At 60.0% G+C, this 56,679-nt stretch carries 51 protein-coding genes and 1 riboswitch (2 of these 52 cut by a window edge); of the genes, 34 read left to right on the forward strand and 17 right to left on the reverse strand.

Annotated elements, in window-relative coordinates:
• The 4 genes in view from QMK51_RS02110 to QMK51_RS02125 are tightly spaced (at most 46 nt apart) and all read left to right on the forward strand, a layout consistent with a single transcriptional unit that may run on beyond the window.
• A protein-coding gene (locus QMK51_RS02110; RefSeq protein WP_320393028.1) for a chemotaxis protein CheW crosses the window boundary here: on the forward strand, window positions 1-221 show its end. The gene continues 334 nt to the left of window position 1, outside the view; 221 of the gene's 555 nt are visible here — the last part of the coding sequence; the start codon falls outside the window, past its left edge; its stop codon occupies window positions 219-221.
• A 46-nt stretch (window positions 222-267) separates the two neighbouring features.
• Complete coding sequence (locus QMK51_RS02115; protein WP_320393029.1) at window positions 268-2,325, forward strand: methyl-accepting chemotaxis protein; 2,058 nt, start codon at window positions 268-270, stop codon at window positions 2,323-2,325.
• Between the two features lie 36 nt (window positions 2,326-2,361).
• Window positions 2,362-8,259, forward strand: a complete 5,898-nt coding sequence (locus tag QMK51_RS02120; protein ID WP_320393030.1) for an Hpt domain-containing protein — start codon at window positions 2,362-2,364, stop codon at window positions 8,257-8,259.
• Entirely contained in the window at window positions 8,252-8,710 is a 459-nt protein-coding gene (locus tag QMK51_RS02125) for a chemotaxis protein CheW (RefSeq protein WP_320393031.1), read from the forward strand. Before QMK51_RS02120 ends, QMK51_RS02125 begins: the two co-directional genes overlap by 8 nt.
• Before the next feature lie 127 nt (window positions 8,711-8,837).
• On the opposite strand, the gene QMK51_RS02130 is transcribed toward QMK51_RS02125, so the two are convergent.
• A complete protein-coding gene (locus QMK51_RS02130; protein ID WP_320393032.1) occupies window positions 8,838-9,215 on the reverse strand; it encodes a DUF6124 family protein in 378 nt (125 codons plus the stop codon).
• Window positions 9,216-9,748: 533 nt separating this feature from the next.
• On the opposite strand from QMK51_RS02130, the gene QMK51_RS02135 reads away from it, so the two are divergent.
• The 11 genes from QMK51_RS02135 to madM all read left to right on the forward strand — a co-directional run bounded on the left by QMK51_RS02135 (window position 9,749) and on the right by madM (window position 18,266).
• A complete protein-coding gene (locus tag QMK51_RS02135) occupies window positions 9,749-10,378 on the forward strand; it encodes a nucleotidyltransferase domain-containing protein (protein ID WP_320393033.1) in 630 nt (209 codons plus the stop codon).
• Window positions 10,341-10,781, forward strand: a complete 441-nt coding sequence (locus tag QMK51_RS02140; protein ID WP_320393034.1) for a hypothetical protein — start codon at window positions 10,341-10,343, stop codon at window positions 10,779-10,781. The genes QMK51_RS02135 and QMK51_RS02140 overlap by 38 nt, the downstream gene beginning before the upstream one ends.
• A gap of 225 nt (window positions 10,782-11,006) precedes the next feature.
• A complete protein-coding gene (gene mdcA / locus QMK51_RS02145; protein WP_320393035.1) occupies window positions 11,007-12,677 on the forward strand; it encodes a malonate decarboxylase subunit alpha in 1,671 nt (556 codons plus the stop codon).
• Window positions 12,677-13,552 (forward strand): triphosphoribosyl-dephospho-CoA synthase, encoded by an 876-nt coding sequence (locus QMK51_RS02150; protein ID WP_320393036.1) that lies wholly within the window; start codon window positions 12,677-12,679, stop codon window positions 13,550-13,552. Before mdcA ends, QMK51_RS02150 begins: the two co-directional genes overlap by 1 nt.
• A complete protein-coding gene (locus tag QMK51_RS02155; protein ID WP_320393037.1) occupies window positions 13,552-13,851 on the forward strand; it encodes a malonate decarboxylase subunit delta in 300 nt (99 codons plus the stop codon). The genes QMK51_RS02150 and QMK51_RS02155 overlap by 1 nt, the downstream gene beginning before the upstream one ends.
• Window positions 13,844-14,695 (forward strand): biotin-independent malonate decarboxylase subunit beta, encoded by an 852-nt coding sequence (locus QMK51_RS02160; protein ID WP_320393038.1) that lies wholly within the window; start codon window positions 13,844-13,846, stop codon window positions 14,693-14,695. The genes QMK51_RS02155 and QMK51_RS02160 overlap by 8 nt, the downstream gene beginning before the upstream one ends.
• A complete protein-coding gene (mdcE, locus tag QMK51_RS02165) occupies window positions 14,692-15,495 on the forward strand; it encodes a biotin-independent malonate decarboxylase subunit gamma (RefSeq protein ID WP_320393039.1) in 804 nt (267 codons plus the stop codon). The genes QMK51_RS02160 and mdcE overlap by 4 nt, the downstream gene beginning before the upstream one ends.
• Complete coding sequence (locus tag QMK51_RS02170; RefSeq protein ID WP_320393040.1) at window positions 15,489-16,109, forward strand: malonate decarboxylase holo-ACP synthase; 621 nt, start codon at window positions 15,489-15,491, stop codon at window positions 16,107-16,109. The genes mdcE and QMK51_RS02170 overlap by 7 nt, the downstream gene beginning before the upstream one ends.
• Window positions 16,106-17,017: a malonate decarboxylase subunit epsilon gene (gene mdcH, locus QMK51_RS02175; protein WP_320393041.1), complete on the forward strand. Its 912-nt coding sequence runs from the start codon at window positions 16,106-16,108 to the stop codon at window positions 17,015-17,017. Before QMK51_RS02170 ends, mdcH begins: the two co-directional genes overlap by 4 nt.
• Window positions 17,018-17,083: 66 nt before the next feature.
• On the forward strand, window positions 17,084-17,500 hold the full coding sequence (gene madL / locus QMK51_RS02180) for a malonate transporter subunit MadL (RefSeq protein WP_123357305.1): 417 nt from the start codon (window positions 17,084-17,086) through the stop codon (window positions 17,498-17,500).
• A 1-nt stretch (window position 17,501) separates the two neighbouring features.
• Window positions 17,502-18,266: a malonate transporter subunit MadM gene (gene madM, locus QMK51_RS02185; RefSeq protein ID WP_320393042.1), complete on the forward strand. Its 765-nt coding sequence runs from the start codon at window positions 17,502-17,504 to the stop codon at window positions 18,264-18,266.
• 149 nt (window positions 18,267-18,415) lie between these two features.
• Here the strand turns inward: madM and QMK51_RS02190 are convergent, their stop codons facing one another.
• Window positions 18,416-19,330 carry a LysR substrate-binding domain-containing protein gene (locus QMK51_RS02190; protein ID WP_320393043.1) on the reverse strand — a complete coding sequence of 305 codons (915 nt, stop codon included), beginning with the start codon at window positions 19,328-19,330 and terminating at the stop codon, window positions 18,416-18,418.
• 157 nt (window positions 19,331-19,487) lie between these two features.
• Here QMK51_RS02190 and trhA point away from each other — a divergent pair, with 157 nt between their 5' ends.
• Window positions 19,488-20,105 (forward strand): PAQR family membrane homeostasis protein TrhA, encoded by a 618-nt coding sequence (gene trhA / locus QMK51_RS02195; protein WP_320393044.1) that lies wholly within the window; start codon window positions 19,488-19,490, stop codon window positions 20,103-20,105.
• 84 nt (window positions 20,106-20,189) lie between these two features.
• On the opposite strand, the gene QMK51_RS02200 is transcribed toward trhA, so the two are convergent.
• Window positions 20,190-20,909, reverse strand: coding sequence for a 16S rRNA (uracil(1498)-N(3))-methyltransferase (locus QMK51_RS02200; RefSeq protein WP_320393045.1), 720 nt, complete (start codon window positions 20,907-20,909; stop codon window positions 20,190-20,192).
• A gap of 103 nt (window positions 20,910-21,012) precedes the next feature.
• A complete protein-coding gene (locus tag QMK51_RS02205) occupies window positions 21,013-22,419 on the reverse strand; it encodes an adenosylmethionine--8-amino-7-oxononanoate transaminase (protein ID WP_320393046.1) in 1,407 nt (468 codons plus the stop codon).
• A gap of 222 nt (window positions 22,420-22,641) precedes the next feature.
• Between QMK51_RS02205 and QMK51_RS02210 the strand changes: the two genes are divergently transcribed.
• Window positions 22,642-24,510 carry a flavin monoamine oxidase family protein gene (locus QMK51_RS02210; protein WP_320393047.1) on the forward strand — a complete coding sequence of 623 codons (1,869 nt, stop codon included), beginning with the start codon at window positions 22,642-22,644 and terminating at the stop codon, window positions 24,508-24,510.
• A 218-nt stretch (window positions 24,511-24,728) separates the two neighbouring features.
• Here QMK51_RS02210 and QMK51_RS02215 read toward each other — a convergent pair whose 3' ends face one another.
• Complete coding sequence (locus QMK51_RS02215) at window positions 24,729-25,658, reverse strand: YncE family protein (RefSeq protein ID WP_320393048.1); 930 nt, start codon at window positions 25,656-25,658, stop codon at window positions 24,729-24,731.
• Between the two features lie 276 nt (window positions 25,659-25,934).
• On the opposite strand from QMK51_RS02215, the gene QMK51_RS02220 reads away from it, so the two are divergent.
• Window positions 25,935-26,486, forward strand: coding sequence for a cytochrome b (locus QMK51_RS02220; RefSeq protein ID WP_258698679.1), 552 nt, complete (start codon window positions 25,935-25,937; stop codon window positions 26,484-26,486).
• Window positions 26,487-26,518: 32 nt separating this feature from the next.
• The gene (locus QMK51_RS02225; protein WP_223485361.1) at window positions 26,519-27,112 is read left to right on the forward strand and encodes a YceI family protein; all 594 of its coding nucleotides are present in this window, start codon (window positions 26,519-26,521) and stop codon (window positions 27,110-27,112) included.
• Between the two features lie 253 nt (window positions 27,113-27,365).
• On the opposite strand, the gene QMK51_RS02230 is transcribed toward QMK51_RS02225, so the two are convergent.
• From QMK51_RS02230 to ahcY, 4 genes are all read right to left on the reverse strand, one after another.
• Window positions 27,366-29,231 (reverse strand): DEAD/DEAH box helicase, encoded by a 1,866-nt coding sequence (locus tag QMK51_RS02230; protein WP_320393049.1) that lies wholly within the window; start codon window positions 29,229-29,231, stop codon window positions 27,366-27,368.
• A 223-nt stretch (window positions 29,232-29,454) separates the two neighbouring features.
• Window positions 29,455-30,270, reverse strand: coding sequence for a substrate-binding periplasmic protein (locus QMK51_RS02235; protein ID WP_320393050.1), 816 nt, complete (start codon window positions 30,268-30,270; stop codon window positions 29,455-29,457).
• Window positions 30,271-30,439: 169 nt separating this feature from the next.
• The gene (gene metF, locus QMK51_RS02240) at window positions 30,440-31,285 is read right to left on the reverse strand and encodes a methylenetetrahydrofolate reductase [NAD(P)H] (protein WP_258698682.1); all 846 of its coding nucleotides are present in this window, start codon (window positions 31,283-31,285) and stop codon (window positions 30,440-30,442) included.
• Between the two features lie 161 nt (window positions 31,286-31,446).
• Window positions 31,447-32,856 carry an adenosylhomocysteinase gene (gene ahcY / locus QMK51_RS02245; RefSeq protein WP_008007509.1) on the reverse strand — a complete coding sequence of 470 codons (1,410 nt, stop codon included), beginning with the start codon at window positions 32,854-32,856 and terminating at the stop codon, window positions 31,447-31,449.
• A 23-nt stretch (window positions 32,857-32,879) separates the two neighbouring features.
• Window positions 32,880-32,978: riboswitch (S-adenosyl-L-homocysteine riboswitch) on the reverse strand.
• A 198-nt stretch (window positions 32,979-33,176) separates the two neighbouring features.
• Between ahcY and QMK51_RS02250 the strand changes: the two genes are divergently transcribed.
• Together QMK51_RS02250 and QMK51_RS02255 are read left to right on the forward strand one after the other, a co-directional pair.
• A complete protein-coding gene (locus tag QMK51_RS02250) occupies window positions 33,177-33,581 on the forward strand; it encodes an acyl-CoA thioesterase (protein WP_320393051.1) in 405 nt (134 codons plus the stop codon).
• Window positions 33,582-33,786: 205 nt separating this feature from the next.
• Window positions 33,787-34,674, forward strand: a complete 888-nt coding sequence (locus QMK51_RS02255; protein ID WP_320393052.1) for a formate/nitrite transporter family protein — start codon at window positions 33,787-33,789, stop codon at window positions 34,672-34,674.
• Window positions 34,675-34,811: 137 nt separating this feature from the next.
• Here QMK51_RS02255 and QMK51_RS02260 read toward each other — a convergent pair whose 3' ends face one another.
• Window positions 34,812-35,981 carry an MFS transporter gene (locus tag QMK51_RS02260; protein WP_258698685.1) on the reverse strand — a complete coding sequence of 390 codons (1,170 nt, stop codon included), beginning with the start codon at window positions 35,979-35,981 and terminating at the stop codon, window positions 34,812-34,814.
• Between the two features lie 291 nt (window positions 35,982-36,272).
• Here QMK51_RS02260 and QMK51_RS02265 point away from each other — a divergent pair, with 291 nt between their 5' ends.
• Together QMK51_RS02265 and QMK51_RS02270 are read left to right on the forward strand one after the other, a co-directional pair.
• A complete protein-coding gene (locus QMK51_RS02265) occupies window positions 36,273-37,106 on the forward strand; it encodes an EamA family transporter (RefSeq protein ID WP_320393053.1) in 834 nt (277 codons plus the stop codon).
• A 49-nt stretch (window positions 37,107-37,155) separates the two neighbouring features.
• On the forward strand, window positions 37,156-37,542 hold the full coding sequence (locus QMK51_RS02270) for an MAPEG family protein (RefSeq protein WP_320393054.1): 387 nt from the start codon (window positions 37,156-37,158) through the stop codon (window positions 37,540-37,542).
• Window positions 37,543-37,658: 116 nt separating this feature from the next.
• Here QMK51_RS02270 and QMK51_RS02275 read toward each other — a convergent pair whose 3' ends face one another.
• Window positions 37,659-38,843, reverse strand: a complete 1,185-nt coding sequence (locus QMK51_RS02275; RefSeq protein WP_320393055.1) for a murein transglycosylase A — start codon at window positions 38,841-38,843, stop codon at window positions 37,659-37,661.
• 128 nt (window positions 38,844-38,971) lie between these two features.
• Between QMK51_RS02275 and QMK51_RS02280 the strand changes: the two genes are divergently transcribed.
• Window positions 38,972-39,421, forward strand: a complete 450-nt coding sequence (locus QMK51_RS02280; protein ID WP_258698689.1) for a c-type cytochrome — start codon at window positions 38,972-38,974, stop codon at window positions 39,419-39,421.
• A gap of 130 nt (window positions 39,422-39,551) precedes the next feature.
• Here the strand turns inward: QMK51_RS02280 and QMK51_RS02285 are convergent, their stop codons facing one another.
• The 4 genes from QMK51_RS02285 to QMK51_RS02300 all read right to left on the reverse strand — a co-directional run bounded on the left by QMK51_RS02285 (window position 39,552) and on the right by QMK51_RS02300 (window position 44,129).
• On the reverse strand, window positions 39,552-39,947 hold the full coding sequence (locus QMK51_RS02285; RefSeq protein WP_320393056.1) for a DUF1090 domain-containing protein: 396 nt from the start codon (window positions 39,945-39,947) through the stop codon (window positions 39,552-39,554).
• Window positions 39,948-40,038: 91 nt separating this feature from the next.
• Window positions 40,039-41,718: an NAD-dependent DNA ligase LigB gene (gene ligB / locus QMK51_RS02290; RefSeq protein ID WP_320393057.1), complete on the reverse strand. Its 1,680-nt coding sequence runs from the start codon at window positions 41,716-41,718 to the stop codon at window positions 40,039-40,041.
• A 206-nt stretch (window positions 41,719-41,924) separates the two neighbouring features.
• On the reverse strand, window positions 41,925-43,115 hold the full coding sequence (gene metK, locus QMK51_RS02295; protein WP_258698692.1) for a methionine adenosyltransferase: 1,191 nt from the start codon (window positions 43,113-43,115) through the stop codon (window positions 41,925-41,927).
• An 18-nt stretch (window positions 43,116-43,133) separates the two neighbouring features.
• Complete coding sequence (locus QMK51_RS02300) at window positions 43,134-44,129, reverse strand: ArsR/SmtB family transcription factor (protein ID WP_258698693.1); 996 nt, start codon at window positions 44,127-44,129, stop codon at window positions 43,134-43,136.
• A 273-nt stretch (window positions 44,130-44,402) separates the two neighbouring features.
• Here QMK51_RS02300 and tkt point away from each other — a divergent pair, with 273 nt between their 5' ends.
• From tkt to QMK51_RS02335, 7 genes are all read left to right on the forward strand, one after another.
• Window positions 44,403-46,400 carry a transketolase gene (tkt, locus tag QMK51_RS02305; protein WP_258698694.1) on the forward strand — a complete coding sequence of 666 codons (1,998 nt, stop codon included), beginning with the start codon at window positions 44,403-44,405 and terminating at the stop codon, window positions 46,398-46,400.
• A 150-nt stretch (window positions 46,401-46,550) separates the two neighbouring features.
• Window positions 46,551-47,612: an erythrose-4-phosphate dehydrogenase gene (epd, locus tag QMK51_RS02310; protein ID WP_258698695.1), complete on the forward strand. Its 1,062-nt coding sequence runs from the start codon at window positions 46,551-46,553 to the stop codon at window positions 47,610-47,612.
• Between the two features lie 17 nt (window positions 47,613-47,629).
• Window positions 47,630-48,793, forward strand: coding sequence for a phosphoglycerate kinase (locus QMK51_RS02315; protein ID WP_320393058.1), 1,164 nt, complete (start codon window positions 47,630-47,632; stop codon window positions 48,791-48,793).
• Window positions 48,794-48,827: 34 nt separating this feature from the next.
• Window positions 48,828-49,049, forward strand: a complete 222-nt coding sequence (locus tag QMK51_RS02320) for a hypothetical protein (RefSeq protein ID WP_123719649.1) — start codon at window positions 48,828-48,830, stop codon at window positions 49,047-49,049.
• Between the two features lie 56 nt (window positions 49,050-49,105).
• Window positions 49,106-49,438: an MliC family protein gene (locus tag QMK51_RS02325; RefSeq protein WP_258698697.1), complete on the forward strand. Its 333-nt coding sequence runs from the start codon at window positions 49,106-49,108 to the stop codon at window positions 49,436-49,438.
• Window positions 49,439-49,689: 251 nt separating this feature from the next.
• A complete protein-coding gene (fba, locus tag QMK51_RS02330; protein WP_007975467.1) occupies window positions 49,690-50,754 on the forward strand; it encodes a class II fructose-bisphosphate aldolase in 1,065 nt (354 codons plus the stop codon).
• 284 nt (window positions 50,755-51,038) lie between these two features.
• Entirely contained in the window at window positions 51,039-51,512 is a 474-nt protein-coding gene (locus tag QMK51_RS02335) for an RICIN domain-containing protein (RefSeq protein WP_320393059.1), read from the forward strand.
• Window positions 51,513-51,599: 87 nt separating this feature from the next.
• On the opposite strand, the gene QMK51_RS02340 is transcribed toward QMK51_RS02335, so the two are convergent.
• Together QMK51_RS02340 and QMK51_RS02345 are read right to left on the reverse strand one after the other, a co-directional pair.
• Window positions 51,600-51,890, reverse strand: coding sequence for a fructose-bisphosphate aldolase (locus QMK51_RS02340; protein ID WP_320393060.1), 291 nt, complete (start codon window positions 51,888-51,890; stop codon window positions 51,600-51,602).
• A gap of 539 nt (window positions 51,891-52,429) precedes the next feature.
• The gene (locus QMK51_RS02345; RefSeq protein ID WP_258698701.1) at window positions 52,430-53,098 is read right to left on the reverse strand and encodes a polysaccharide lyase family 7 protein; all 669 of its coding nucleotides are present in this window, start codon (window positions 53,096-53,098) and stop codon (window positions 52,430-52,432) included.
• Between the two features lie 317 nt (window positions 53,099-53,415).
• Between QMK51_RS02345 and QMK51_RS02350 the strand changes: the two genes are divergently transcribed.
• The 3 genes from QMK51_RS02350 to QMK51_RS02360 all read left to right on the forward strand — a co-directional run.
• On the forward strand, window positions 53,416-55,539 hold the full coding sequence (locus tag QMK51_RS02350; protein WP_320393061.1) for a putative bifunctional diguanylate cyclase/phosphodiesterase: 2,124 nt from the start codon (window positions 53,416-53,418) through the stop codon (window positions 55,537-55,539).
• A gap of 45 nt (window positions 55,540-55,584) precedes the next feature.
• The gene (locus QMK51_RS02355) at window positions 55,585-56,076 is read left to right on the forward strand and encodes a M48 family metallopeptidase (protein ID WP_320393062.1); all 492 of its coding nucleotides are present in this window, start codon (window positions 55,585-55,587) and stop codon (window positions 56,074-56,076) included.
• Between the two features lie 260 nt (window positions 56,077-56,336).
• Window positions 56,337-56,679, forward strand: partial view of a DMT family transporter gene (locus QMK51_RS02360; protein WP_320393063.1) — the beginning only. The gene runs 584 nt beyond the window's last position; 343 of the gene's 927 nt are visible here — the first part of the coding sequence; its start codon is at window positions 56,337-56,339; its stop codon lies beyond the right edge, outside the window.

Consider the following 56,679-nt stretch of genomic DNA (forward strand, 5'->3'; position numbering starts at 1 on the left):
TGGTGGTGGAGCACAAAGACGTGTTTGCCGGGTTGATGGTCGATGAGATTTTCGGCTTGCAACATTTTGCCCAGAACAGTCTGGAATCGGTGCCCATGGACGAGCTGCAGGGCCCGATCGCGCCGTTCGTCAAAGGCCGGTTTCAGCGTGAACAGAGTTGGCAGGTATTCAGCCCGTTTGCGTTGGTGCAATCGCAAGGTTTCATGAACGTAGCCGCATAACCCTGTGGGAGGTCTCACAAGGGTGTTGGTTAACAGGCGAGGACCGATGATAAAAGCAAAAGCAGGCAAGCCAGAAGGGTCGCGCAGCCGGTCGCAGATCATCGTGCTGTTCATCGCGCTGATTGTCTTCATCATGTTGCTGTTCGCCAACTTCGCTTACCTCAACACCCAGGCGACGTACGACAAGCAGTACATCGGCCATGCCGGTGAGCTGCGCGTGCTATCCCAGCGCATTGCCAAGAACGCCACCGAAGCCGCCGCCGGCAAGGCCGCGGCGTTCAAGTTGCTCAGCGATGCACGCAACGACTTCGCCCAGCGTTGGGGCTATCTGAAGAAAGGCGATCCTTCCACGGGCCTGCCGCCGGCACCGTCGGTAGTGCGCCCGGAAATGCGCGCCGTGCAGCTGGATTGGGAGCGCCTGCTGAAGAACACCGACGCCATCCTCTCCAGCGAACAAACCGTGCTGTCCTTGCATCAAGTCGCCGCGACGCTGGCCGAAACCGTGCCGCAGTTGCAGGTCGAGTATGAAAAGGTCGTCGAAACCCTCCTGCAACGTGGCGCCCCAGCCGCTCAGGTGGTGATGGCTCAGCGTCAGTCGTTGCTGGCCGAGCGGATTCTCGGCGCGGTAAACACCGTGTTGTCCGGCGACGAAAGCTCGCAGCAGGCGGCCGACGCTTTCGGTCGCGACGCGGCGCGTTTCGGCCAGGTGCTCAACGGCATGCTTCAGGGCAACCCGGCGTTGAAAATCAGCCAGGTCGAAGACCGCGATGCGCGCGCCCGGTTGACCGAAATTTCCGAATTGTTTGAATTCGTGTCGGGTTCGGTGGATGAAATCCTCGAAACGTCGCCGCAGCTGCTCAAGGTCCGTGAATCGGCCACCAACATATTTACCCTGTCGCAAACCCTGCTTGATGAAGCCTCGCACCTGGCCAGCCGTTTCGAAAACCTCGCCGGCGGGCGTAACACCGACACCATCGGCGGCTACGTGCTGGGCTTGCTCGCATTGATGTCGATCATCCTCATCGGCCTGGTGATGGTGCGCGAAACCAACCGTCAGCTGCGTGAAACCGCTGAGAAGAACGAGCGCAACCAGAACGCGATCATGCGCTTGCTGGATGAAATCGAAGATCTGGCCGATGGCGACCTGACCGTGACCGCCTCGGTGACTGAAGACTTCACCGGGACCATCGCCGACTCGATCAACTATTCCGTGGACCAATTGCGCGATCTGGTGGCGACCATCAACCTCACCGCCGGCCAGGTCGCCGCCGCCGTGCAGGAAACCCAGGCCACCGCCATGCACCTGGCCCAGGCCTCGGAGCATCAGGCCCAGCAGATTTCCGAAGCTTCTACGGCCATCAACGACATGGCTCAGTCCATCGATCAGGTCTCGGCCAACGCCGCCGAATCCTCGGCGGTGGCCGAACGCTCGGTGGAAATCGCCAACAAGGGCAACGAGGTGGTGCATAACACCATCAACGGCATGGACAATATTCGCGAGCAGATCCAGGACACCGCCAAGCGTATCAAACGCCTTGGTGAGTCTTCCCAGGAAATCGGCGACATTGTCAGCCTGATCGATGACATTGCCGATCAGACCAACATCCTCGCCCTCAACGCGGCGATTCAGGCGTCCATGGCCGGTGACGCCGGGCGCGGTTTTGCGGTGGTGGCCGACGAAGTACAGCGCCTGGCCGAACGTTCGTCCGCGGCGACCCGGCAGATCGAAACCCTGGTGCGGGCGATTCAGACCGACACCAACGAAGCGGTGATTTCCATGGAGCAGACCACCACCGAAGTGGTGCGCGGCGCGCGTCTGGCGCAGGATGCCGGGGTGGCCCTGGAAGAAATCGAAGGCGTATCGAAGACCCTCGCGGCACTGATCCAGAGTATTTCCAACGCCGCGCAGCAGCAGACTTCGTCGGCCGGCCAGATCTCCCTGACGATGAACGTGATCCAGCAGATCACCACGCAGACCTCGTCCGGTTCCACTGCTACCGCCGAGAGCATTGGCAACCTGGCGAAAATGGCCAGCCAGCTGCGGCGTTCGGTGTCCGGTTTCACCTTGCCGACCAAGCCTGTGCAGGCTGCGGACAACGCTTGAACCGCCTCAGGGCGTATGCATTTGATTGGAGTAGTTATGGGTGATCGGCACGACTATGTGGCCCTCGAGTGGGTCAAAGGCGAGATTGCCGAAACGCTGAAGCAGGCTCATCAGGCGATCGAAACCCTGATCGACGACCCGCAGGCGACGCACGCCCTGAGTGAGTGCCTGGCCTGTGTCCATCAGGTTCACGGCAGCTTGCAGATGGTCGAATTCTACGGCGCGGCGCTGCTCGCCGAAGAGATCGAGCAGTTGGCCAGTGCCTTGCAGCACAACCGTGTCAGCCATCGTGACGAGGCGCTCCATCTCTTGCTCCAGGCCCTGGGGCAATTGCCGACTTACCTGGACCGGGTGCAAGGCGCCCGTCGTGACTTGCCGCTGGTGGTGTTGCCGTTGATCAACGACCTGCGCAGCGCCCGCGGCGAAAGCCTGTTGTCGGAAACCAGCCTGTTCAGCCCGCAACTGCCGGACCTGCCGCCCCTGAGCCAAGAAGCCCTGGCGCTGCTGGAACCGTCCGACTTGCCGAATGTGCTGCGCAAGTTGCGGCAAATGTTGCAGATGGCGCTGGTCGGCTTGCTGCGCGAGCAGGATGACGAAACCCACTTCGGTTATCTGGCCAGGGTTTTTACCCGTCTCGAAGGGCTGTGCGCCAATGCACCCCTGAGCCCGTTGTGGCAGGCCGCTTCGGCGCTGGTCGAAGGCATGCGCCATGGCGCGATCGCCAATAGCCCAGCGTTGCGCAGCCTGTTCAAGGACGCCGACAAAGAGCTCAAGCGTTGGCTCGAGCAAGGCATGTCCGCCATCAATCAACCGGCACCGCCAGAGCTGCTCAGGAGTTTGTTGTTCTATATTGCCAAGGCCGAACACCCCACCGGGCAGATGCTGACCATGAAAGATCGCTACTCACTGGACGACGCGCTACCCGACAGCGCGATGGTCGACGAAGAACGGGCACGGCTGGCCGGCCCTGACCGCGACGCCATGCGTTCGGTATTGGCGGCGCTGTGCGAAGAGCTGGTGCGGGTCAAGGAACGCCTGGACCTGTTCGTGCGCAGCGACCGTCAGCACACCTCGGACCTCGAAAGCCTGCTGGCACCTCTGCGGCAAATCGCCGACACCCTGGCGGTGCTCGGTTTCGGCCAGCCGCGCAAGGTCATCATCGATCAACTGGCGGTGGTGCTGAGCCTCGCCCAGGGCCAGCGCGAACCCAACGACGCGACCCTCATGGACGTCGCCGGGGCCTTGCTCTACGTCGAAGCGACCCTGGCCGGCATGGTCGGTACCGTAGAGCCGGAAAGCCAGGAAGACAGCCGTCTGCCGACCACCGACCTGACGCAGATCCACCAGATCGTGATCAAGGAATCGCGCATCTGCCTGCAACAGGCCAAAGACATGATCGTCGACTACATCGACGCCGACTGGGACCGTCAGTATTTGCAACCCTTGCCAGCGTTGCTGACCCAAGTGCGCGGTGCGCTGGCGATGATACCGTTGGCCCGCGCGGCGAGCCTGGTCGAGGCCTGCAACGGTTTCATCCGCGAGCATCTATTGGTGGACCCGGGCCAGCCCGGCTGGCAGCAACTGGACAGCCTGGCCGATGTCGTCACCAGCATCGAGTATTACCTGGAGCGCCTCAGCGACGACCCCGAAGCGCCCGGAGAACAACTGCTCGACGTCGCGGAAAAGGGCCTGGCCTCACTCGGTTTTTTCCCCAGCGAACAGCACGTGCCAATGCTTGAAGATGTGCTCAGCCCCAATGAAGCCCTGGTCATGCAGGACATGCAGGAACTCGACGACCCCGAAACCGTTCAGTCTCTGGCCGATGTGTTGGCCAGCCCGGTGTCGTCCGTCAACCCGCCAGCTCTGACCACGCCGGGCAGCCTGTTGCCGCCGCCCGCCGGTGAAGAACCGGTGGACGATGAGCTACGGGAAGTCTTCCTCGAAGAAACTGACGAAGTGCTGGAAATCCTCCAGGAGTACTTGCCGCGCTGGTCGGCCAATCCCGACAGCACCTCGGCGCTGAGTGAACTACGTCGCGCCTTCCACACCCTCAAAGGCAGTGGCCGGATGGTCCGTGCGCTGGTGCTGGGCGAGCTGGCCTGGGCGTTGGAAAACCTGCTCAATCGCGTGCTTGAACACAGCGTTGCACCTGGGCCTGCGGTGCAGCAACTGGTGGGTGATGCGCTGAAACTGCTGCCGGAACTGGTGGCCGAGTTTGCCGCCAATGCCCAGCGCCAGCGCAACGATGTCGATCAATTGGCCGCCCGTGCCCATGCCCTCGCCAAGGGCGATGAACCGCTGCCCGATGAGGATGCGCAGGATGTCGCGGCGCTCGATCCTCTGTTGCTGGAGATCTTCCGCAACGAAGCCGAAACCCACTTGAACAGCCTCAATCGCTTCCTCGATCAAGCCGCCGAGCATGTGCCGCTTCAGGCCAGTGACGAGTTGCAGCGGGCGTTGCATACGCTCAAGGGCAGCGCCTCGATGGCTGGGGTGCTGCCGATTGCCGAGTTGGCGGCGTCGCTGGATGAACTGACCCGGGAATACAAGGCGCACCGGATTACCCTCGATCTGGACGAAGTCGAATTGCTGCTGGAAGCCGAAGGTTTGTTCCGCCTGGGGCTGCGACAGCTCAAGAGCGACCCGCTGGCCGACATCCCCGGCGCCCGTTCGTTGATCGAACGCACCCAGGCCTTGCTGGCCGAGCGTCTGCAAAGCCTGTCGAGCGCGCCCAATACGGGGCTGCGGATCAAGCGCGATCCGCAACTGATCAACAACTTCCTCGCCCAGGGCATGGACATCCTGCTGGATGCCGAAAGCCTGTTGCAGCGCTGGCAGCAGCATCCCGGCGAGCGGCAGGAACTCAGCGCATTGCTGGACGAACTGACCACCCTGGGCGAAGGCGCGCATCTGGCCGATCTGCATCCGGTGGATGAACTCTGCGAAGCCTTGCTCGACCTTTATGGCGCGGTGGAAGAAAGCAGCCTGGCGGTCAGCGACAGGTTTTTCCACGAGGCGCAAAGTGCCCACGAAGCGCTGATCAACATGCTCGACGAACTGGCCGCCGGCCAGGAAGTCACTGCGCAACCACAGCGAGTACAGGCCTTGCGCGGTTTGCTCGATGAGAGTCTCGACCCCTCCTCAATGGGCCTGATCCGCAGTGACGGCAGCCGCACCCTGAGCATTCGGGAGCTGGGCAGCGCCACGGCCGAGCTGGAACAGGCCGCCACTCAGGTGGAACTGGACGACGAAATCGTTTCGATCTTCCTTGAAGAAGCGGTGGATATCCTGGAAAGCGCCGGCCAGGCCTTGCAGCGCTGGCTGGGTGACCCGGATAACGCCGCACCGCTGTGGTCCTTGCAGCGGGATTTACACACCCTCAAGGGCGGTGCGCGGATGGCCGAGGTCGAGCCAGTCGGCGATTTGGCCCATGAACTGGAAAACCTTTACGCAGGCCTGGTAGACCGCCGTTACAGTCACAGCAAAGCGCTGGCGCAGTTGCTGCAACAGAGCCATGACCGGCTGGCCATGTTCCTTGAGCAGTTGCAGCACAACCGCCCGTTGGGCGATCCGGGTGAGTTGATCGAAGCCATTCGTGAGTTTCGCCAGGGCAATGCCGCCGGCAGCGCCGAGGTGATCGAACCGGCAGCCAGCAACGACTCGGCGGGCCATGATCCCGAGCTTCTGGAGATCTTCCTCGAGGAAGGTTTCGACATCATTGAAAACTCCGGTGCGGCACTGTTGCGCTGGCAGGCCGAGCCGTCGAATCGCCAGGAAGTGGAAACCCTGCTGCGCGATCTGCACACCCTCAAGGGTGGTGCACGGATGGTGGAGATTGCGCCGATTGGCGACTTGGCCCATGAACTGGAATTCCTCTACGAAGGCTTGTCGGCTGGCGTGCTGCAACCCACCGCGGCGCTGTTCACGCTGTTGCAGAGCAGCCATGACCGACTGGCACAGATGCTCGACGCCACTCGCGCCGGTCAGCCATTGCCACCGGCCGATCGGCTGATCGACGCGATCAAGAATTTCAGCCATCCGGCGGTGCTCGAAACACCGGCGCCGGTGGTGATGCCCAAAGCCGAACCAGCCGCACCGCAATCCGAAGGCACCGACACGGTCAAGGTCTCGGCGGAGCTGCTCGACGACCTGGTCAACCTGGCGGGGGAGACTTCAATCTTTCGCGGCCGCATCGAACAACAGGTCAACGATGCACGGGTGGCCCTGAGCGAGATGGAAACCACCATCGAGCGCATGCGCGACCAATTGCGCCGCCTCGATACCGAAACCCAGGGGCGGATTCTCAGCCGTCAGCAAGTCGAAGCCGAGCGCCTGGGCTACGAAGAATTCGACCCGCTGGAGATGGACCGTCACTCGCAGTTGCAACAGTTGTCGCGGGCGCTGTTCGAGTCTGCCTCCGACCTGCTCGACCTCAAGGAAACCCTCGAGCGGCGTAATCAGGATGCGGAAAACCTGCTGCAACAGCAGGGCCGCATCAACACCGAATTGCAGGAAGGCCTGATGCGCACGCGCATGGTGCCGTTCGAGCGAATGCTGCCGCGTTTGAAGCGCATCGTCCGTCAGGTTTCCAGCGAGCTGGGCAAGGACGTGGAATTCGTCGTTGGCAACGCCGAAGGCGAGATGGACCGCAACGTCCTCGAACGCATGGCCGCGCCGCTGGAGCACATGCTGCGCAACGCCGTCGATCATGGGCTGGAATCGGCCGAGGTGCGTATCGCGGCGGGTAAACCGGCCCAGGGCAAGATCACCCTCGACCTGTCGCGAGAGGGCGGCGACATCATTTTCGACATCCGCGACGACGGTGCCGGCGTGCCGCTGGACGCCGTGCGGCGCAAGGCGATCAAGCGCGGGCTGCTCGACCAGGACAGCGACATCAGCGATCGCGATGTGCTGCAATTCATCCTGCAGCCGGGGTTTTCCACCGCCGAGAAAATCACCCAGATCTCCGGGCGTGGCGTGGGCATGGACGTGGTTCACGAAGAGGTCCGGCAGCTTGGCGGCAGCATGAGCATCGACTCGACATCGGGGCAGGGCGTGCATTTCCGGATTCGCCTGCCGTTCACCGTGTCGGTCAACCGTGCGCTGATGGTGCAATGCGGGGAGGATCAATACGCGATCCCGCTGAACACCATCGACGGCATCGTTCGGGTGTTGCCCAACGAACTCGAAGGGCATTACCGGCTCGATCCGCCGACCTACGAATACGCCGGGCAACGTTATGAGCTGTGCTATCTCGGTGAGCTGCTGAAAACCAGCACCCGCCCGAAACTACTGGGCCAGAGCCTGCCGTTGCCGGTATTGCTGGTGCAGTGCAACGAGCGACACGTCGCGGTGCAGGTGGATGCCATGGCCGGCACCCGGGAAATCGTGGTCAAAAGCCTCGGCCCGCAGTTCGCCGCGGTGCAGGGTTTGTCCGGCGCGACAATTCTGGGCGATGGCCGGGTGGTGCTGATTCTCGACTTGCTGGCGCCGATCCGCGCGATGCAAACGCGGGTGCCGCAACGACCGGTGACGCAGGACGTCGAGCCCGAGTCGCAACGACCCTTGCTGGTGCTGGTGGTCGACGATTCGGTCACCGTGCGCAAGGTCACCAGCCGCTTGCTGGAACGCCACGGCATGAACGTGCTGACCGCCAAGGACGGTGTCGACGCCATGTTGCAGCTCGAAGAACACATGCCCGACCTGATGCTGCTGGACATCGAAATGCCGCGCATGGACGGCTTCGAAGTGGCGACCCAGGTGCGCGCCGACGAGCGCTTGCGGCATCTGCCGATCATCATGATCACCTCCCGTACCGGCCAGAAACACCGCGACCGCGCCATGGCCATTGGCGTCAACGACTACCTCGGCAAGCCGTATCAGGAATCGGTGCTGCTCGACAGCATCGCCCGCTGGAGCAAAACCCATGCATGAGCACCGCTCCAGCAACCTCACTGGGCTTTTATTGCCCTTGGCGGATCGCAACCTGATCCTGCCCAATGTTGCCGTCGCCGAACTCATCGACTATCAGCCGGGGGCTTTCGATCTCGATACACCGCCGTGGTATCTGGGACGGGTGACGTGGCGAAACCGGCAGATTCCGTTGCTCAGTTTCGAGTCTGCGTGTGGCAGCAAAGTGGTGATCGGAGAGCGGGCGCGGATCGTCATCCTCAATGCCCTTGGTGGGCGGCCTGAGCTGAAGTTCATTGCACTGCTGGTGCAGGGGATTCCGCGGTCTTACAAGCTGGATAGCCAGTTGAGCTATGTCGATGTGCCGTTGTGTTCGCTGGAGCAGGCGGCGGTGCAGGTGGGGGAGCAAGTGGCGAAGGTGCCTGACTTGCTCGCGCTGGAGGAGTTGCTTGTTACAGCAGGGTTAGCCCACTGATCGTTCCCAACGCTCCGCGTGGGAATGCCTCAACGGACGCTCCGCGTTCGGCTTTTTGGGACGCAGAGCGTCCCGGGCTGCATTCCCACGCAGAGCGTGGGAACGATCATGAACAAAGGTTTCTGCGCTAAACCCCGGTCTGAGCCTTCATCTGCAACGACTCATGATGATCCAGCACCCGCTCCACCAACAACTGCACGCCATCTGACAAACGACTGAGCGCCAAGGCGACAGAGCGGCGTGAGCCTTCCACATCGTCCGCCAGATCGGCAGCAATGGCGCTGATGGACAGCAGGTCTTCGGAGGCGTTGGCCAGAAGGGCTTCGGTGTCGATATCGGGGGAGACGGTGAAGAGCTGGGATTTACGGCGTTTGGCGGGTTTTTCGTGGGGTGACGGGAAGTAATGGGAGAAGGCGCGGTCAGCGGCTTCCTTCATTTTTTCTGCATCGAGGGATGCTTGGGAATCGGTCCCGGATTCTGGCGGGTTGGGAGTTGGTTTGACCATAGTGAAGCTCCATTTAATGAGTTTCAGCTGCTCCATCGGGTTCCAATCGAAGGGGTGGCAGCTGTACGCGGGCTGGAACCCGGGCAAACGGACAAAACCCGACAGACACTAAGTCTCCCGCGCACAGCCGCCATAACGGAGTACACACATTAAAGGTGCGCAAGCATACGTTATGAAAGGCGCTTTTGCCTCGTTAACACCACGGGGTTCCAATCCCGGTCGCTTAGGTTGCCAGCGACACACAAACGATAAAGATCAACGCAAAAGCACACCAGTCAGCGGGTTCCGGCATTGCTGTAGGCAGCGACGCACGACTGTGTAGCCTCACACCGTTCCTGCTGACAAACTTTTAAACACAAAACCTCAGGCTGTCGGACCTTCCTGTGGCGAGGGAGCTTGCTCCCGCTGGGTTGCGAAGCAGCCCCAAAACCCGTGTATCAGGTACACCGAGAACAAGGGTTTACGCTGCATCAGGTTGAAGATTCCCAAAAAGGGACCTATCGTTCCTTTTTTGGGACTTATCGGTCGTTGCCGTGAAAAACCTGTCATTGAGCGAAGCCTTGTTCACCACCACCCAGCAAAAAGTGCTGGGCCTGCTGTTTGGTAAACCCGACCGTAGTTTTTATGCCAACGAAATCGCCCGCTGGGCTCAAGTGGGTAAAGGCAGCCTCATGCGCGAGCTGGATCGGTTGCAGCGGGCAGGCGTGCTGACCATGACCCGTCAGGGCAACCAGACCCACTATCAAGCCAATCCCGACTGCCCGATCTATGCGGAACTGCTGGGCATCGCCCGCAAAACCTTTGGTATTGCCGAACCTCTGCGTCAGGCGCTCCAACCCTTTGCCGAACAGATTACTTGGGCATTTGTGTACGGCTCTATCGCCAAGGATCAGGCAAACGCATCCAGTGACATTGATCTCATGCTGATCGGCGAGGGCCTGCACTACAGTGAAGTGATGGAGCGGCTTATACCGATGGAAGAGCAGTTGGGCCGCGTCCTCAACCCGACGCTCTACACCCCCGACGACTGGACCGCAAAACTGGTGGCTGAAAATAGTTTTGTCGTGCGGGTAGCACAGCAGGACAAGATCAATCTGATGGGGGGAAACCCTTTGGAGTCCAAGGATGGGCAGCAACGAGAACCTGGAAAACCTGTTACGTAGCGGTGGGCTGAAAGCTGAGCCGCCGGATCGCAAGGAGTGCGAAGGGCTGATGCGTTCGGCTGTGGATCGATTGAAAGACGCGCAAACGTCTTCGCTTTCCTTCGCGAGTCGTTTCGACCTGGCTTACAACGCTGCCCATGCCCTTGCACTGACGGCTCTTCGCTTGTGCGGCTACCGTTCAGACAAGCGATATCTGGTGTTTCAGTGCCTGGTTCAAACCGCTGATATTGGCAAAGTACAGGTTCGGCTATTCGCCCTGTGTCATGAGCGACGAAACCTGGCGGAGTACGAAGGCTATATGGATGAAGATCCGGCGTTGTTGGCGCAGTTGTTGGAAAGTGCTGAACAGCTTCTGATTCGAGTGCAGGAACAGATGGCGTCCTTCAGTTCATCGCAGACCTGATCGTTCCTACGCGCAGCAAAGGAATGCAGCCCGGGACGCTCCGCGTCCCATTCGAGAGCTGGAACGCGGAGCGTCCCTTGAGGCATTCCCACGCAGAGCGTGGGAACGATCGGGACGGTGTTCGATCATTACGGTCAGCGTAACGATCCAACACTCTGCTTGATTGATGCCCCCCACCCAACGCTCCTAAGGTGACTCCCACGACAGCGAACCCGTGGAGTGGTCATGACAACAACAATATCCCCCGACTCGCGATGGACGCGGCGGCGCAGCGAAAAGCAGCGGCGTCTCGAGTTGGTCAAGGATCTAGCCGACGGTGTGGTATTGCCCGCCGACAAGATCGTCGCGGCGCTGGAGGCGTTGATTCTGCCTGGCGACCGTGTGGTGCTGGAGGGCAATAACCAGAAGCAGGCGGATTTCCTTTCCCGCTCCCTGGCCAAGGCCGATCCGGGCAAGCTGCATGATCTGCACATGATCATGCCCAGCGTCGGGCGCTCCGAGCACCTGGACCTGTTCGAGCGCGGCATTGCCCGCAAGCTCGACTTCTCGTTCGCCGGCACCCAGAGCCTGCGCATCAGCCAGTTGCTGGAAGACGGCCTGCTGGAAATCGGCGCAATCCACACCTACATCGAACTCTATGCGCGGCTGGTGGTGGACTTGATCCCGAACGTCGTGCTCTCGGCCGGTTTCATGGCTGACCGCGCGGGCAATATCTACACCGGGCCGAGCACCGAAGACACCCCCGCGTTGATCGAACCGGCCGCTTTCAGCGACGGCATCGTCATCGTCCAGGTCAATCAATTGGTGGACGACGTCAGCGAGTTGCCTCGGGTCGACATCCCTGCGTCCTGGGTCGATTTCGTGGTGGTGGCCGACAAGCCGTTCTACATCGAACCGCTGTTCACCCGCGACCCACGCCACATCAAGCCTGTGCATGTGTTGATGGCGATGATGGCGATCCGCGGGATCTACGAAAAACACAACGTTCAGTCGCTCAACCACGGCATCGGTTTCAACACCGCGGCCATCGAACTGATCCTGCCGACCTACGGCGAATCCCTCGGTTTGAAAGGCAAGATCTGCCGCAACTGGACGCTCAATCCTCACCCGACCCTGATCCCGGCCATCGAAAGCGGCTGGGTCGAAAGCGTGCATTGTTTCGGCACTGAACTGGGCATGGAAAACTACATCGCCGCTCGACCGGATGTGTTCTTCACCGGCCGCGACGGCTCCCTGCGCTCCAACCGGATGTTCTGCCAACTGGCTGGGCAATACGCGGTGGACCTGTTCATCGGCGCGACACTGCAAGTCGACGGCGACGGCCATTCCTCCACCGTGACTCGCGGTCGCCTGGCCGGTTTCGGGGGGGCGCCGAACATGGGCCACGACCCGCGCGGTCGCCGTCACGGCACACCGGCCTGGCTCGACATGCGTCACGACGATGCACCCGAAGCCTTGCTCGAACGCGGCAAGAAACTCGTGGTGCAAATGGTCGAAACCTTCCAGGAGGGCGGCAAACCGACCTTCGTTGAAACTCTCGACGCGGTGGACGTGGCGAAGAAAAGCGGCATGCCGCTGGCGCCGATCATGATCTACGGCGACGACGTCACCCACCTGCTCACCGAAGAAGGCATCGCCTATTTGTACAAGGCCCGCTCCCTCGAAGAGCGTCAGGCGATGATCGCCGCCGTCGCCGGGGTGACCGCCATCGGCCTGCGCCACAACCCGAAAGACACCGCGCGCATGCGCCGCGAAGGCCTGATTGCCTTGCCCGAAGACCTCGGCATCCGCCGCACCGACGCCACCCGCGAATTGCTCGCAGCGAAAAGCGTGGCCGATCTGGTGGAGTGGTCCGGTGGCCTCTACAACCCACCCGCCAAGTTCAGGAGCTGGTAATGCACGCATTCAACCTGCAACCCAAAAACCTCACCCTGGCCGAACGGCTGGCGGACCTGGCAGTGGATGCGCTGATCGACGAAGCGGACCTGTCGCCGAAACCGGCGCTGGTCGATCGTCGCGGCAATGGCGCTCATACCGATTTGCACCTCGGGCTGATGCACGCTTCGGCGTTGTCCTTATGGCCGGCGTTCAAGGCCATGGCGGACGCGGCCATCGAGTTCGGCGAAGTCGGTTTACCGCTGCGCGAAACCGTTGGGCGGCTTGGTCGTGAAGGGGAGCAAGAGATGCTTGCCACCACGGGCGGCGTGAACACCCATCGTGGTGCGATCTGGGCGTTGGGTCTTTTGGTCACTGCCGCCGCGCTGGAACCTGAATCCTGTTCTGCAAGCTCAATCGCTTTGCGCGCTGCACGCCTGGCCTTGCTCGATGACCGTTACTCGCCACGTCCTTTAAGCCACGGTGCCCAGGTCGCCCAACGTTACGGCGTTCGCGGTGCCCGTGAAGAGGCGCAGCTTGGTTTCCCGGCCGTGCTGCAACGTGGCTTGCCGCAACTCAAACGCAGCCGCGCCGCCGGCCATGGCGAACAGAACGCCCGGCTCGACGCTTTGCTGGCGATCATGACGACACTGGCCGACACCTGCGTGCTCTACCGCGCCGGTGAGCAAGGCCTGCACACCATGCAACTTGGTGCTCAAGCCGTGCTCGACGCCGGCGGCAGTGCGAGCCTGGCCGGTCGCCGCCGTTTGCATGAGCTGGACCAACAATTAATCGCGTTGAATGCCTCGCCCGGCGGCGCTGCGGACTTGCTTGCAGCCTGCCTGTTTATCGACCGTATCGACTCGGGCGATGGCATCTTCCAGGGAGCGTTTTGATGGAAACCTTATCCTTTGAATTCCCCGCCGGGCCGCCGCCACGGGGCAGGGCGCTGGTGGGCTGCGTGGGCTCGGGCGATCTGGAAGTGCTGATCGAACCGGGGTTGGCGGGCAAGCTGACGATCCACGTGCAGACTTCGGTCAACGGCAGTGAGCAACGTTGGCAGCATCTGTTCGCGCGAATGTTCGACGGCCAGACACCGCCCGCGATGGCGATCGATATCCACGATTTCGGCGCCACTCCCGGCGTGGTGCGTTTGCGCCTGGAACAAGGCTTCGAGGAGATCAGCCATGACTGACAGCGCAGCGCTTCTCCACAAGCACAGTTTCGTCGAACTCGGCGCCCGGCAACGGGCAAAAGCGCTGCTCGACATCGGGACTTTTCGTGAACTGCTCGACCCGTTTCAGCGCGTCATGTCGCCATGGCTGTCGCGCCAGGGCGTGGTGCCGCAAGCCGATGACGGCGTGGTGATCGCCAAGGGCAGCATCGGTGGTTTGCCGGTGGTGATCGCAGCCATTGAGGGTGCGTTTCAGGGCGGCAGCCTGGGTGAAGTCGGCGGGGCGAAGATTGCCGGTGCGCTGGAACTGGCCGCCGAGGACAACCGCAAAGGCATTCCCACGCGTGCCGTGTTGCTGCTGGAAACCGGTGGCGTGCGTTTGCAGGAGGCCAACCTGGGGCTGGCGGCGATTGCCGATATTCATGCGGCGATTGTCGATCTGCGCCAGTACCAACCGGTAATCGGCGTGGTCGCCGGCAGCGTCGGTTGCTTTGGCGGCATGTCGATTGCCGCCGGGTTGTGCAGCTATTTGCTGGTGACTCAGGAAGCGCGCCTTGGCCTCAATGGCCCACAGGTGATCGAGCAGGAAGCCGGGCTTGAGGAATACGACTCCCGTGACCGGCCGTTTATCTGGAGCCTGACCGGTGGCGAGCAACGGTTCGCCAGTGGGTTGGTGGATCGCTATGCCGCTGACGACGTGGCGCAGATTCAGCAACAGGTCGGCGAATTGCTCAAGCAGGGTTTGCCGGCGCAGCAACGTAGCCGCCAGGCCGAATGGTTCCTGCAACGGCTGGCGCGTCTGGACGCCGAACCACAAATCGAGCCGGCGACGGTTCGCGATCTGTACCAAGGAGAGCGCTCATGAGTTCGTATTCCCTGAGAGGCTTGAACTGGTTCAACGCCTTGAGTGCCGGCGCGAAACCGGTCGCGGGTTTGCCGGCGTCGTTGAAAGTCGCCGATGGTTTATTGGGCAATCAGCCCGTGCGTTTTATCGCAGTGGTGGCCGACCCCGACAACCGCTTCGTCCGCGCCCGCAATGGCGAGGTCGGTTTGCTGGAAGGCTGGGGCCTGGCCAAAGCGGTGGATGACGTCATTGCCGCAGATAACGACAAACCTCAAAAACGCGCCTTGATCGCCATTGTCGATGTGCCCAGCCAGGCTTACGGCCGGCGCGAAGAGGCCCTCGGCATTCATCAGGCCCTGGCCGGTGCGGCGGACAGTTATGCCCGCGCCCGACTGGCCGGGCACGCGGTGATCGGTTTGCTGGTGGGCAAGGCGATGTCCGGCGCCTTTCTCGCTCATGGCTATCAGGCCAACCGGTTGATCGCTCTGCGCGATCCGGGCGTGATGGTGCATGCGATGGGCAAGGCTTCGGCGGCGCAGGTCACCTTGCGCAGTGTCGAAGAACTTGAAGCCTTGGCCGCCAGCGTGCCGCCGATGGCCTATGACATCGACAGCTTTGCCAGCCTGGGTTTGCTTTGGGAAACCTTGTCGGTGGATCAGATCGAACAACCGACGACGGCGGATCTGGCGCGGGTGAACGAGTGTCTGGCTCAGGCGATTGAAAATGTCGAGGCTGATCATCGTGATTTGAGCGGCCGCTTGGGTGCGAACAATCGCGCCGCGTCGAGCAAGGTTCGCCAACTGCTGAGAGAGCAGTGGTGAACACGCTTCTGGCCCACGACCTGCTGTGGGGGATAACCCCGCAGCAGTTGCCTGCGGATGCGCCTGCGTGGGCGGTCGAGTCGATCAGCGCGGATCAGCCGGTGGTGGTTCGGCGTGCGATGACTGCGCCGGCTCAAATCGCCGTCGGGGTGCGTGGACGCTTGCGCGAGCAGCGTTATGCAACGTCGATGGCGATCAAGGCGATTTCGCGTCGGGTAAGGCCGGAAGAGCTGTGTCATGTCGAGACGGTTCGGGATCTGCCGGCCTTGCGAGCGCTGGTGCAACTGCGGCCGATGCTCGACGCCTGCGGTTGGGTGTGGGGTGTCAGCGGCAGCGCCGGGTTTGAATTGGCCAGCGGTTTTGCGGCGCTCCATGAGCGCAGCGATCTCGATTTGATTCTGCGTACACCGCAACCGTTGAGCCGACTTCAAGCGCAAGCGTTGGTGACGCTTCTCGGTGCCGCTGAATGTCTGGTCGACATGCAATTGCAGACACCTTATGGCGCCGTGGCTCTGCGCGAATGGGCTGGCCCGTCGCAACGGGTGCTGCTCAAAAACGCTCAGGTCGCCTGCCTGGTCAGCGATCCCTGGAACCCGCAGGAGCAAGCAGCGTGAGCAGTTTACTGGTGTTCCCCGGCCAGGGTGCCCAGCAACCGGGCATGCTCCATCGCTTGCCTCGGGAAACGCTGATCGAGGCGAGCGAGGTGCTGGGTGAAGATGTTTTGTTGCTCGATTCTGCCAAGTCGTTGCAGTCGACGAGGGCGGTTCAGCTATGCCTGCTGATTGCTGGCGTGGCGGCTTCACGTCAGTTGTTATTGAGCGCGGATTACGTGGCCGGATTGTCCATCGGCGCCTATCCGGCGGCGGTGGTCGCCGGCGCCTTGAGCTTCAGCGATGCACTGCATCTGGTCAGCCTGCGCGGCGAACTGATGCAGCAGGCTTATCCTCAGGGCTATGGCATGACCGCGATCATCGGTCTGGATCTGGCGAAGGTGGAAAGGTTGCTGGCGCAGGTTCACAGCGTCGACACGCCGGTTTACCTGGCCAACATCAACGCCGATAACCAAGTCGTCATCGCTGGCAGCGATGGTGCGATGAAAGCGGTTGCCGAGTTGGCGAAGGGTGGTGGCGCCGGGCTGGCCAAACGCCTGTCGGTCAGCGTGCCGTCCCATTGCCCGCTGCTGGAAACACCGGCAAAAACCCTGGCCGAAGCCTTCGCCAAGGTGCAATTGAAAACGCCGACCCAGGGTTACCTGAGCGGCAGCCGCGCACGGCCCGTCATCAATACCGACGCCTTGCGTGACGACCTGGCGTTCAACATGTGCCGCATCGTCGATTGGCGCGGCACGGTGCAAAGCGCTTACGAGCGTGGCGTGCGTTTACAGATCGAACTGCCACCCGGCGCGGTGTTGACCGGGCTGGCGCGCCGGGTGTTCGAGCAGGGCACCGTCATTGCCTTCGACGGTGCTCGGCTCGATACCTTGCAGGCGCTGTTGCGTGAGGAGGGAGGCCGCCAACTCTAGACCACCGACTCAGGTTGCGAACGACAAAAACAACAATTTCGACGATGCACTTTGAGGACTACAACAATGATTATTTACGGTGTGGCGCTGTTGGCGATCTGTACGCTGGCAGGGGTGATCATGGGCGACATGCTCGGCGCGTTGCTGGGGGTGAAATCCAACGTCGGCGGGGTTGGGATCGCGATGATCCTGCTGATTTGCGCGCGGTTGTGGATGCAAAAACGCGGCGGCATGACCAAGGATTGCGAGATGGGCGTCGGCTTCTGGGGCGCCATGTACATTCCGGTGGTGGTCGCGATGGCCGCGCAACAGAACGTCGTTACCGCTCTGCATGGCGGCCCGGTGGCGGTGTTGGCGGCGATCGGTTCGGTGGTGCTCTGCGGCTGCACCATTGCGCTGATCAGCCGGACCCACAAAGGTGAACCCTTGCCCGATGAACCGGCGGACATAACGCCGGTTGGCGCACCGGCAGGAGGTCGCTGATATGTGGGATCTCATCGAGAAAGGTCTGGAACATAACGGGTTGGTGACAGCGTTCGCGTTCGTTGGCGTGATCATGTGGGTGTCGGTGGTGTTGTCCAAACGCCTGACCTTCGGACGGATTCACGGCTCGGCGATTGCCATCGTCATCGGCCTGGTGCTGGCCTGGGTCGGAGGCACCATGACCGGCGGGCAAAAAGGCCTGGCGGATTTGTCGCTGTTTTCCGGCATTGGTTTGATGGGCGGTGCGATGTTGCGTGACTTCGCCATTGTCGCCACCGCGTTCGAGGTGCAGGCCACCGAAGCGAAAAAGGCCGGGATGATTGGTGTTATCGCGCTGCTGCTGGGCACGATCCTGCCGTTCATTGTCGGGGCGAGCGTTGCCTGGGTGTTCGGTTATCGCGATGCGATCAGCATGACCACCATTGGCGCGGGCGCGGTAACGTACATCGTCGGGCCAGTGACCGGGGCGGCGATTGGTGCCACTTCCGATGTGATGGCGTTGTCGATTGCCACCGGGCTGATCAAGGCGATTCTGGTGATGGTCGGTACGCCGATGGCGGCGCGCTGGATGGGCCTGGATAACCCGCGCTCGGCGATGGTGTTTGGCGGGTTGGCCGGGACTGTCAGCGGTGTAACCGCCGGGTTGGCGGCGACGGATCGGCGGCTGGTGCCATATGGCGCGTTGACCGCGACGTTCCACACCGGGCTTGGCTGCTTGCTGGGGCCTTCGTTGCTGTACTTCATTGTTCGCGGGATTGTCGGTTAGATCGGTGATTGCTTTTTGTGGCGAGGGAGCTTGCTCCCGCTGGGCTGCGCAGCAGCCCCAACCTCTACCACCGAGGAGTATCAGGCAATCCGGTGGTCTGATTTTGCGGGCGCTCTGCACCCGAGCGGGAGCAAGCTCCCTCGCCACATTCAAGCCTGCCGATTGGCATACATCCGACACTCCGCCAGCAACGCCAGCAAATTCGGGTCACGCTCCTTGGCCTTCAGAAACACCACGCCGATGTGCTGCTGCAATCGATACTTTTCCTGCAACGGAATCAGCTTCACCCGGTTCTCATACACCGCCGCAATCCGCCCTGGAAGCAACGCATAACCCACCCCGGAGCTGACCATGCTCAGCAGGGTGAAAATGTCGTTGACCTGCATCGCCACCTTCGGCTCGAACCCCGCCTGCTTGAACACCCGAATACCGTCCTGGTGCGTGGCGAAGCCTTGGGTCAAGGTGATGAACGTCTCGTCGCGCACCTCGGCCAGATCGACTTCGGCCCGCCGGGCAAAGGGCGAGTCAGCCGGGGTGGCGAGGAAGATGTCATCGGAAAACAGCGGGATCTGCTCGCAATCCGGGTCGTTGACGCTGTCGTCCAGCGACACCAGGATCGCGTCGACTTCCATGTTTTTAAGCTTGTACAACAGGTCGATGTTCGAGCCCAGGATCAGGTCGATATTGAGTTCGCTACGGCGGATTTTCAGGCCCATGATCAGCTGCGGCACGGTCTTCACCGTCAGCGAATACAGCGAGCCGAGTTTGAAGCGCTCAGCGGAGAACCCGGCGGCTTCGCGGGTCAGGCGCACGGTTTCGAGCACGTCCTGAATCAGCTTCTGCGCCCGTTCTTCCAGCACATAAGCGCTTTCGAGTGGGGTCAGGTTGCGGCCTTCGTGTTTGAATAGCGGGCAACGCAGGGCGCTTTCCAGGGAGTGGATGGCGCGGTGCACGCTGACGTTGCTGGTTTGCAACTCGGCGGCAGCGCGGGCCAGGTTGCCGGTGCGCATGAAGGCCAGGAACACCTCGAGTTTTTTCAGGGTCAACTCTTCATCGATCAACATGGGCGTGACTCTTATTTGAATCGCTCGATTGTGCCCAATTGGCTGACGTTTGGCTCGATGGCTTTTGTAGGCGCTGCGCTATACGGAAACATTGCGCTTTTAACCTTGAGGCCTGAGCCTTGCGCAAGGCTGTAACGAATTTTGAGGTGAGCAACACATGTATCACGGAGAAAGATTGAACGCCTGGACGCATTTGGTCGGGGCGGTGGCGGCGGTTGTCGGCGGCGTGTGGCTGCTGGTGATCGCCAGTATGGACGGCAGTCCGTGGAAGATTGTCAGCGTGGCGATTTACGCGTTCACCTTGCTGGTGCTCTACAGCGCCTCGACCGTGTACCACAGCGTGCGCGGGCGCAAAAAAGCGATCATGCAGAAGGTCGATCACTTTTCGATCTACCTGCTGATTGCCGGCAGTTACACGCCGTTTTGCCTGGTGACCCTGCGTGGGCCGTGGGGCTGGACGCTGTTCGGGATTGTCTGGGGGCTGGCGCTGATCGGCATTCTGCAAGAGATCAAACCGCGCTCGGAAGCGCGGATTCTGTCGATTGTGATTTATGCGGTGATGGGCTGGATCGTGCTGGTGGCGGTCAAGCCGTTACTGGCGGCGTTGGGCCCTGTCGGCTTCGCCTGGCTGGCGTCGGGCGGGGTGTTGTACACCGTGGGGATTATCTTTTTTGCCCTCGACCATCGTCTGCGCCATGCCCACGGCATCTGGCATCTGTTCGTGATCGGCGGGAGTCTGCTGCACTTTGTGGCGATTCTGTTTTATGTCCTTTAGATCGAGGTGCTGCCATCGCGAGCAGGCTCGCTCCCACAGGTGCAGCGGCGTGCTTGTGGGAGCGAGCCTGCTCGCGATGGGACCCTAGAAGTCCCCCCAAAGTTGCTGGGCCACCGCCAGCGCCACCACCGGCGCGGTTTCGGTGCGCAGCACGCGCGGGCCGAGGCGGGCGGCATGAAAGCCGCCAGCCTTGGCCTGCTCGACTTCAGCGTCGGACAACCCGCCTTCCGGGCCGATCAGAAACGCCAGCGTCGCCGGTTTCGCATGGCTCACCAATGGCTCGGCCACCGGGTGCAGCACCAGTTTCAATTCGGCCTGCGTCTGCTTCAACCAGTCGGCCAACAGCAGCGGTGGGTGAATCACCGGCACCCGTGAGCGCCCGCACTGCTCGCAGGCGCTGATCGCCACCTGACGCCAGTGCATCAGGCGTTTGTCGGCACGCTCGTCCTTGAGGCGGACTTCGCAGCGGTCGGTGAAGATCGGGGTGATTTCAGTGACGCCCAGTTCGGTGGCTTTCTGTATCGCCCAGTCCATCCGCTCGCCACGGGACAAACCCTGGCCGAGATGGACCGCAAGCGACGACTCGACCTGCCCAGCGAAGCTTTCATCGATTTGCACCACCACGCGCTTCTTGCCGACTTCCGCCAGCGTGCCGCGAAACTCGTGGCCCGAGCCGTCGAACAATTGCACCGCATCACCCTCGGCCATGCGCAGCACACGGCTGATGTAATGGGCCTGGGCCTCGGGCAGCTCGTGTTCGCCGGTGCTTAAAGGGGCGTCGATAAAGAAGCGGGACAGTCTCATCAATGGTCTCTACTGAATCTGATGTTCGGTATCGTAAGTTGGAACAAACTGGCTTTTGTGGCGAGGGAGCTTGCTCCCTCGCCACAGGGTTTCTCGGTGACTTCTAGCCCGGATCACGGTAACCCGGATGAAAGTCCTTCGGCACCGCCACGCTGACGCTGTCACGGGTGGCGATGTCGATGCCTTCGCTGGCCACCTCGGCCAGAAAATCGATCTGCTCCGGGGTGATCACGTACGGCGGCAGGAAATACACCACGCTGCCCAACGGCCTCAGTAAAGCACCTCGTTGCAGTGCATGCTGGAACACGGTCAAACCGCGACGTTCCTGCCACGGGTAAGCGGTCTTGCTGGCCTTGTCCTTGACCATCTCGATCGCCAGGACCATGCCGGTCTGGCGCACTTCGGCAACGTTCGGGTGATCGGCAAGGTGCGCCGTGGAGGAGGCCATGCGCTGGGCCAGGGCCTTGTTTTTCTCGATGACGTTGTCTTCTTCGAAGATATCCAGCGTCGCCAATGCTGCCGCGCAGGCCAGGGGATTACCCGTGTAGCTGTGGGAGTGCAGGAAGGCGCGCAGGGTCGGGTAGTCGTCGTAGAAAGCGCTGTAGACCTCATCGGTGGTCAGGCAGGCGGCCAACGGCAGGTAACCGCCGGTCAGGGCCTTGGACAGGCAGAGGAAATCCGGGCGGATGCCGGCCTGTTCGCAGGCGAACATCGTGCCGGTGCGACCGAAGCCGACGGCGATTTCATCGTGGATCAGGTGCACGCCATAACGGTCGCAGGCGTCGCGCAGCAGCTTGAGGTACACCGGGTGATACATGCGCATGCCGCCGGCGCCCTGAATCAGCGGCTCCAGAATCACGGCGGCCACGGTATCGTGATGGTCGGCCAGCGTTTGCTCCATGGCGGCGAACATATTGCGCGAGTGTTCTTCCCAGCTCATGCCCTCGGGGCGCAGGTAGCAATCGGGGCTCGGCACCTTGATGGTGTCCATCAGCAGGGCTTTGTAGGTTTCGGTGAACAGCGGCACGTCGCCCACCGCCATCGCCGCCATGGTTTCGCCGTGGTAGCCGTTGGTGAGGGTGACGAAGCGTTTCTTGTTCGGCTGGCCGCGGTTGAGCCAGTAGTGAAAGCTCATTTTCAGCGCGATTTCGATACACGACGAACCGTTATCGCCATAGAAGCAACGGGTCAGGCCTTCGGGCGTCATTTTTACAAGGCGCTCGGACAGCTCGATCACCGGCTGATGGCTGAAACCGGCGAGGATCACATGTTCCAGCTGATCGACCTGATCCTTGATGCGCTGGTTGATCCGCGGGTTGGCGTGGCCGAATACGTTGACCCACCAGGAGCTGACGGCGTCGAGGTAGCGTTTGCCTTCGAAGTCCTCAAGCCACACGCCCTCACCGCGCTTGATGGGGATCAGCGGCAGCTGTTCGTGGTCTTTCATCTGGGTGCAGGGATGCCATAACACGGCGAGATCGCGTTCCATCCACTGTTTATTCAGGCCCATATTCTGTCTCCTCGAGGCTACCCGTGACGTAGGCGGGTAAACAATCGCGCAAGCCTATGCAATGCGCGTCACCGGGACAACCCATTGTGTCGATTGAGCTACTTTGTATAGGACGATAGACGTTGCTGGCGGCGTTTTGATGGCTGACGTATTCTTCGCGGCTCTTTGAGTCGTCTGACTCGTAAAACCGCTATTTCCTCGTGTATTTCCGGAGTTCGCTGAATGTCTGCTGGTTGGCTGCGCGCCTGTGCGCTGGTGATGTTGGGGCTGTTCAGCGTTTCGGCGCTGGCCAAGGATAAAACGGCGATCGTGGTCGGCGGCGGGCTTTCGGGCCTCACCGCGGCTTACGAACTGCAGAACAAAGGCTGGCAGGTCACCTTGCTGGAAGCCAAACCGACCCTGGGCGGTCGCTCCGGCATGGCCACCAGTGAGTGGATCGGCAACGACAAGACCCAGCCGGTGCTGAACAAGTACGTCTCGACGTTCAAGCTGAGCACCACGCCAGCCCCTGAATTCGTGCGCACCCCAGGCTATCTGATCGACGGTGAATACTTCACCGCCGCCGATCTGACCGCTAAACAGCCGGCCACCGCCGAAGCGCTGAAACGCTACGAAAAGACCCTGGATGACCTGGCGCGTTCGATCGAAGACCCGCTGAACCCGGCCGCCAACAGCACGCTGTTCGCCCTGGATCAGATCAACGTGGCCAACTGGCTCGATCGCCTGAACCTGCCAGCCACTGCGCGTCAGTTGGTGAATCAGGAGATTCGTACCCGTTACGACGAACCTTCACGCCTGTCGCTGCTGTACTTCGCACAGCAGAGCCGCGTCTACCGGGGTGTTGCCGACCGTGACCTGCGCGCTTCGCGTCTGCCCGGCGGCAGCCCGGTATTGGCCCAGGCCTTCGTCAAACAACTGAAAACCATCAAGACCGGCTCTCCGGTTTCGTCCATTACCCAGGACAAGGACGGTGTGACCGTCAAGGTCGGCAGCGCTGGCTATCAGGCGGACTACGTCGTACTGGCCGTGCCGTTGCGCGCACTGAGCAAGATCCAGATGACTCCGGCGCTGGATGCCCAGCACATGGGCGCCATCAAGGGCACCAACTACGGCTGGCGTGACCAGATCATGCTGAAGTTCAAGACGCCAGTGTGGGAAAGCAAGGCGCGCATGTCTGGCGAGATCTACAGCAACGCCGGTCTGGGCATGTTGTGGATCGAGCCGGCCTTGAAGGGCGGCGCCAACGTGGTGATCAACATTTCCGGAGACAACGCGCGGGTGATGCAAGCCTTCGGCGACAAGCAGATGGCCGATCAGGTGCTGATTCGTCTGCACACCTTTTATCCACAGGCACGCGGTTCGTTCACCGGTTATGAAATCCGCCGCTACAGCACCGACCCGTCGATGGGCGGCGCTTACCTGGCCTTTGGTCCGGGCCAGATCAGCAAGTACTGGCGCCTGTGGGAGCGTCCGCTGCAACGCGTAGCCTTTGCCGGTGAACACACCGACACCTTGTACCCAGGCACCCTGGAAGGTGCATTGCGCACCGGTCAGCGTGCAGCCAGTCAGCTGGAAGACCTGGCAGCGGGCAAGTCGTTTGAACCGGTGAAGGTTGTGCCGGCGGCGACCGCAGCAGCGGCAGGCGCGGTGGTGGCGAAGAAAGGCAATTTCTTCAGCAACATGTTCGGTGGTTCGTCCGATAAAGCGGCTGACAAGCCAGAACCGGCCAAGGTTGAAGCGAAAGCTGAAGAGTCCAAGCCTGGCTTCTTCTCGCGGATGTTCGGCGGTGGTTCCGACAAGGCTCCGGCCAAGGCCGCTGAGCCAGTGGCACCGGTTGCGCCGGCACCCGCCCCAGTACCCGCGCCGGCCCCAGCGCCAGTGCCGGTTGAGGCTGCGAAACCGGCAGAACCTGTGAAAGCCGAGCCGGTGAAGAAGGCACCGGCCAAAGCGTCAGTGAAAAAGCCTGCTGCCAAAACCGAGGCCAAAAAGGCTCCGGCCAAGGCAACGGCGAAAAAGGCTGAGCCGGTGAAGAAACCAGCGGCGAGTACCGCTGCGAAGACCCCGGCGACGACTGAAACCAAGACGCAGTAAGTCTTGGGATCAAAAAAAGCGCGGCAGTGATGCCTGACGCCAGTCGGTGTAAGGTGCGGAACCTGTGGGAGCGGGCTTGCTCGCGAAGAAGGCGTGTCAGTCGACAGTAATGTTGCCTGATATACCGCCTTCGCGGGCAAGCCCGCTCCCACATGGGTTGCGCTAACTAACTGGCATCAGGCAGAGATGCCGTGTTTTTTGCTGATTGTGCTTTGACGCTAAGCGAGATCGACAATATGTACTTCGTCGCTTTGGTAGTCGCTGATATAGGCACGGTTGTGTTGATCAAGCACCATGTCATACGGTTCGAAGGCACCTGGGATGGGAATCCTGCGAGCAATCTCATGCGTGGTGGTACTCACTTCCACGACCTCTTTGTTGGTTTGATCAACGGCATAAGCGTGTTTTTCGCCGAACACTATTTTCCCTTCGCACGTCACAAAATCGAAATGCCGGGTGGTCAATGACCGAGCGTCCAGCACGGTCAGTTTTCGAGCGTCCAGACCCACGATATACACTTCCTTGCCATCGGGGCTGACGTTAACCGCTGACGGATATTGTTCGGTGTTGATGATGCCGATGACTTCGAAAGTCTTGCTGCTGATGACCGTGAGTGCGTCCTGATAAGGGCCGGCTGGGGCGTTGGTACTGGAAATATAAAGACGCGAATCATCCTGGCTGATATCCACACTTATGGATGGCGAGGGTAATCCTCGCACTCTGCTCACCGCATAAGTGCGGGTGTCAATAATGGCTAGCCATTCTTTATCCTGTCGAACAGTGACGTAAACATGCTTCCCGTCTCGGCTCACGACGACTGCGCAAGGGTGCCTCCCCACCGTGAGGTTTCCTACCGCGTATGTTTCGGTATCAATAACCGAAACCGAACTTGAACCATAGTTGGTCACGTAAGCTCTTTTCCCCCCATGGCCAAGGGCAATGCTTCGGGGGTAACGCTCGACGGCGATAGTGCGGATTACCTTTTTGTTCCGGGTGTCGATGACTGACACATTGCCTGAAATGTAATTGCAAGCAAAAACCCGTGATCCATCATCGCTGATGGCGATCCCTCGCGGTCCTTCCCCTACAGGTATCGAATTGGGTTGACTGTGTGTTATCACGGGAGATGAACTCGAATTGTGATGCATGATAGAACTCCTGTTCAGACGCTCGTACTCGAATTCAAGTTCATCAATGACCAGTAATGGAAGCTACTGTCGGATATGACAGTTCTGACGAGTGATATCGGCTTTTAAATGAAGATAAGGAGGGTGCCTGAAGGTTTTTTTATCCGGTTAACACTCTCTTAACCTCTCGGCCCCAAGGTCTTGATCGTATTTTTCGATATTTCAAAGCAAAATTTTCCGCTTTAAATCGATAGATAACCCGATAGTCTTGGGCGCAGTTCTTACAGGATTTGGGCAATGCAGCTACGTAACTCTTCTTCCCGCTACGGTTGGGTCAGCATCTTTATGCACTGGGGTGTGGCGCTGGCAGTCTTCGGCCTGTTCGCGTTGGGGTTGTGGATGGTCGGTCTCGACTACTACAGCACGTGGCGCAAAGACGCGCCGGATCTGCACAAGAGCATTGGTCTGGTGTTATTGGCCGTCATGTTGCTGCGAGCGTTGTGGCGCTTCATCAGCCCACCGCCGCCACTCCTGCCAAACTATAGCCGCCTGACGCGCCTTGGCGCCAAGCTTGGCCATTCCTTCCTCTATCTCAGTCTGTTCGCTGTGATGATTGCCGGTTACCTGATTTCCACCGCAGACGGTGTCGGGATTCCGGTGTTCGGACTGTTTGAAGTACCTGCGCTGGTTTCCGGACTACCGGACCAGGCAGACACCGCTGGTGTGATCCATTTGTACCTGGCTTGGGTGTTGGTAATTTTTTCCGGCCTCCATGCGTTGGCAGCATTGAAACACCACTTTATCGATCGTGATGCGACCCTGACGCGAATGCTGGGACGCAAAGCCTGATATTCAATCTCGACTCCTAAGGAATAGAAAGTATGTTGAAAAAGACGCTCGCTGCTCTGGCAATCGGTTCTGCTCTGCTGTCGGCTAACGTGATGGCGGCCGATTACGTGGTCGACAAAGAAGGCCAGCACGCCTTCGTTGATTTCAAGATCAGCCACCTGGGCTACAGCTACATTACCGGTACCTTCAAAGATATCGACGGTAAGTTCAGTTTCGACGCCGCCAAGCCTGAAGACAGCAAAATCGAGTTCAATGTACGCACCGCCAGCGTGTTCACCAACCACGCCGAACGTGACAAGCATATCGCCAGTGCTGACTTCCTGAACGTGGGCAAATTCGCCGACGCCAAGTTCGTCTCCACCAGCGTCAAATCCACCGGTAAAAACGCCGCTGGTAAAGACACTGCGGACGTGACCGGCAACCTGACTATCCTCGGCGTGACCAAGCCCGTTGTAGTCAAGGCTACCTTCCTGGGTGAAGGCAAGGATCCATGGGGCGGCTACCGTGCCGGTTTCGAAGGCACCACCAGCATCAAGCGTTCCGATTTCGGCAAGCAGAAAGACCTGGGCCCAGCGTCCGACGCGGTTGAGCTGTACGTGACGTTTGAAGGTGTGAAAGCGAAATAAATTTCGCTGCTTGAACAAAAAAACGCCCCTGATCGCGAGATCCGGGGCGTTTTTTATGGTCTGCCAGAATCCATACGGACAGTACCGAGCCACTGTGGGAGCGGGCTTGCCCGCGATGGCGGTGGGTCAGTCAATATCAATGTTTGCTGGACGGACGTCATCGCGGGCAAGCCCGCTCCCACAGGGTTCTTCGCCAGCATAAAAAATGCCCCTGATCTTGCGATCCGGGGCATTTTTCATGACTTTGAAAAACTCAGCGGTTGCGGGTCAGCAACGCTGGTTTTTCGCCGCGCGGACGGCCTGGCAGTTGATCCAGTTGCTCAGGTGTCGGGAAGCGATCGCTTTTCGACTCCTTGTGAATGATCTTCGGTGCCGGGCCCCGCGGGTTCTGCACGGCCGGTTCCGAACGAGGCTGGTCGTCACGGGCCGGGCGGCGGTTGCGGGACTCTTCGCGACGGGCCTGGCCATCACGTGGAGCACCGTTGCGTGGGCCGCTGCGCTTGGCCGGCGGGGTGCCGGTGGTTGCGCCGCTGCTGTTGCGCGGACCGTTCTGACGGCCTTGTGGCTGGCCGGTGCGTGGAGCACCCGCGCCTGCGCCTTGTGCCGGTGCGCCCGGACGGCGGCCACGGCCCTGAGCCGGTTTGGCTTGAGGTACGTAGTCGACGCGATTACCGAAGTTATCGATGTCGTCGTCCAGGAACTCGTCCGGAGCACGGTCAGCGGCGACGCGAGGGGCTGGACGCTGTTGTTCGCGGGCCGGAGTGCCTTCGCGTGGTTTGTGTTCACGGGCCGGGCGATCGCCACGGCCAGTGGCAGCAGGTTTTTCCTTGCCGCCCTTGTCCTTGCCTTTGTCTTTACGACCGCCACCACCACCGCTGCCATTCGGACCATCGCCGCGCGGGCCACGTGGGTTGCGCGGGTTACGCACATCCGGACGCTCGCGAACTTCCGGTTTCTCTGCTTCCACGGCGTTGGAATCGAAGCCCATCAGGTCGCCATCGGCGATTTTCTGCTTGGTCATGCGCTCGATGCTTTTGAGCAGCTTCTCTTCGTCCGGAGCCACCAGCGAGATCGCCTCGCCCGAACGACCGGCACGGCCGGTACGACCGATACGGTGCACGTAATCTTCGTCGACGTTCGGCAATTCGAAGTTGACCACGTGGGGCAGTTGGTCGATGTCCAGGCCGCGAGCGGCGATGTCGGTGGCGACCAGGATGCGTACTTCACCGGCCTTGAAGTCGGCCAGGGCTTTGGTGCGGGCGTTCTGGCTCTTGTTACCGTGAATCGCGACGGCGGTGAGGCCGTGTTTGTCCAGGTACTCGGCCAGGCGGTTGGCGCCGTGCTTGGTGCGGGTGAATACCAGCACCTGTTCCCAGGCGCCGGCAGTGATCAGGTGCGCCAGCAACGAACGCTTGTGGCTGGCGGCCAGACGGAATACGCGTTGTTCGATCCGCTCGACCGTGGTGTTCGGTGGCGTGACTTCGATGCGTTCCGGGTTGTGCAGCAGCTTGCCGGCAAGATCGGTGATGTCTTTGGAGAACGTCGCCGAGAACAGCAGGTTCTGCCGTTTGGCCGGGAGGCGGGCGAGAACCTTTTTCACGTCATGGACAAAGCCCATGTCGAGCATGCGGTCGGCTTCATCCAGCACGAGGATTTCCACGTGGGACAGGTCGACGCTGCCTTGGCCGGCGAGGTCGAGCAGGCGACCGGGGCAGGCTACCAGCACGTCGACACCGCGGGACATGGCCTGAACTTGTGGGTTCATGCCGACGCCGCCGAAGATGCAGGCGCTGACGAACTTCAGGTCACGGGCATAGACCTTGAAGCTTTCGTGTACCTGGGCCGCGAGTTCGCGGGTTGGGGTCAGGACCAGTACGCGGGGTTGGCGCGGACCGTGACGCTGGGATTTGTCCGGGTGACCGTTGGGAAACAACCGCTCCAGAATCGGAAGGGCGAAGCCGCCGGTTTTACCAGTACCTGTCTGAGCCGCAACCATCAGGTCGCGACCTTGCAACACGGCGGGAATGGCCCGCTGTTGCACCGGAGTAGGCTCGGTATAGCCCGCTGCCTCGATGGCGCGGACTAAAGCCTCGGAGAGACCGAGGGAAGCAAAGGACATGAGTAATCCTGTTTTAGTTAGGGCTTGGCCCAATGGGAGTCTTGCCTGGCGCGAATGGCGTTTAAGAGGACGCAATCCCGTCCGGTCCTGCTGGGCCTCGAAGGCTCGTCTGGAGCGCTCGCGCGGGCTGGTAAAGCTGCGCTGTAGCGGGATCGAGATGCCTTGAACAAGTCCGAGCGTCCGGGCGTGAGCCTGGCGGGAAGGCCGGAGTATAACAGAGCAATCACTGTGCGCCGCTTTCCTGCTGCTCAACGGTTTTTCCGCCGGTTGCGGTGGCGTGGGCGGCCCGTGCTTCAATGGCCGGGCCGGCGCCATAGCGGGCGCTCAGTTCGGCATAGGCCGGCTCGCGCTTGAAGCGTTTGAGCTCGGCACCGAAACGCTGCACCAACAAATCCATCCCGGCACTATGGCGTACCGCCAGATACTGGCTTTGCTGGCTGATGACGGTCGGGTTTTCGGTGATCTTGTCGCGGATGTTCAGTTGATCGAGCAAATACTGGCCGACCCGGCGATCGGTGATCAACAGGTCGATTCGTCCGCGCACCAGTTTGCCGAAATTGGCTTCATGGGTGGGCGCCGGTTCCCGGGTGAGCAGCGTCGACTCGCTGAAATCCTTGCTGTACAGGTAGCCTGGCGAGGTGCCGATGGTCAGGCCTTTCAGGTCGTCCAGCGTGCGGAACGGAAACGGTCGTTCGTTGGCGTAGAACATCACGAACTCGACTTGCGAGAGCGGTTCGCTGGGGTAGAGCAGGGTCGCGTCGCGTTCATCGCTGTGGAAAATATCCAGCACACCGTCCGCCTGGCCTTGTTCAAGCATCGACAGGCAGCGTTTCCACGGCAGGAACTGCCATTCCACGTCGATCCCGAGGCGTTTGAAGACGATAGCGGTGGTGTCGTAGTCGAGCCCCAGAGCCGTACCGTTTTCCTCATACACGTAAGGCGCCCAGGGTTCGGTGACAATACGCAACTTCTCGCCCCGAGCGGTGAAGCTCAGGCAAGTGAACAGAAACACGGTCAGTAACTGAGCGATCAGGGGCATGGCTTGAGATTACGACGAGAAATCATAAAGAGCCAGAAACCGGATCCAGAAGCTCTGGTTCGGACCTTAAAAGCAAAAGATCGCAGCCTTCGGCAGCTCCTACAGAGGTGCGTATTCCCATGTAGGAGCTGCCGAAGGCTGCGATCTCTTGATCTTGCTTTAACAACTATTAACGCGGCAACTTCAGGTTATTCCACACCGCCAGGCTCGGCTCAGCCTGGTTCAACGTGTAGAAATGCAGCCCGGGTGCGCCACCTTGCAACAGACGTTCGCACATCTCGGTGACGACTTGCTCACCAAAGCCTTGAATGCTCTGGGTGTCGTCGCCGTAGGCTTCCAGTTGCTTGCGGATCCAGCGCGGGATTTCCGCACCGCAGGCGTCGGAGAAACGCGCCAGTTTGCTGTAGTTGGTGATCGGCATGATCCCCGGCACGATCGGGATGTTCACGCCCTTCGCCCGTACACGCTCGACGAAGTAGAAATAGCTGTCGGCGTTGAAGAAGTACTGGGTGATCGCACTGTCAGCGCCGGCGTTGGCCTTGCGCACGAAGTTGTTGAGGTCGTCTTCGAAGTTGCGCGCTTGCGGATGCATTTCCGGGTAAGCGGCGATTTCGATGTGGAAATGATCGCCGGTCTCTTCACGAATGAATTCAACCAGGTCGTTGGCGTGACGCATCTCGCCGCTGGCCATGCCCATGCCCGAGGGCAGGTCACCGCGAAGCGCAACGATACGGTTGATGCCGGCTGCCTTGTACTGGCTCAGCAGGCCGCGCAGGTCGTCCTTGCTGTCGCCCACGCAAGACAGATGCGGCGCGGCAGGGACTTTGATTTCGCTTTCCAGCTGCAACACGGTGTTGAGGGTGCGATCACGAGTCGAACCGCCGGCGCCGTAGGTGCAGGAGAAGAAGTCGGGATTGTAGGTCGCCAGATGACGGGCAGTGGCGATCAGTTTTTCATGCCCGGCATCGGTCTTCGTAGGGAAGAACTCGAAGCTGTAGCGACGTTCTTGGGACATGGTCATATCCTTGGAAACACGTAAGCCTGGAAGACGTGCACATCCCAATGTGGGAGGGGGCTTGCTCGCGAAAGCGGTGGGTCAGACGACATTAATGTTGAATGATAAACCGCCTTCGCGAGCAAGCCCGCTCCCACAGGGAGAGCAGGCGGCAGGACCGATCAGTAGCGGTAAGCGTGCGGCTTGAACGGGCCTTCGACGGTCACGCCGATGTAGTCGGCCTGGGTCTTGGTCAGTTGAGTCACAACGCCGCCGAAACCGCGGACCATTTCCAGGGCCACTTCTTCGTCGAGTTTCTTCGGCAGTACTTCAACGGTCAGGCGCTCGGCCTTCTGGGCCGGCGACAGGTCGGCGTACTTCTGGCCGAACAGGAAAATCTGTGCCAGAACCTGGTTGGCGAACGAACCGTCCATGATGCGGCTTGGGTGGCCGGTGGCGTTGCCCAGGTTAACCAGACGGCCTTCGGCCAGCAGGATCAGGTAGTCGTCGTTCTGAGCGTCGAAAGCGCCCGGGCCGGTACGGTGAACCTTGTGAACCTGTGGCTTCACTTCTTCCCATGCCCAGTTCTTGCGCATGAAAGCGGTGTCGATTTCGTTGTCGAAGTGGCCGATGTTGCAGACAACAGCGCGCTTCTTCAGGGCTTTGAGCATGTTTGCGTCGCAAACATTGACGTTACCGGTGGTGGTCACGATCAGGTCGATCTTGCCCAGCAGCGCTTTGTCGATGCTCGCTTCGGTACCGTTGTTGATACCGTCGATGAACGGCGAAACCAGTTCGAAACCGTCCATGCAGGCTTGCATGGCGCAGATCGGGTCGACTTCGGACACTTTAACGATCATGCCTTCCTGACGCAGGGACTGGGCCGAGCCCTTGCCCACGTCACCGTAACCGATGACCAGCGCTTGCTTGCCGGACAGCAGGTGGTCGGTGCCGCGCTTGATCGCGTCGTTCAGGCTGTGACGGCAGCCGTACTTGTTGTCGTTCTTGCTCTTGGTCACCGAGTCGTTGACGTTGATGGCCGGGATTTTCAGCTCGCCCTTGGCCAGCATGTCCAGCAGGCGGTGAACGCCAGTGGTGGTTTCTTCGGTGACGCCGTGGACGCGGTCCAGGATCGCCGGGTATTTCTTGTGCAGCAGCTCGGTCAGGTCGCCGCCGTCGTCGAGGATCATGTTGGCATCCCAAGGCGCGCCATCTTTGAGGATGGTTTGCTCCAGGCACCACTCGTACTCTTCTTCAGTCTCACCTTTCCAGGCGAAAACCGGGATGCCGGCAGCAGCGATAGCAGCAGCGGCCTGGTCTTGAGTCGAGAAAATGTTGCAGGACGACCAACGCACTTCGGCACCCAGGGCAACCAGGGTTTCGATCAGCACGGCAGTCTGAATGGTCATGTGGATGCAGCCGAGAATCTTCGCGCCTTTGAGCGGTTGCTCGGCGGAGTACTTGCGGCGCAGACCCATCAGGGCTGGCATTTCGGATTCGGCGATGATGGTTTCGCGACGGCCCCAGGCAGCCAGGGACATGTCGGCGACTTTGTAATCGTTAAAATCTACAGGCGTGATAACAGCGCTCATGAAGAGCCTCCATTCGTAATGTATGCGAATGGGCGCCGTTGTGCGTTTAGTGTCTGGCCGTGGCCAGGCAACGCCCCATCCGAGCCTGACAGGTTGAACCTGCTGCAGCGCCCCTCGGACAGGTGGCGGGAAAACGGTAGCAAGTGAACATTACCGTTTTGAAACGGGGGCGATTATAGCGGGCTATGCTGATCTTCCAAAGCCTTTCTGTTGGTCAATGTCTGAACGGTAATCGAGACCATAGTCGATGCTTAATAGAGCCCTGGTCCGGGCTCTGCCATGATGGCCGGCATCAATCGGCAAGACGGTCAGGAGTGAATATGAATTTCCACACCCGAAAATGGGTTAAACCCGAAGACCTCAACCCCAACGGCACGTTGTTCGGTGGCAGTCTGTTGCGCTGGATCGACGAAGAAGCGGCGATCTACGCCATCGTCCAGCTGGGTAATCAGCGCGTGGTCACCAAGTACATTTCCGAAATCAACTTTGTCAGCGCTTCGCGCCAGGGCGACATTATCGAGTTGGGCATCACCGCCACCGAGTTCGGTCGTACCTCGATCACCCTGACCTGCGAAGTGCGCAACAAGATCACCCGCAAGAGCATCCTGACGGTGGAGAAGATGGTTTTCGTGAATCTGGGCGAAGACGGACTGCCCACGCCGCATGGCCGGACCGAGATCAGGTACGTCAAAGACCAGTTCAAGGATGACGTCATCGGCGGGTGAAATCGGCGGTGCGGCCTTCGCGAGCAAGCCCGCTCCCACATTTGATCCTCAGTGAACACAGACTTTGTGCACGACAGAGATCCAGTGTGGGAGCGGGCTTGCTCGCTAAAGCGGTCTATCGGTCAGCGATGATTTAACGGACCACTGAACAGCTCCGAACCTGGCGTGTCGTAATTAAACGACACGCCACCGGTTCAGGTGCTTTATGGACACGCCCCAAGACGGCAAGACCCCTGACCTCTCGGCGCAAGAACAGCGCGAGGTCGAGAAGAGCCAGCCGCCGCGCGCGGCGGTGCTGCATGAAATCATTCGCACCCAAGGCGATCAGGAACTCGAGCGTAGCGTTGCGGCGCTGTGGTGGTCGGCCCTGGCTGCCGGCCTGACCATGGGGTTGTCGCTGATGGGCATGGGGCTGCTCAATTCGCGTCTGCCAGACGGCGAAGGCTTCAAGGTGATCGCCAGCTTCGGTTACTGCGCAGGTTTTCTCGCGGTGATACTCGCCCGTCAGCAACTTTTCACCGAGAACACCCTGACCGCTGTGCTGCCGATCATGAGCAAACCTACGCTGGGTAATTTCGGTCGACTGTTACGGCTGTGGACGGTGGTTTTGGCAGGCAACCTCTGCGGCACCTTGCTGGTGGCGTATGTGATGCTGCACCTGCCGATTTTCGACACCAAGACCGATCTGGCTTTCCTCGACATCGGGCGCAAGGTCATGGAGAACGACGCCAGCAAAATGTTCGCCAAAGGCATCATCTCGGGCTGGATGATCGCCACGATGGTCTGGATGATCCCGTCGATGGAGAGCGCCAAGATGTGGATCATCATCCTCATCACCTATTTCATGGCGCTGGGCGATTTCACCCACATCGTGGTCGGATCGGTGGAGGTCTCGTACCTGGTGTTTGCCGGCGAGTTGCCGTGGAAGGACTTCTGGCTGGTGTTCGCAGGTCCCACGCTGGTGGGGAATATCATCGGTGGCAGTTGTATCTTCGCGCTGATCAGCCACGCGCAAATTCGCAGTGAAAGCGGACCGCCGAAGACATCTGCGCAGCGGGCTCGGGAACCCGAACCGCAGAAGATCAAAAAATGAAGGGTAAAGTGCCTGATGCCGGTGCGAAACCTGTGGGAGCGGCCTTGCTCGCGAAGGCGGTGTATCAGGCGACATCAATCTTGACTGTGCCGCCGTCTTCGCGAGCAAGCCCGCCCACCTGTGTTGCGCCTTGGCTTTTACCCGGACACATTGACTGCGGCGGCACTGCGACGTTGCAGGTAGATGAAGAACAGCGCCGTCAGCACCGTCAACCCGCTGACCAGTGCGCCGGTCCACGGCAAGTCCGCCAGATCTGCGCCACTGGCCACAACCAACCCGCCAATCCACGCCCCGGCTGCGTTGCCGAGATTGAATGCGCTTTGATTCAACGTCGACCCGAGGTTAGGCGCCTCATGGGCCTGATCGATGATCAGCAATTGCAGGATCGGGCACAGCGCGAACGCGAAGATGCCCCACAACACCAGCGTGACCGCCGCCGGTATCACCGAATGGCTGGTCTGGCTGAAGGCCGCCAGCACCACGGCCACGGCCAACGTCATCCCTACCAGTGAAGGCAGCAAACGACTGTCCGCCAATCGACCGCCAAGCATGCTGCCCGCGGTCAAGCCGACGCCGAACAACAGCAACATGATGGTCACGCCATGGGGGCTGACGCCGGTGATGTCTTGCAGGATCGGTGCAATGTAAGTGAACACGCTGAACAGGCTGGTCGACGCCAGTACGCTCATGCCCAGCGCCAGTAGCACGTTGAGCTTGCCCAGCACTTTGAACTCGCTGGCCAGGTTGGCCTTGTCCATGGGGATTTCCTTCGGCAGCCAGACCCACTGCGCAATAGCCGCAATCACGCCAATCACCGACACCGCCCAGAAGGTCGAGCGCCAGCCGGCGTATTGCCCCAGTGCGGTGCCCAATGGCACGCCCAGCACGTTGGCCAAGGTCAGGCCGGTGAACATCATGGCAATCGCCTGGGCTCGTTTGTTCGGCGCCACCAGGCTGGCAGCGACCACTGAGCCGATGCCGAAGAACGCTCCATGGCACAAAGCGGTAATCACCCGTGCGGCCATCAACGTGGCGTAGTTCGGCGCCAGGGCGCAGAGGATGTTGCCGAGAATGAACATCAACGTCATGCCCAACAACGTGGCTTTGCGCGGCATGTTGGCGGTGCCGACCGCGAGGATCGGCGCACCGAACACCACGCCCAGGGCGTAACCGGTGATGAGCAGGCCGGCATGAGGAATGCTCACGGCGAGGTCGCGGGCAACATCGGGCAGCAAGCCCATGATGACGAATTCAGTGGTGCCGATGCCGAAGGCGGCAACGGCCAGTGCAAGCAAGGCGAGTGGCATGCGCAAGGTCTCTGTCGGTAGTCTTGACGCTTTGATCAGGCATACGCAGGCCGACAACCGTTCTCGGTGAGAGCGGGCAGTGGCAGGAATTATTGGAATTAATCTGTGCGCAACTGAGTGCGGCGTGGTCGCTTGCAGTATAAACAGCTGCGGACATATGGCGAATCAATTCTGTGCCTTACCCCCCCGGTAGGAGCTGCCGAAGGCTGCGATATTTTGCTTTTGGAGGATCAAAAGTTCGCAGCCTTCGGCAGCTCCTACGGGGGAGGTGGGCAAAACAAGGAGTGTGCTGTGCTTGCGACGGTTCTGGTGTTGGTGGCGGCGCTGTTACACGCGGCGTGGAATACCCTGATCAAATTCAGCGCGGAGCGGCTGTTGGTGGTGGCCTGCATGGACAGCGTGGCGCTGCTGTTTGTCGCCCTGATGCTGCCCTTCTTAGCGTTGCCACCACTGCAGATGTGGCCTTGGATTCTCGCGTCGGCGGCATTCGAGTTGCTCTATCGCTACCTGCTGATCCAGGCTTATCGGGTCGGCGATCTTGGTTTGGTCTATCCGTTGATGCGTGGTTTGTCGCCGCTGGTGGTGCTGGCACTAACGCTGATCTTCGCCGGGGAAGTGCTGACGTCTCAGCAGATATTCGGCATTTTGCTGATCCCGTTCGGCATGTTGTGCCTGCTCTGGCAGGGCGGTGGCGGGGTACGCCTGCCGTGGTCGATGCTGCCGGTGGTGGCGTTGATCGGGTTGTGCATCGGCTGCTACACCTTCATCGATGGCCAGGCCTTGCGGCGCTGGTCCCATCCGCTGGACTACCTGGTTTGGGTCACCGTGCTCAGCGCCTGGCCATTTCCGTTGTTGGCGCTGGTGCGCAAGCGGCCGGCGTTCATGCTGTTCTGGCGCGAGCAGTGGCGGTTGGGGTTGGCGGTCGGGTTCTGCGTGTTGTTCAGCTACGCTCTGGTGCTGTGGGCCATGCAGCTCGGCTCGATTGCCGAAGCGGCGGCGCTGCGCGAGATCAGTGTGATTCTGGTGGTGCTGTTCGGCATGCGTTACCTCAAAGAACCTTTTGGCAGACCGCGGCTCCTGGCCTGTGGGTTGGTGCTGATCGGCATGTTGGTGATGAAGTATTAGTCGCCCTGATGGAGCTCGATTCTCTATAACTTGAAGAAGGGACTGCGTTATGACGGTTGCTCTGTGGTGCATTTTGATTGCGATCTTCCTGCCGTATCTATGCACAGGCGTCGCCAAGTTCAGCGGTGGCAAGTTTGGGCTGAAGGAGAATCACGACCCACGGGCGTTTCTGGATTCGCTTGAAGGCGTGGCCAGGCGTGCGCATTCGGCGCAATTGAACAGCTTCGAAGTGACTCCGGCGTTTGCGGCAGCGGTGATCGTCGCGCACCTGGCCGGCAATGCCGAACTGGTAACGATCAATGTGCTGTCGGTGTTGTTTATCACTAGTCGGCTGCTCTACATCATTTGCTATCTGGCGGACTGGGCGATTCTGCGGTCGCTGGTGTGGGCCATTGGCATGGGGCTGATCGTCAGTTTCTTTGTTGTGTCGGTCTGACTACTACTTCAGTGTTTTTACCGACCTCATCGCGGGCAAGCCCGCTCCCACAGGTTATGCGCAATCCCTGTGGGAGCGGGCTTGCCCGCGATTGCTATCTATCAGTCGCCGCAAATTCAAGGGCTGGCTTTAACCGCGTCGGCAACTTGAGGTACTTGTGGCAACGCTGCCCCTTTAGGCCAGAGCATCCAGATCTGCCCCTGCTGTTTCATGTCGCCGGCCAATTGCCCGGCCGCCTCGCCCGTGCCCCAGAACAGATCCGCGCGGACCTCGCCGGCAATCGCGCCGCCAGTATCTTGAGCCGCCACCGGACGCACCAGTGTGCTGCCGTCCGGGCGCGTGGTCGATAACCACAACAGGCTGCCGAGCGGGATCACCTTGCGGTCCACCGCGGCGCTATAACCTGCGGTCAATGGCACGTTCAGCGAGCCGCGCGGCCCTTCGTTGCTGTCTGGGTTGCGATTGAAGAACACGTAGCTGGGGTTGCTGCCGAGCAGTTCGGGAATGCGCGTCGGATTCGCCTTGGCCCAGTTATCGATGGCACTCATTGTTACGTCTTCTTTCTTCAACTCTCCCTGATCCACCAGCCAGCGGCCGATGGGTCGATAGGGGTGGCCGTTCTGGTCGGCATAACCGATGCGCAATTGACGGCCATCGTCGAGCTGGATACGCCCTGAGCCCTGGATTTGCAGAAACTGCAGGTTCATCGGGTCGGTCAGCCAGGCAATCACCGGCGCTTTCACGCCTTTGGTTTCAATGGTTGCCGCATCGTCATAAGGTTTGAGCACGCGACCTTCGAGCCGTCCGCGCAGGCGTTTGCCTTTGAGCTCCGGGTAGATACTGTCCAGGGAAACGATGATCATGTCCTCGGGCACGCCGTACACCGGGATGTTGGCTGCCTCGGTTTGAGTCAGGCTGCCGGGATACACCGGTTCGTAGTAACCGGTGATCAACCCGTTGGGATTGTCATTGGCGGCACGCAGACCGTAGACGTCGAGGTTCTGTTTGAGAAAACCGCGGATGTCACTGGCGGTTGTCGGCACGTTGGCGGAAGCCGCACAGGTGCTGCCCCAGACCGGGTCGGCCTTGAGTCGGGTGCAGGCGCTGCGCCATGAGTCGAAACCGGCGACGAGGTCGTTGTCGGACACTGCCGGAAGCGCTTCCCAGGTGGCGCTGGAGTAGGTCGCCAGTGCGTGGGTTTTCGGTTTGCTGCTGTCGCCACCGGTGCAACCCGCAAGCACGGCCACCATCGGAAGGGTCCAGGCCAGGTTGTGACGCCATGCCTTGAAACGGCTGTTCATGGAGTAATTCCTTTGCCGGTTGCCTGAGTGCTCCATGCGCTCAAACAACCCGCATTGATAATAGGGCTATTGGTCTTTGCCGGTGACGCGAGGATACTGGCGGCCGTTACCAGTGACCTGAAGCCACCATGACTCTTAAAAGACTTTCTGTTGTATTGCTGGCCTGCCTGACCTTGTCCGCCTGCGGTGGTGTCGACCCGAATTCGCCGCTGGGTCAGCGCAAGGCGATCTTCAAGCAGATGCTCAAGACCGGCGAAGACCTGGGCGGCATGTTGCGTGGGCGTATTCCGTTCGATGGCCCGAAATTCGCTGACGGCGCTGTGAAACTCGACACGTTGTCCCGTGAGCCGTGGAAGCATTTTCCGCAAGTGCGCGAAGATGCTCACACCAGCGCCAAGGACGATGTCTGGCAGAAGCAGGCCCGCTTCCAGGAAATGGCCCGCACCCTTGAAGGCGCCACCGGTGAATTGGTGATTGCCAGCAAGATTCAGCCCTACAAGGCCAGCAACCTGGGGCCGGCTGTACAGAAGGTCGAAGATGCTTGTAGTGCTTGCCATAAAGAGTTTCGGGATCATTGATTTGCGGCGCTCTGGCTAACGTCTTCGCAAGCAAGCCCACTCCCACAGGAAATCACCGCACTTGTGGGAGCGGGCTTGCTCGCGAAGGCTGCCCGGAGCATGACAAAAATCCTTGATCGTTTACCTCTGCTTACTTATCCAACTCATCCAGCGCTTCCTGCAATTCCTTGCGCGATTGAGCCAGTTTGTCTTTGCGCTTGTCGATTTTCTCGGCGTCGCCTTTTTTCATCGCCTTGTCGAGATCGGCCTGACGCCTGCTGACTTCGTGCTTGGCGTCGAGCACCTTGTTTTCCCGTTCCTTCTTCAGGGAGGCGTCGGTGCAATGGGCGGTGACTTCGCTCAGAGCGGTTTCCAGGTCAGCCTGTTGATCGGCGTTACCGCGGGACTTGGCCAGTTCGATCTGGTTGATGATGCCTTGTTTTTTGGCGGCGCAACCGGTCAGGCCAGGGGCCTCTTCGGTGGCCATCAATGGAGCGGCCATCACGCTGCACAGGGCCAGCAAGGCGAGCGGTGAAAGAAGTTTCATAAAAGCTCCAGGTGAAAAAGTCGATGTAGCAATGGGCTGTTTGAGCGCATCGGTACCTTTGGGTTCCCGGGCCAGCGGGCATCGCCGGCTGCTAAAAACCGTCAATCCCGGCAACACGTAATGTCTCGCTCAAGGCCAGCACTTGAGGGTCGCGGAAAAAAGCGCTCAATTGCGCGGCGCGTCCCGGGCCGATGCCGGCTTCGGCCTGCCATTGTTCGGTGTTTCGTTGCGCCAGCACCTGCCATGAATCGGCGAGGCGCGCCTGGCCGGTTGGCGGCAAGCCCAGGGCTTTGAGCCAGCGAGCGAACGGGCGTTGTCGGGCGCTGTTGAAACTGTTCAAGAGGCGAGCACTGCTGCGTTCGCCGAAGCCGTCAATGTTAGCAAGCTCTTGCTCATCGAGGGTCAACCAATCGAGCAGGCTGCCGAGGCGTTCGGCCTTGAGCAGTTTCTCCCAGGTACCTGGCCCGACATGGGGCAAGGCCAGTCCTTGTTTGCCGCTGAGCCAGCTAAGGCGTGCGAGGAATTGGCTTTCGCATCCGGGTGTCGGCTGCCAGCAGCTTAACGGATGAAAGTCTGCTGCCCGCGGTACATTCAATTCAGGGCGTTCGGTGCTGCGCAATACGACACCGTCGAGCCTGGGGATGGTCAGCCCCGCCAGGCTGATGGCGACCTGATCGCCAGGACGAATGTCCAGCGCTTCCCAGCGTTGCAGGGAGCTGACACTGACGCGCTTGATCTGCCGGTCATCGAGCATCACCGGTGCCAGATCCAGCACCGGTGTGATCCGGCCAGTGCGTCCGATCTTGAAGTGGACCTTGCGCACCTCGGCCAGCGCCTGGGCAAAGGGGTATTTCCAGGCGACGCTCCAGTAAGGCGTTTTTGCCTGCCAGCGCTCGGCCGGTGGACGCTGGTCCTGACGCAAAACGATGCCATCGCTGGCGAAGGGCAGGGGCGAGCGATACCAGTGATCGCGCCAGCGTTCGGCATCGGCAAATGTCTCGATCGGCTGACTGTAGGGCGTCGTGCTCGGGAACCCCAGCTCATCCAGAGCCGCCACGCGGGCCGGCAGGCTTCTCGGGCCTTGCGGCCAATCCCAGACAAACAGCCCGATACCGGCGGCTTGCTCAGGGCTCAGCGCCTTGCGCGCCATCAATCCGGCCACCGTGGTGCGGGCATTGAGGCTGCCGGCCTGGGCTTGCACCTGTTCGGTCAGGCGCCAATAGAGTTCGCCTTGCAGCAACAGGTCCAGCGGTTGCGGAAGTTTTTGAGGGATGGCGGCGATCTGACGCGCCGAGGCGGTCCAGTCCTGGCCGTTTACCCCGTCACCCCGACTGATCGCCTGATGTAGTCGGCCGTTGCGATAGATCAGCGTCAACGCCACGCCGTCGACCTTGGGCTGAATCCACACATCCTCGCGATCTTTTAGCCAGGCTTCGACAGCGCGCCCATCGCGCAGTTTTTCCAGGCCGGTATGGGCGATGGGATGAGCAAGCGTGCCGCCGGCCGTACGCAACGGTTCGGGGGAGGGACCGGAATCAAAACATTCGCGCCATTCGCTCAGTCGCGCTCGGGACTGATCGTAGAGTTCATCGGCGACCAAGGAGCGGCCTTCGCGATGATAGCTGTCGTCCCAGAGGTCTATTCGCTCTTGCAGTGCGGTGATTTCGTCCAGAGCGCGGGCCGGCGGCCAGTCAGGGCATTCGGTGGCATTGGCGGTCAGGCAGGTGAGGGTCAGCAGGAAACCGAAAAACAGGCGCAGGTTGGGCAGCATCGGGAGCGTCCTTGCTCGTTGGGATGCTTTCAAGGCTAGATCAGTGTTGGTGGGTGCAACGGATGGTCTTTTTGCTGAGTGTTTCTGGCGTGATGCAGAGGTGACTGGGCTTGCTCGCGAAGGCGGCGACACGGTCTTGAGCAGCAGGGCAATAAAAAGCCCCGCACGGCGAACCGTGCGGGGCTTTGGGTGCCGCCAGGAAAGTCTTACAGGCCGGCAGCCGAACGGAGGTCGTCGGCGCGGTCGGTTTTTTCCCAGGTGAACGTGGTGAACGTATCGTTGCCCACGGTCTTGGATTCCGGGGTGCGACCGAAGTGGCCGTACGCAGCGGTTTCCTGGTACATCGGGTGCAGCAGGTCGAGCATGGTGGTGATCGCGTATGGACGCAGGTCGAACACTTCGCGAACCAGTTTGACGATCTTGTCGTCGCTGATTTTGCCGGTGCCGAAGGTGTTCAACGAAATCGAAGTCGGTTGAGCGACGCCGATTGCGTAGGAAACCTGAATCTCGCAACGCTCGGCCAGGCCGGCAGCCACGATGTTCTTGGCCACATAACGACCAGCGTAGGCTGCCGAACGGTCCACCTTCGATGGATCTTTACCGGAGAACGCGCCACCGCCGTGACGGGCCATGCCGCCGTAGCTGTCGACGATGATCTTGCGACCGGTCAGGCCGCAGTCGCCCACCGGGCCACCGATGATGAACTGGCCAGTCGGGTTGATGTGGAACTGGGTGTCCTTGGACAGCAATTCGGCAGGCAGTACGTGCTTGACGATCAGTTCCATCACGCCTTCGCGCAGGTCTTTGTACGACACTTCCGGGTTGTGCTGGGTCGACAGTACAACGGCGTCGATACCGACAACCTTGCCGTTTTCGTAGCGGCAGGTTACTTGCGACTTGGCGTCCGGGCGCAGCCAAGGCAGCAGGCCGGATTTACGGGCTTCGGCCTGACGCTGAACCAATTGGTGCGAGAAGGTGATCGGTGCTGGCATCAGCACGTCGGTTTCGTTGCTGGCATAGCCGAACATCAGGCCCTGGTCGCCGGCGCCCTGGTCTTCAGGCTTGGCACGATCAACGCCTTGGTTGATGTCGGGGGACTGCTTGCCGATGATGTTCATCACACCGCAGGTCGCACCGTCGAAGCCGACATTGGAGCTGTTGTAGCCGATGTCGAGAATCACGTTACGGACGATGTCTTCCAGATCGACCCAGGCCGACGTGGTGACTTCACCTGCGATGATTGCCACGCCGGTTTTTACCAGAGTCTCGCACGCCACGCGGGCGAACTTGTCTTCAGCAATGATGGCGTCCAGCACCGCATCGGAAATCTGGTCGGCGATTTTGTCCGGATGCCCTTCAGACACGGACTCGGAGGTGAAGAGGGAGTATTCGCTCATCTCGATTGTTTCCTGAATTTACCGATGGTGAGTGTCGCCAGCCGGTCGCTGAAAGTGGCGGACCTGAATCTGGAAACCATTACGTAAACCTACATAGAGGCTTTCCCCGGGAACGAGTCCCGCAGCGGTGGCCCAACGGGCCAGATCGTCCTGTTCAAACCCCAACCAGAGATCACCGCAGGCCTCCCTGGCCCAACTCTGGTTGTGGCTACATAACTCTGTCACTAACAGGCTACCGCCTGGTTGCAGCAAGTCGGCCATGTGCTTGAGCGCTTCGGCCGGCGCGGCAAAATGGTGCAGCACCATGTTCAGTACAACGCAATCGGCCTGAAGGCTCACACCGTTCAATGCATCGGCCAATTGCAGGCTGACGTTAGCCAGCGTTTCACGTTCGCAGACCTGGCGGGCCAGTTCGAGCATCGCCGGGCTATTGTCCAGTGCTGTGACTTGGGTAAACCGACGCGCCAACTCTGGCAGAAAAGCGCCATCGCCGGGGCCCACTTCGATGGCCGTGGCGCCGGGTCCGAAACTCAACTTGTCGAGCAGTGCCACCACGCTTTCGCGGTATTGCGGCAGGCCGGCGATCAAGTCTTGCTGGGCGCGAAATTTCTCCGCGACCCGTGAGAAAAAGTCCTGGCTGGCCGCAGCCCGTTGCCCGTGGACCTGACCGATCCGCGACTGAACGTCAGTCGGCAGGGTCAGGTTGTCCACTTCTTCCAGCAGTGCGGCATGTAGCTTGCCGCCCGGCAAGTCGGTGTGGGGCAGGGCGCGACGGTAGAAAATCGCATTGCCTTCACGGCGGGTCGCCACCAGATCGGCCTGGGCCAATACCTTGAGGTGATGACTCATGCCGGACTGGCCGATGCCGAAGATCTGCGCCAGTTCCAGTACGCCGAACGAGTCGTTGGCCAGCGCGCGCAATACATTCAGCCGCAGAGGATCGCCGCCGGCCTTGCACAGGGCCGCCAGCTCATCGCAATCGTCATGTTGAATGGAAGGCACGCGTAAATTCATAAGGCCAGCAGTCTAGTGACGCTCAGAAATCATCGCAAGAGCAATATCAAAAAGTTTTGATATTGCTCGATAGATGGCACTTCTTAACGTTAGGTTCAGTCAACAAACGAGCAGCGGAAAGGTTTCATCAGCCGAATACGTCGTTATGCATGGGAAAAACGCCTTCAGATGACTATCTGTCATTGCCCCGAGGCGGGTGGGTGAGGGAAAATGCTCGCCTTTTTTCCGTTTCGTTTTATTCACTCTCAATTCAGAACCCGCAGGAGATCAGCGATGCCCAGCCGTCGTGAGCGTGCCAACGCCATTCGTGCCCTCAGCATGGATGCCGTGCAAAAAGCCAACAGCGGCCATCCCGGTGCCCCTATGGGTATGGCGGATATCGCCGAAGTACTTTGGCGTGACTACCTCAAGCACAACCCGAGCAATCCATCGTTCGCCGACCGTGACCGCTTCGTGCTGTCCAACGGTCACGGCTCGATGTTGATCTACTCGCTGCTGCACCTGACCGGCTACGACCTATCGATCGATGACCTGAAAAACTTCCGCCAGCTGCACAGCCGCACCCCGGGTCACCCGGAATACGGCTACACCCCTGGCGTTGAAACCACCACTGGTCCATTGGGCCAGGGCCTGGCCAATGCCGTGGGTTTCGCCCTGGCGGAAAAAGTCCTGGCGGCGCAGTTCAACCGTCCTGGCCACAACGTCGTCGATCACCACACCTACGTGTTCCTCGGTGATGGCTGCATGATGGAAGGCATTTCCCATGAAGTCAGCTCCCTGGCCGGTACCTTGGGCCTGGGCAAGCTGATCGCCTTCTATGATGACAACGGTATCTCCATCGACGGCGAAGTCGAAGGCTGGTTCACCGACGACACGCCGAAGCGTTTCGAGTCCTACAACTGGCAAGTGATCCGCAACGTCGACGGTCACGACCCGGAAGAAATCAAGATCGCCATCGAAACCGCGCGTAAAAGCGCACAACCGACGCTGATCTGCTGCAAAACCACCATCGGCTTCGGTTCGCCGAACAAGCAAGGCAAGGAAGATTGCCACGGCGCCCCGCTGGGTGACGCGGAAATCGCTCTGACCCGTGAAGCCCTGAAGTGGAACCACGGCCCGTTCGAAATCCCGGCCAACATTTATGCCGAGTGGGATGCCAAGGAAGCCGGTCGCGCGGCCGAAGCCGAGTGGGATCAGCGTTTCGCTGCTTACTCCGCCGACTTCCCTGAGCTGGCCAACGAACTGGTTCGTCGTCTGAGCGGCGACCTGCCGACCGATTTCGCCGAGAAGGCCCAAGCCTACATCGCTGAAGTCGCGGCCAAAGGCGAATCCATCGCCAGCCGTAAAGCCAGCCAGAACGCCCTGAACGCGTTCGGCCCGTTGCTGCCGGAACTGCTCGGCGGTTCGGCTGACCTGGCCGGTTCCAACCTGACCCTGTGGAAAGGCTGCAAAGGCGTCACCGCTGAAGACGCCAGTGGCAACTACATGTACTACGGCGTTCGCGAGTTCGGCATGAGCGCGATCATGAACGGCGTGGCCCTGCACGGCGGCCTGGTGCCTTACGGCGCGACCTTCCTGATGTTCATGGAATACGCCCGCAACGCGGTACGCATGTCGGCACTGATGAAGAAACGCATCGTCTATGTGTTCACCCACGACTCCATCGGTCTGGGCGAAGACGGCCCGACGCACCAGCCGATCGAGCAACTGGCCAGCCTGCGCTGCACGCCGAACCTCGACACCTGGCGCCCGGCCGATGCCGTTGAATCGGCGGTGGCCTGGAAGTTCGCCCTGGAGCGTGACGACGGTCCTTCGGCGCTGATCTTCTCTCGTCAGAACCTGCAGCACCAAACCCGCAATGCGATCCAGATCGAAGAGATCGCCCGTGGCGGTTACGTGTTGAAGGACTGCGCAGGCGAGCCTGAGCTGATCCTGATCGCCACCGGTTCGGAAGTCGGCCTGGCGGTTCAAGCCTTCGACAAACTGACCGAGCAAGGCCGAAAGGTCCGTGTGGTGTCGATGCCGTGCACCAGCGTCTTCGAAGCCCAGGATGCCGGTTACAAGCAATCGGTTCTGCCGTTGCAGGTCAGCGCGCGTATCGCCATCGAAGCCGCCCACGCGGACTACTGGTACAAGTACGTGGGCCTGGAAGGCCGCGTGATCGGCATGACCACCTACGGCGAGTCGGCGCCTGCGCCTGCCTTGTTCGAAGAGTTCGGTTTCACCCTGGAAAACATCCTGGGTCAGGCTGAAGAGCTGCTGGAAGACTGATCCAGAAGTTGCGTTATCCGGACTGCCGCCTTCGCGAGCAAGCCCGTTCCCACATGAGATCGCATTCTCCTGTGGGAGCGGGCTTGCTCGCGAAGACGGTGGTCCAGCCAGCGCTGCAATGACAGATTCACCACGGTAATCGAGAACCCCATGCCTCAACCGCGTCCTTACAAAGTTGCACTCAACGGCTACGGCCGGATTGGTCGTTGCGTCTTGCGTGCGTTGTTTGAGCGAGGCTCGACGGCTGGGTTTGAAATTGTCGCGATCAACGATCTGGCGGACATGGCCAGCATCGAATACCTGACACGCTTCGACTCCACTCACGGGCGGTTTCCCGGTGAAGTGAAGGTCGAGGGCGATTGTCTGCATATTAATGGCGACTGCGTGAAGGTCCTGCGCAGTGCCACCCCTGAAGGCATCGATTGGGCGTCGTTGGGCGTCGATCTGGTGCTGGAGTGCTCCGGCGCTTATCACACCCGTCAGGATGGCCAGCGTTTCCTCGACGCCGGTGCGCCACGGGTGCTGTTTTCCCAGCCGATGGCCAGCGAGGCGGATGTCGACGCCACCATCGTCTACGGCGTGAACCAGGATTGCCTGACCGGCGACGAGCTGCTGGTGTCCAACGCGTCCTGCACCACCAACTGCGGCGTGCCGCTGTTGCGCCTGCTGGATCAGGCCATTGGTCTGGAATACGTGTCGATCACCACCATCCACTCGGCGATGAACGATCAGCCGGTGATCGACGCTTATCACCACGAAGACCTGCGCCGCACCCGCTCGGCGTTTCAATCGGTGATTCCGGTGTCCACTGGTCTGGCGCGAGGCATTGAACGCTTGCTGCCGGAACTTGCCGGGCGAATTCAGGCCAAAGCCGTGCGGGTGCCGACGGTTAACGTGTCTTGCCTCGACATTACGATGCAGACCGTAAGCGATACCGACGCCACCGAGGTCAACCGGATTCTGCGCGAGGCCGCCACCCATGGCCCGCTCAAAGGCCTTCTGGCCTACACCGAGTTGCCTCACGCCAGTTGTGATTTCAACCATGACCCACATTCGGCGATCGTCGATGCCAGTCAGACCCGCGTTTCCGGCCCACGGCTGGTGAACATCCTGGCCTGGTTCGACAACGAATGGGGGTTTGCCAACCGAATGCTGGATGTTGCAGAACACTATCTGCAAACAGCTACTCCAACAGCTTCTCCAAAACAGTAACCCAGGAATTGCGACCCATGACCGTGTTGAAGATGACCGACCTCGATCTGCAAGGTAAGCGCGTACTGATCCGCGAAGACCTCAACGTCCCAGTCAAGGACGGTGTTGTCACCAGCGATGCGCGAATCCTGGCTTCGCTGCCGACCATCAAGTTGGCCCTGGAAAAAGGCGCGGCCGTGATGGTTTGCTCGCACCTTGGCCGTCCGACCGAAGGCGAGTTCTCGGCCGAGAACAGCCTCAAGCCGGTGGCTGACTACTTGAGCAAGGCGCTGGGCCGCGAAGTGCCGCTGGTGTCCGATTACCTGGGCGGCGTCGACGTGAAAGCCGGCGACATCGTGCTGTTCGAAAACGTGCGCTTCAACAAGGGCGAGAAAAAGAACGCTGACGAACTGGCCAAGCAATACGCGGCCCTGTGCGACGTGTTCGTGATGGACGCCTTCGGCACCGCTCACCGTGCCGAGGGTTCGACCCACGGCGTGGCCAAGTTCGCCAAAGTCGCCGCCGCTGGCCCGTTGCTGGCCGCTGAACTGGACGCACTGGGCAAGGCCCTGGGCTCCCCGGCTCAGCCAATGGCCGCTATCGTGGCCGGTTCCAAAGTGTCGACCAAACTCGACGTGCTCAACAGCCTGAGCCAGATCTGCAACCAGCTGATCGTCGGTGGCGGCATCGCCAACACCTTCCTGGCCGCGGCCGGTCACCCGGTCGGCAAGTCCCTGTACGAGCCAGACCTGCTGGACACTGCACGCGAAATCGCCGCCAAAGTCAGCGTGCCACTGCCGGTGGACGTAGTGGTCGCCAAGGAATTCGCTGAAAGCGCCACCGCCACCGTCAAGCTGATCGCCGACGTGGCGGCAGACGACATGATTCTGGACATCGGCCCGCAGACCGCGGCGAATTTCGCCGAGCTGCTGAAGTCGTCCAAGACCATCCTGTGGAACGGCCCGGTGGGTGTGTTCGAATTCGACCAGTTCGGCAACGGCACCAAAGTGCTGGCCCAGGCCATCGCTGAAAGCTCGGCGTTCTCCATCGCTGGCGGTGGCGACACCCTGGCGGCCATTGATAAATATGGCGTTGCCGATCAAATCTCCTACATTTCTACCGGCGGCGGCGCGTTCCTCGAATTCGTCGAAGGCAAAGTGCTGCCGGCCGTTGAAGTCCTGGAAAGCCGGGCCAAGGTCTGAGGTCGCCCATTTGACCAGGCAAAGGAGTGTTCACATGGTCAGGACCCTGGTGCTGTTGATCGCCGCGGGTATGCTGGCGGCTTGCGGGAGTAACCCGAAAGCCACGCCGGAACCCGCGCCGCAAACACAGGAAAAAGGCTGCTACCAGGCCGACTGGCAAGCGGAAACCAACCCGGTGATCAACAAGCGTTCCGGGCCGGATGGCCTGGACAAATACGAGACACAGACCCCGGCCAAGGAACATGGCTGCCCTTGACGGGTCTGACTCTTTACTCAAGGCGGGCGGCGTGCGCCGTCAGTCGAGGAACACGGATGAAAGGCTTTATCGCCGTTGCGGCACTGGCATTGCTGGCAGGTTGCTCCAGTTTGAATCTGTTCAACGCTGCCAAGCCTGCGGACAGCTGGACCACCTGGACCTGCGACAGTCAGGCCAAGGTGCTCTGGCGCTACACTGATGTCAGCCGCAAGGAAGTCGACGTTCGCCTGGGCGGTGCTGATCAGGTTTACCGCCTGAAGCTTGAACCGGGCGCCGAAGGTTCGCTGTACAGCAACGACATGCTGGCGTTTCACGTAAAAGGTGAGGAAGGCCTGGTGTACTGGGTCGCCACCAATGATTTGATCGGCCGCGGTTGTAAAGCGCAGTAACTGACACGCCACGGACCTGATGTGGGAGCGAGCCTGCTCGCGATAGCGGTCTGACAGTCGCTGCACTGTTGACTGCAAGACCGCTATCGCGAGCAGGCTCGCTCCCACAGTGGGTCTGTGTAGTTCTTGAGATTTTAGTTACACCGAATCCGCAGCCCGGGCCAACCCCCGATCTGCAATAACTTGAATAGCCGCCGCCGCTACGGCAGGCTGGCACGATTAACGACCCTCAACCGGGAGAGACACACACAATGGCACTTATCAGCATGCGCCAGATGCTGGACCACGCAGCCGAGTTCGGCTACGGCGTTCCAGCCTTCAACGTCAACAACCTTGAGCAGATGCGCGCCATCATGGAAGCCGCTGACAAGACTGACTCCCCGGTGATCGTCCAGGCTTCGGCCGGTGCTCGCAAATACGCAGGCGCCCCGTTCCTGCGTCACCTGATCCTGGCGGCCATCGAAGAATTCCCGCACATCCCGGTGTGCATGCACCAGGACCACGGCACCAGCCCTGACGTCTGCCAGCGCTCCATCCAGCTGGGCTTCAGCTCGGTGATGATGGACGGCTCCTTGGGCGAAGACGGCAAGACTCCGACCGACTACGACTACAACGTCCGCGTTACCCAACAAACCGTAGCCATGGCTCACGCCTGTGGCGTTTCGGTAGAAGGCGAGCTGGGCTGCCTGGGTTCGCTGGAAACCGGTATGGCCGGTGAAGAAGACGGCATCGGCGCCGAAGGCGTTCTGGATCACAGCCAAATGCTGACCGACCCGGAAGAAGCCGCTGACTTCGTCAAACGCACCCAAGTCGACGCCCTGGCCATCGCGATCGGCACCAGCCACGGCGCCTACAAGTTCACCAAGCCACCTACCGGCGACGTGCTGGCCATCGACCGCATCAAAGAAATCCACAAACGCATCCCGAACACCCACCTGGTGATGCACGGTTCGTCTTCGGTTCCGCAAGAGTGGCTGGCGATCATCAACCAGTACGGCGGCGACATCAAAGAAACCTACGGCGTACCGGTTGAAGAAATCGTCGAAGGCATCAAGCACGGCGTGCGCAAGGTCAACATCGACACCGACCTGCGCCTGGCCTCCACCGGCGCGATGCGTCGCCTGATGGCCACCAACCCTAGCGAATTCGATCCGCGTAAGTTCTTCGGTGCTACCGTGACCGCGATGCGTGATGTATGTATCGCTCGTTATGAAGCGTTCGGTACTGCCGGTAATGCTTCGAAGATCAAGCCGATCTCGTTGGAAGGGATGTATCAGCGTTATCTGAAAGGTGAGTTGAACGCTAAGGTTAACTAAGCCTGAGCGAGAAACCGCCGCTGATGAAAAACCCGCCGTGAGGCGGGTTTTTTGTGGGCGGAGATTTACGCGGCGCAGCTGATGCTCAGTGAATCAAATGGTGATCGCGCTGGAGCGCCGCCCTTATGAGTGGGGTAAGAGAATGGGCCGTTGGCGAATACCGATGAGCTGTTCTATGGTTCATGAATCGCCGCTCCGAAAAGTGTACTAAGTTGACCCTGCCGACAGACCACGGGCAGGGCCTTATGTTCGCAACGTGGTCACTTACAAGGAAGGTAAATTGAATGTCTTTCGATCCTAGACAACCCCACGCTAGAGTAATGATACAGAACATAAAAAGTGGACGTTATTTGAGTATTGAGGGTGATGCCTCAAACTGGCCCAACGATAATGCAAGTCTGACCATTCGCGACAGACTCGACAAGCCAACGCTCGAAAACCCACAAGTCTGGCAGATCATCCAGTTTAGAAGCACCTCTTGGGTCCTGTTCAATCAGTACAGCATGAGAGTCGCTTGCATTCGCGGCCAAAGTACCGGTAACGGGGCCACGGTCATTCAGTATCATACTCAAGGGTTGGCGTTTCAGGAGTGGGACTTCAAACCGCTCCCTAATGGCAATTGGTTGATTCGCAACATTAATTCAGGAATGTACATCGGTCCGCAGGATCGAAGTACGGCCAACGATCGCTACTGTATTCAGTGGGATGATCAAACCGAAGAAGATAGCTATCAGAAGTGGCAATTTAATCCGGTATGACCGTAATGAGTTAGTTGTCGAAAGTGTCTGGTATGTATAGTAAAAAGCCCGCAAAAATGCGGGTTTTTATCGCCTGAAAGCTGATTGCTAATCTTTAGGTGTATCAAACCCACGCTGTTCAATCACCCCAAACACATCGCTCACGTCCTGGAACAGGATCCGGGCGATGTTAGTGACGGTATTGATGTCGTTCTCGGCGTAGTCGGGCAGGCTGGTGCAGGCCATGAGGTTCAGGTATTTGAGGACGGCGTTGAGACGCTCGCTGACGCAGTTGTGGCGTTCACGTAGCGGGGCGTCGCTGTCGATGAGCAGGACGGGGTAGTCGGTGGCGAATTGAGACATAGGGGTGAAGCGGCGGGGCGGGTTGTTCATGGTCATAAGTAAATCTTCCTGTGCATAAAAGAAGAGCTACTGCCGTTCGCTGCGAAACGAATTGGGTGGTCGCTGTGCGCGGGTTCGCAGACCGAGGTACAAGGAAACCCGGCAGACCCGAAGGTCTCCCACACACAGCCACCATAAAACTGACGATGGGCGCTGATGCGCCCGTCGTTGCTCATTATGGTGCTTGGTTACGACTTGTACTGTAGGGCTGCGAAACCCTATCGCCGATTGCTGTCAGCGACGGGACGAACTATAAGCGGCGACTTTGGTGACCGCAGCCGGGCTGTAGGACCCAACGTGGTCGTTGTGGTGAGGGGGTTGTCCCTGTTCGGTGGTGCAGCCGTCGTAAAACCGGGCACTGCGGTGTGTCTGAGGAAATTGGGTCGCAGGATTTGGGGCTGCTTCGCAGCCCAACGGGGGGCAAGCCCTCTCACCACAATGGGTGGATTCCTACGAGGTTTTCGGAGCTGAAGATCAAAAGATTGCAGCCTTCGGCAGCTCCTACAGGGCGCGCGAAGGCTGCGATCTTTTAGGGATTACGTATCGTGATCGATATCCAGTTTGCTGAACGTCACTTCCCCGCCCTCGCTGGTGTACCCGGTGTTGTCCTGCACATAGACCCCGGCCTTGAAGTACAACGGCTTATCACGCCACATCGCGCTGATGTCGGTGTCCCACTGGTAGCCCGCCGCACTGATGCCTAATGCACCGCCCGGGCTGAGGTGGATGAGGTAGGAGAATTCCTGATTGAGTTTCACGCCGGTGGCGATGGTGATGACCCGGGGGGTGTCGTCGTCGGGGTGCATGCGCACTTTGGCGACGATGTTGCCGGTCGTGCTGTAGTCTTTATATTGATACTCGACCTTCACCATGGGCTTCTGGCTGTTGTAGGCGTGGATTTGGCCAATAACGATCTTGCCCGAGCTGGGTACCTTGCTGACCGAAAGGGTCGCACGCAGGGAATTGTCCGCGTCGGGGTAGTACCAGTTTTTCAGCGTGCCATTGCTGTAGGTTTCGCGCAGTTCGGTGCGAGGGTAAATCGCGTTTTCAGTGCGGGAGCCGGTCACCGGAGACCAGAAAAACAACGTGCCGGTATCGGAGTGGAAGTATTGATCCTTGAAGCCGTCCACCAGCTTGGCTGTTTCGACGGTATACGGCGGGCTGCCGACAGGAACACTGAGGTTCCAGGTTGCGAGATCGATCATATTCAAACTTCCACATTTTTTGCTGCACGCACGTGCCAGACGCTCTAGCACGTGCCTTCGGGGGGTCTTTATAAGCGTAGAAGACAGCTTTGTTAACGCCCGTCCGGCAGATGGTTGGCGTCAACATCCTGTCGAAATGCCATCTTTCCCGGTTTCCGGGGGCTGTAGGACTGACCGTTAGTCGGCTTCTGAAACTTTGCTTAAGTGATGGCACACCGGCAGCTTCTGCTTTCGCGGATCCGGGGCTAGAGTGAAGTCGCAACATATGTCCGGTTTTCACAAGAGGCCGGCCTGAGTTCCCGAACAAGAGATGCAGCATGGAATGCGCACAACTTACGCCAGATGAAGGCAGCCCAATCCTTTTAATTGTTGATGATTACCCTGAAAACCTGATCAGCATGCGCGCCTTGTTACAGCGCCAGGACTGGCAGGTCATCACCGCGGCTTCCGGCTTTGAGGCCCTTGGCCTGTTACTCGAACACGATGTCGACCTGGTGCTGCTGGATGTGCAGATGCCGGGCATGGACGGTTTCGAAGTGGCGCGTCTGATGCGTGGCAGCCAGCGAACCCGCCTCACGCCGATCATTTTCCTCACCGCCAACGAACAGTCCCAGGATGCTGTGATCAAGGGCTATGCCAGTGGCGCGGTGGATTACCTGTTCAAACCGTTCGACCCGCAAATTCTCAAACCCAAAGTCCAGGCCTTGCTGGAGCACCAGCGTAATCGCCGTGCCTTGCAGCGGTTGAGTCATGACCTGGAAGTCGCCCGAGCCTTCAATGCCTCGGTGCTGGATAATGCCGCCGAAGGCATTCTGGTGGTGGGCGAGGACGGGCTGATTCGCTTTGCCAACCCGGCGATGTCTCGCCTGCTCAATGCCACGGTGCACGACCTGCAAGGCAAAGAGTTTCTGGATTTCCTGCAAAAACCGCACATCCCGATCTGGGTCGACTCCGAATTGTTTGCCGGCTACAAGCGCGGTGAAACCCTGCGCCTGCACGATGCGTTGCTGCGCACGGCGCCCGGCCAGCAAGTGCCGGTAGCGTTGTCCTGCGCGCCGTTACCCATCGAACAACACGCCATGGTGGTGACGGTGCTGGACATGTCGGTGGTGCGCCATCTGCATCAGCAGCTGGAGTTCCAGGCGGTGACCGACCCGCTGACCGGTCTGCTCAATCGCCGGGGTTTCTATCAGACCGTTGAAAACCTGCTGCTGCGTGGCGAACGCTCCGACAGCACGTGGGTGCTGTTGTACCTGGACCTCGACGGCTTCAAGCGGGTTAACGATTCCCTCGGTCACGATGCCGGCGACCGGGTGCTGCGTTGGGTGTCCGAGCAGTTGAAGGCGTGTCTGCGGCCTTTCGACATTCTGGCGCGGATGGGCGGCGATGAGTTCACCGCGCTGCTGGATCTTGAACTCCCCGAGCAAGCAGCCAAGATTGCCGAGAAACTCATCGAGCGGGTGTCGATCTGTCAGCAAATCGAAGGCATGGACATCGTCTTGGGCGCCAGCATCGGCATTGCCACTTACCCCGATTGCGGGGCTAATCTGGACGGATTAATGCGCGCGTCCGACATTGCCATGTACGAAGCCAAGCGTGCCGGGCGTCAGCAATATCGTTTCTACGATCACGAAATGAACGGCCGGGCGCGCTCGCGGCTGATGCTCGAAGAAAGCGTGCGCACGGCCATCGAGAACCGCGATTTCAACCTGGTGTATCAGCCTCAGGTGGCCATTGCCGATGGCCGGATTCGCGGGTTCGAGGCGTTGCTGCGCTGGCAGCATCCGAGTGTCGGCGATGTACCGCCGGGGCTGTTTTTGCCGTTGCTGGAAGAGGCGCGGTTGATCAGTCGCCTGGGCAGCTGGATTTATCATCGCGGGGCCAAACAGCGAAAAGCCTGGGAAACGTTATTTGCCGAAGATCTGGTGTTGGGTGTCAGTTTGAGCAGCACGCAGTTCGGTTTGCCCAACCTGGTCACCGAGTTGCGTCAGGTATTGGAGCGTCATGGTTTGAAGCCGCGTCAGCTGGAGGTGGAGGTCACGGAAGAGGCCTTGATGCATAACCCCGATGAAACCCGCAAACAACTGCGCTTGTTGCGCAATCTGGGGGTGCGGGTGGCGCTGGATGACTTCGGCTCCGGGGCTTGTTCGCTGGCGCACTTGCGAGATCTGGAACTGGACACGCTCAAACTCGACCGGCATTTGATTGCCCGGTTGCCGGGGTCCGCACGGGATGCGGCGCTGGCGCGCAGTGTCATCGATTTGTGCAAACAGTTCGGTCTGCTGGTGATTGCCGAAGGGGTTGAAACCGTGGCGCAATATGAGTGGCTGCAGGCCAACGGTTGCCAGTATGTACAGGGTTTTCTGGTAGCGCGGCCGTTGATGGCCGAGGACACCCGTCACTTTGTCGAACCGTTCGACTGGAGCGCGCTGACGAGTTGAATTCGCTACACTGGCGACCTTTTCGTGACGCGTGTTGCCGCCCCAATGACTGTGTTGAAATACCTCCAGGCCTACCCCGCTGCGTTGCAGGACCAGGTGCGCCAGTTGATCGCCGACGGTCGGCTGGGCGATTACCTGAGCCAGCGCTATCCGGAAAAGCACGGGGTGCAGAGCGACAAGGCGCTGTACGCCTATGCCCTGGACCTCAAGCAGGTATACCTGCGTAACGCCCCGGCCATCGACAAGGTGTTATTCGACAACCGCCTGGACCTGACCCACCGCGCGCTCGGCCTGCACACCGCGATCTCCCGGGTGCAGGGTGGCAAGCTCAAGGCCAAGAAAGAAATTCGCATCGCCTCGCTGTTCAAGGATGCGGCGCCGCAGTTTCTGAAAATGATCGTGGTGCATGAGCTGGCGCACTTCAAAGAGTCGGATCACAACAAGGCGTTCTACAAACTGTGCGAACACATGTTGCCGGGGTATCACCAGGTGGAGTTCGATTTACGGGTGTACCTGACGTGGCGGGATATGCAGTAAAAATCGAAAGGTGAATAGGTGTCAATAAAGTCAAACACCTGTGATGTGGACTCCGAACATTCCAGAGTGCATGCAGACGAGCCTCGGAAGCTAAACTGAATTGCGCAGTGAAGGCAACTACCTAAATCAATAGTTCTGAAGCAAGGTGTTCCCTGATACCTTTTTCAACTATGCCCTACCCATCGTAAATCACTGCTGTTCCCATTTTTTTGCCGGAGCGCATTCAGCGTTGCCGCCAAATTTACGCAAGGGCAAGTTGGATGACGTCAATATTCGAAAATATGAAGGCAATGATGTGTCTGACGATGGCAATGGCGTTGTGGGCCAGCGCTTTCATCGCCTTGAAAATAGCACTTGAAGAGGTGCCTCCGTTTTTGCTTATTTTTTCTCGTTTGGCACTCGGAAGCCTATTTTTCTTGATGTTATGGAAATATAAGGGGCAGGCAAAAATAGAAAAGAAGGACTATGTGTATTTGTTGATAATGGGCGCGCTCGAGCCGTGTCTGTATTTCATCTTTGAAACAATGGCCCTTCAATATACAACAGCGTCCCAGGCGGGTGTCGTATTTGCCTTTCTTCCGATATTTATTATTGCCTTCGGTT

The sequence above is a fragment of the Pseudomonas sp. P9_31 genome (assembly GCF_034008235.1).
Taxonomy (GTDB): Bacteria; Pseudomonadota; Gammaproteobacteria; order Pseudomonadales; family Pseudomonadaceae; genus Aquipseudomonas.

What these genes read in the sequence shown, in the direction of transcription:
- QMK51_RS02210 (WP_320393047.1), top strand. Translation starts at nt 22,642, where the DNA reads ATGTCTGCTGGTTGGCTGCGCGCCTGTGCGCTGGTGATGTTGGGGCTG.
- epd (WP_258698695.1), top strand. Translation starts at nt 46,551, where the DNA reads ATGCCTCAACCGCGTCCTTACAAAGTTGCACTCAACGGCTACGGCCGG.
- QMK51_RS02325 (WP_258698697.1), top strand. Translation starts at nt 49,106, where the DNA reads ATGAAAGGCTTTATCGCCGTTGCGGCACTGGCATTGCTGGCAGGTTGC.
- QMK51_RS02320 (WP_123719649.1), top strand. Translation starts at nt 48,828, where the DNA reads ATGGTCAGGACCCTGGTGCTGTTGATCGCCGCGGGTATGCTGGCGGCT.
- QMK51_RS02260 (WP_258698685.1), bottom strand. Translation starts at nt 35,981, where the DNA reads ATGCCACTCGCCTTGCTTGCACTGGCCGTTGCCGCCTTCGGCATCGGC.
- QMK51_RS02315 (WP_320393058.1), top strand. Translation starts at nt 47,630, where the DNA reads ATGACCGTGTTGAAGATGACCGACCTCGATCTGCAAGGTAAGCGCGTA.
- QMK51_RS02235 (WP_320393050.1), bottom strand. Translation starts at nt 30,270, where the DNA reads ATGCCCCTGATCGCTCAGTTACTGACCGTGTTTCTGTTCACTTGCCTG.
- mdcE (WP_320393039.1), top strand. Translation starts at nt 14,692, where the DNA reads ATGAGTTCGTATTCCCTGAGAGGCTTGAACTGGTTCAACGCCTTGAGT.
- mdcA (WP_320393035.1), top strand. Translation starts at nt 11,007, where the DNA reads ATGACAACAACAATATCCCCCGACTCGCGATGGACGCGGCGGCGCAGC.
- QMK51_RS02280 (WP_258698689.1), top strand. Translation starts at nt 38,972, where the DNA reads ATGACTCTTAAAAGACTTTCTGTTGTATTGCTGGCCTGCCTGACCTTG.
- QMK51_RS02275 (WP_320393055.1), bottom strand. Translation starts at nt 38,843, where the DNA reads ATGAACAGCCGTTTCAAGGCATGGCGTCACAACCTGGCCTGGACCCTT.
- QMK51_RS02335 (WP_320393059.1), top strand. Translation starts at nt 51,039, where the DNA reads ATGTCTTTCGATCCTAGACAACCCCACGCTAGAGTAATGATACAGAAC.
- QMK51_RS02190 (WP_320393043.1), bottom strand. Translation starts at nt 19,330, where the DNA reads ATGTTGATCGATGAAGAGTTGACCCTGAAAAAACTCGAGGTGTTCCTG.
- madM (WP_320393042.1), top strand. Translation starts at nt 17,502, where the DNA reads ATGTGGGATCTCATCGAGAAAGGTCTGGAACATAACGGGTTGGTGACA.
- fba (WP_007975467.1), top strand. Translation starts at nt 49,690, where the DNA reads ATGGCACTTATCAGCATGCGCCAGATGCTGGACCACGCAGCCGAGTTC.
- QMK51_RS02230 (WP_320393049.1), bottom strand. Translation starts at nt 29,231, where the DNA reads ATGTCCTTTGCTTCCCTCGGTCTCTCCGAGGCTTTAGTCCGCGCCATC.
- QMK51_RS02205 (WP_320393046.1), bottom strand. Translation starts at nt 22,419, where the DNA reads ATGGGCCTGAATAAACAGTGGATGGAACGCGATCTCGCCGTGTTATGG.
- QMK51_RS02200 (WP_320393045.1), bottom strand. Translation starts at nt 20,909, where the DNA reads ATGAGACTGTCCCGCTTCTTTATCGACGCCCCTTTAAGCACCGGCGAA.
- ligB (WP_320393057.1), bottom strand. Translation starts at nt 41,718, where the DNA reads ATGCTGCCCAACCTGCGCCTGTTTTTCGGTTTCCTGCTGACCCTCACC.
- QMK51_RS02120 (WP_320393030.1), top strand. Translation starts at nt 2,362, where the DNA reads ATGGGTGATCGGCACGACTATGTGGCCCTCGAGTGGGTCAAAGGCGAG.
- QMK51_RS02355 (WP_320393062.1), top strand. Translation starts at nt 55,585, where the DNA reads ATGACTGTGTTGAAATACCTCCAGGCCTACCCCGCTGCGTTGCAGGAC.
- metK (WP_258698692.1), bottom strand. Translation starts at nt 43,115, where the DNA reads ATGAGCGAATACTCCCTCTTCACCTCCGAGTCCGTGTCTGAAGGGCAT.
- QMK51_RS02150 (WP_320393036.1), top strand. Translation starts at nt 12,677, where the DNA reads ATGCACGCATTCAACCTGCAACCCAAAAACCTCACCCTGGCCGAACGG.
- QMK51_RS02270 (WP_320393054.1), top strand. Translation starts at nt 37,156, where the DNA reads ATGACGGTTGCTCTGTGGTGCATTTTGATTGCGATCTTCCTGCCGTAT.
- QMK51_RS02160 (WP_320393038.1), top strand. Translation starts at nt 13,844, where the DNA reads ATGACTGACAGCGCAGCGCTTCTCCACAAGCACAGTTTCGTCGAACTC.
- QMK51_RS02285 (WP_320393056.1), bottom strand. Translation starts at nt 39,947, where the DNA reads ATGAAACTTCTTTCACCGCTCGCCTTGCTGGCCCTGTGCAGCGTGATG.
- QMK51_RS02255 (WP_320393052.1), top strand. Translation starts at nt 33,787, where the DNA reads ATGGACACGCCCCAAGACGGCAAGACCCCTGACCTCTCGGCGCAAGAA.
- metF (WP_258698682.1), bottom strand. Translation starts at nt 31,285, where the DNA reads ATGTCCCAAGAACGTCGCTACAGCTTCGAGTTCTTCCCTACGAAGACC.
- QMK51_RS02130 (WP_320393032.1), bottom strand. Translation starts at nt 9,215, where the DNA reads ATGGTCAAACCAACTCCCAACCCGCCAGAATCCGGGACCGATTCCCAA.
- madL (WP_123357305.1), top strand. Translation starts at nt 17,084, where the DNA reads ATGATTATTTACGGTGTGGCGCTGTTGGCGATCTGTACGCTGGCAGGG.
- QMK51_RS02250 (WP_320393051.1), top strand. Translation starts at nt 33,177, where the DNA reads ATGAATTTCCACACCCGAAAATGGGTTAAACCCGAAGACCTCAACCCC.
- QMK51_RS02155 (WP_320393037.1), top strand. Translation starts at nt 13,552, where the DNA reads ATGGAAACCTTATCCTTTGAATTCCCCGCCGGGCCGCCGCCACGGGGC.
- QMK51_RS02125 (WP_320393031.1), top strand. Translation starts at nt 8,252, where the DNA reads ATGCATGAGCACCGCTCCAGCAACCTCACTGGGCTTTTATTGCCCTTG.
- QMK51_RS02345 (WP_258698701.1), bottom strand. Translation starts at nt 53,098, where the DNA reads ATGATCGATCTCGCAACCTGGAACCTCAGTGTTCCTGTCGGCAGCCCG.
- QMK51_RS02220 (WP_258698679.1), top strand. Translation starts at nt 25,935, where the DNA reads ATGCAGCTACGTAACTCTTCTTCCCGCTACGGTTGGGTCAGCATCTTT.
- QMK51_RS02340 (WP_320393060.1), bottom strand. Translation starts at nt 51,890, where the DNA reads ATGACCATGAACAACCCGCCCCGCCGCTTCACCCCTATGTCTCAATTC.
- QMK51_RS02115 (WP_320393029.1), top strand. Translation starts at nt 268, where the DNA reads ATGATAAAAGCAAAAGCAGGCAAGCCAGAAGGGTCGCGCAGCCGGTCG.
- tkt (WP_258698694.1), top strand. Translation starts at nt 44,403, where the DNA reads ATGCCCAGCCGTCGTGAGCGTGCCAACGCCATTCGTGCCCTCAGCATG.
- QMK51_RS02225 (WP_223485361.1), top strand. Translation starts at nt 26,519, where the DNA reads ATGTTGAAAAAGACGCTCGCTGCTCTGGCAATCGGTTCTGCTCTGCTG.
- ahcY (WP_008007509.1), bottom strand. Translation starts at nt 32,856, where the DNA reads ATGAGCGCTGTTATCACGCCTGTAGATTTTAACGATTACAAAGTCGCC.
- QMK51_RS02140 (WP_320393034.1), top strand. Translation starts at nt 10,341, where the DNA reads ATGGGCAGCAACGAGAACCTGGAAAACCTGTTACGTAGCGGTGGGCTG.
- QMK51_RS02215 (WP_320393048.1), bottom strand. Translation starts at nt 25,658, where the DNA reads ATGCATCACAATTCGAGTTCATCTCCCGTGATAACACACAGTCAACCC.
- QMK51_RS02350 (WP_320393061.1), top strand. Translation starts at nt 53,416, where the DNA reads ATGGAATGCGCACAACTTACGCCAGATGAAGGCAGCCCAATCCTTTTA.
- trhA (WP_320393044.1), top strand. Translation starts at nt 19,488, where the DNA reads ATGTATCACGGAGAAAGATTGAACGCCTGGACGCATTTGGTCGGGGCG.
- QMK51_RS02300 (WP_258698693.1), bottom strand. Translation starts at nt 44,129, where the DNA reads ATGAATTTACGCGTGCCTTCCATTCAACATGACGATTGCGATGAGCTG.